This is a genomic window from Clostridium sp. AF12-41 (assembly GCF_003461685.1).
Classification (GTDB): domain Bacteria; phylum Bacillota; class Clostridia; order Lachnospirales; family Lachnospiraceae; genus Otoolea; species Otoolea fessa.
In genome coordinates, this window is sequence record NZ_QTXO01000010.1 from 922 (window position 1) to 45,382 (window position 44,461).

44 protein-coding genes and 2 tRNA genes are annotated in these 44,461 nt (G+C 50.3%); 40 read left to right on the forward strand and 6 right to left on the reverse strand.

Translation table 11 applies throughout. The annotated features are described in order from the left end of the window. The first annotated feature begins 58 nt into the window (after positions 1–58). From DWV73_RS12355 to rlmH, 16 genes are all read left to right on the forward strand, one after another. A tRNA-Val gene (locus tag DWV73_RS12355) sits at positions 59–131 on the forward strand. Between the two features lie 156 nt (positions 132–287). Further along, positions 288–361, forward strand: a tRNA-Arg gene (locus DWV73_RS12360). Between the two features lie 620 nt (positions 362–981). Continuing rightward, entirely contained in the window at positions 982–1,407 is a 426-nt protein-coding gene (locus tag DWV73_RS12365; protein ID WP_022358685.1) for a hypothetical protein, read from the forward strand. A 31-nt stretch (positions 1,408–1,438) separates the two neighbouring features. Beyond that, on the forward strand, positions 1,439–1,948 hold the full coding sequence (locus tag DWV73_RS12370; RefSeq protein WP_242995820.1) for a M48 family metallopeptidase: 510 nt from the start codon (positions 1,439–1,441) through the stop codon (positions 1,946–1,948). 203 nt (positions 1,949–2,151) lie between these two features. Then, a complete protein-coding gene (recJ, locus tag DWV73_RS12380; protein WP_117796866.1) occupies positions 2,152–3,864 on the forward strand; it encodes a single-stranded-DNA-specific exonuclease RecJ in 1,713 nt (570 codons plus the stop codon). A 5-nt stretch (positions 3,865–3,869) separates the two neighbouring features. After that, on the forward strand, positions 3,870–4,178 hold the full coding sequence (locus tag DWV73_RS12385) for a hypothetical protein (RefSeq protein ID WP_107001309.1): 309 nt from the start codon (positions 3,870–3,872) through the stop codon (positions 4,176–4,178). Between the two features lie 34 nt (positions 4,179–4,212). Then, entirely contained in the window at positions 4,213–4,959 is a 747-nt protein-coding gene (locus tag DWV73_RS12390; protein ID WP_117796867.1) for an AzlC family ABC transporter permease, read from the forward strand. 41 nt (positions 4,960–5,000) lie between these two features. Beyond that, on the forward strand, positions 5,001–5,333 hold the full coding sequence (locus tag DWV73_RS12395; RefSeq protein ID WP_117796890.1) for an AzlD domain-containing protein: 333 nt from the start codon (positions 5,001–5,003) through the stop codon (positions 5,331–5,333). Positions 5,334–5,405: 72 nt separating this feature from the next. Next, positions 5,406–6,260 (forward strand): bifunctional 5,10-methylenetetrahydrofolate dehydrogenase/5,10-methenyltetrahydrofolate cyclohydrolase, encoded by an 855-nt coding sequence (locus DWV73_RS12400; protein WP_117796868.1) that lies wholly within the window; start codon positions 5,406–5,408, stop codon positions 6,258–6,260. Between the two features lie 154 nt (positions 6,261–6,414). Further along, a complete protein-coding gene (locus DWV73_RS12405; RefSeq protein WP_242995821.1) occupies positions 6,415–7,188 on the forward strand; it encodes an SIMPL domain-containing protein in 774 nt (257 codons plus the stop codon). A gap of 182 nt (positions 7,189–7,370) precedes the next feature. Next, positions 7,371–7,802 (forward strand): DMT family transporter, encoded by a 432-nt coding sequence (locus DWV73_RS12410; RefSeq protein WP_117796869.1) that lies wholly within the window; start codon positions 7,371–7,373, stop codon positions 7,800–7,802. 85 nt (positions 7,803–7,887) lie between these two features. Next, positions 7,888–8,667 carry a helix-hairpin-helix domain-containing protein gene (locus tag DWV73_RS12415; protein WP_117796870.1) on the forward strand — a complete coding sequence of 260 codons (780 nt, stop codon included), beginning with the start codon at positions 7,888–7,890 and terminating at the stop codon, positions 8,665–8,667. 31 nt (positions 8,668–8,698) lie between these two features. Next, the gene (locus DWV73_RS12420) at positions 8,699–9,400 is read left to right on the forward strand and encodes a response regulator transcription factor (RefSeq protein WP_022359279.1); all 702 of its coding nucleotides are present in this window, start codon (positions 8,699–8,701) and stop codon (positions 9,398–9,400) included. 91 nt (positions 9,401–9,491) lie between these two features. Next, on the forward strand, positions 9,492–11,468 hold the full coding sequence (locus tag DWV73_RS12425) for a DUF6320 domain-containing protein (protein WP_242995822.1): 1,977 nt from the start codon (positions 9,492–9,494) through the stop codon (positions 11,466–11,468). Positions 11,469–11,551: 83 nt separating this feature from the next. Then, positions 11,552–12,580 (forward strand): alpha/beta hydrolase, encoded by a 1,029-nt coding sequence (locus DWV73_RS12430; RefSeq protein WP_107001314.1) that lies wholly within the window; start codon positions 11,552–11,554, stop codon positions 12,578–12,580. Further along, positions 12,577–13,056 (forward strand): 23S rRNA (pseudouridine(1915)-N(3))-methyltransferase RlmH, encoded by a 480-nt coding sequence (gene rlmH, locus DWV73_RS12435; RefSeq protein WP_022359275.1) that lies wholly within the window; start codon positions 12,577–12,579, stop codon positions 13,054–13,056. The genes DWV73_RS12430 and rlmH overlap by 4 nt, the downstream gene beginning before the upstream one ends. Positions 13,057–13,083: 27 nt before the next feature. On the opposite strand, the gene DWV73_RS12440 is transcribed toward rlmH, so the two are convergent. Then, positions 13,084–13,305: a hypothetical protein gene (locus DWV73_RS12440; RefSeq protein ID WP_107001315.1), complete on the reverse strand. Its 222-nt coding sequence runs from the start codon at positions 13,303–13,305 to the stop codon at positions 13,084–13,086. Positions 13,306–13,443: 138 nt separating this feature from the next. Here DWV73_RS12440 and DWV73_RS12445 point away from each other — a divergent pair, with 138 nt between their 5' ends. From DWV73_RS12445 to DWV73_RS12510, 14 genes are all read left to right on the forward strand, one after another. Next, entirely contained in the window at positions 13,444–14,829 is a 1,386-nt protein-coding gene (locus DWV73_RS12445; RefSeq protein WP_117796871.1) for an MATE family efflux transporter, read from the forward strand. A 55-nt stretch (positions 14,830–14,884) separates the two neighbouring features. After that, positions 14,885–15,940: a stage III sporulation protein AA gene (locus DWV73_RS12450; RefSeq protein ID WP_107001317.1), complete on the forward strand. Its 1,056-nt coding sequence runs from the start codon at positions 14,885–14,887 to the stop codon at positions 15,938–15,940. After that, a complete protein-coding gene (locus DWV73_RS12455) occupies positions 15,931–16,452 on the forward strand; it encodes a stage III sporulation protein AB (RefSeq protein ID WP_107001318.1) in 522 nt (173 codons plus the stop codon). The genes DWV73_RS12450 and DWV73_RS12455 overlap by 10 nt, the downstream gene beginning before the upstream one ends. 13 nt (positions 16,453–16,465) lie before the next feature. Further along, on the forward strand, positions 16,466–16,660 hold the full coding sequence (gene spoIIIAC / locus DWV73_RS12460; protein WP_022359269.1) for a stage III sporulation protein AC: 195 nt from the start codon (positions 16,466–16,468) through the stop codon (positions 16,658–16,660). A gap of 172 nt (positions 16,661–16,832) precedes the next feature. Then, positions 16,833–17,219: a SpoIIIAC/SpoIIIAD family protein gene (locus DWV73_RS12465; RefSeq protein ID WP_107001319.1), complete on the forward strand. Its 387-nt coding sequence runs from the start codon at positions 16,833–16,835 to the stop codon at positions 17,217–17,219. Between the two features lie 48 nt (positions 17,220–17,267). Further along, complete coding sequence (locus DWV73_RS12470; protein WP_117796872.1) at positions 17,268–18,476, forward strand: stage III sporulation protein AE; 1,209 nt, start codon at positions 17,268–17,270, stop codon at positions 18,474–18,476. 3 nt (positions 18,477–18,479) lie between these two features. Next, entirely contained in the window at positions 18,480–19,148 is a 669-nt protein-coding gene (locus DWV73_RS12475; protein WP_117796873.1) for a stage III sporulation protein AF, read from the forward strand. Then, on the forward strand, positions 19,123–19,803 hold the full coding sequence (locus tag DWV73_RS12480; RefSeq protein ID WP_117796874.1) for a stage III sporulation protein AG: 681 nt from the start codon (positions 19,123–19,125) through the stop codon (positions 19,801–19,803). The genes DWV73_RS12475 and DWV73_RS12480 overlap by 26 nt, the downstream gene beginning before the upstream one ends. A gap of 20 nt (positions 19,804–19,823) precedes the next feature. Next, on the forward strand, positions 19,824–20,549 hold the full coding sequence (locus tag DWV73_RS12485; protein WP_107001501.1) for a SpoIIIAH-like family protein: 726 nt from the start codon (positions 19,824–19,826) through the stop codon (positions 20,547–20,549). A 307-nt stretch (positions 20,550–20,856) separates the two neighbouring features. After that, positions 20,857–21,246: an Asp23/Gls24 family envelope stress response protein gene (locus DWV73_RS12490; protein WP_107001323.1), complete on the forward strand. Its 390-nt coding sequence runs from the start codon at positions 20,857–20,859 to the stop codon at positions 21,244–21,246. Positions 21,247–21,807: 561 nt separating this feature from the next. Continuing rightward, the gene (locus DWV73_RS12495; protein ID WP_107001324.1) at positions 21,808–22,944 is read left to right on the forward strand and encodes a sodium ion-translocating decarboxylase subunit beta; all 1,137 of its coding nucleotides are present in this window, start codon (positions 21,808–21,810) and stop codon (positions 22,942–22,944) included. Between the two features lie 347 nt (positions 22,945–23,291). Continuing rightward, on the forward strand, positions 23,292–24,464 hold the full coding sequence (locus DWV73_RS12500; protein ID WP_117796875.1) for a M14 family zinc carboxypeptidase: 1,173 nt from the start codon (positions 23,292–23,294) through the stop codon (positions 24,462–24,464). Positions 24,465–24,869: 405 nt separating this feature from the next. After that, a complete protein-coding gene (locus tag DWV73_RS12505) occupies positions 24,870–25,211 on the forward strand; it encodes an AbrB/MazE/SpoVT family DNA-binding domain-containing protein (protein ID WP_242995823.1) in 342 nt (113 codons plus the stop codon). Positions 25,212–25,214: 3 nt separating this feature from the next. Continuing rightward, entirely contained in the window at positions 25,215–25,508 is a 294-nt protein-coding gene (locus DWV73_RS12510; protein ID WP_117796877.1) for a type II toxin-antitoxin system RelE/ParE family toxin, read from the forward strand. Positions 25,509–25,755: 247 nt separating this feature from the next. On the opposite strand, the gene DWV73_RS12515 is transcribed toward DWV73_RS12510, so the two are convergent. After that, positions 25,756–26,250, reverse strand: coding sequence for a DUF5721 family protein (locus tag DWV73_RS12515; protein ID WP_107001332.1), 495 nt, complete (start codon positions 26,248–26,250; stop codon positions 25,756–25,758). A gap of 356 nt (positions 26,251–26,606) precedes the next feature. Between DWV73_RS12515 and htpG the strand changes: the two genes are divergently transcribed. The 5 genes from htpG to DWV73_RS12540 all read left to right on the forward strand — a co-directional run bounded on the left by htpG (position 26,607) and on the right by DWV73_RS12540 (position 32,602). After that, a complete protein-coding gene (gene htpG / locus DWV73_RS12520; protein ID WP_117796878.1) occupies positions 26,607–28,610 on the forward strand; it encodes a molecular chaperone HtpG in 2,004 nt (667 codons plus the stop codon). A gap of 210 nt (positions 28,611–28,820) precedes the next feature. After that, positions 28,821–29,087, forward strand: a complete 267-nt coding sequence (locus DWV73_RS12525) for a hypothetical protein (RefSeq protein WP_117796879.1) — start codon at positions 28,821–28,823, stop codon at positions 29,085–29,087. A gap of 18 nt (positions 29,088–29,105) precedes the next feature. Next, entirely contained in the window at positions 29,106–30,203 is a 1,098-nt protein-coding gene (locus DWV73_RS12530) for a type II CAAX endopeptidase family protein (RefSeq protein ID WP_117796880.1), read from the forward strand. 227 nt (positions 30,204–30,430) lie between these two features. After that, positions 30,431–31,273: a DegV family protein gene (locus tag DWV73_RS12535; RefSeq protein WP_117796881.1), complete on the forward strand. Its 843-nt coding sequence runs from the start codon at positions 30,431–30,433 to the stop codon at positions 31,271–31,273. A gap of 102 nt (positions 31,274–31,375) precedes the next feature. Next, positions 31,376–32,602: a CapA family protein gene (locus DWV73_RS12540; RefSeq protein ID WP_117796882.1), complete on the forward strand. Its 1,227-nt coding sequence runs from the start codon at positions 31,376–31,378 to the stop codon at positions 32,600–32,602. Positions 32,603–32,604: 2 nt separating this feature from the next. On the opposite strand, the gene DWV73_RS12545 is transcribed toward DWV73_RS12540, so the two are convergent. Beyond that, entirely contained in the window at positions 32,605–33,543 is a 939-nt protein-coding gene (locus DWV73_RS12545) for a TIGR01212 family radical SAM protein (RefSeq protein WP_117796883.1), read from the reverse strand. Positions 33,544–33,955: 412 nt separating this feature from the next. On the opposite strand from DWV73_RS12545, the gene DWV73_RS12550 reads away from it, so the two are divergent. The 3 genes from DWV73_RS12550 (at position 33,956) to DWV73_RS12560 (ending at position 37,169) form a co-directional block, all read left to right on the forward strand. Next, positions 33,956–35,245: a galactokinase family protein gene (locus DWV73_RS12550; protein ID WP_117796884.1), complete on the forward strand. Its 1,290-nt coding sequence runs from the start codon at positions 33,956–33,958 to the stop codon at positions 35,243–35,245. 145 nt (positions 35,246–35,390) lie between these two features. Continuing rightward, entirely contained in the window at positions 35,391–36,035 is a 645-nt protein-coding gene (locus DWV73_RS12555) for a cytidylate kinase-like family protein (protein WP_107001503.1), read from the forward strand. A 276-nt stretch (positions 36,036–36,311) separates the two neighbouring features. Next, positions 36,312–37,169: a DUF975 family protein gene (locus DWV73_RS12560; RefSeq protein WP_117796885.1), complete on the forward strand. Its 858-nt coding sequence runs from the start codon at positions 36,312–36,314 to the stop codon at positions 37,167–37,169. A gap of 193 nt (positions 37,170–37,362) precedes the next feature. Here DWV73_RS12560 and DWV73_RS12565 read toward each other — a convergent pair whose 3' ends face one another. After that, on the reverse strand, positions 37,363–38,697 hold the full coding sequence (locus tag DWV73_RS12565) for an MATE family efflux transporter (RefSeq protein ID WP_242995824.1): 1,335 nt from the start codon (positions 38,695–38,697) through the stop codon (positions 37,363–37,365). 391 nt (positions 38,698–39,088) lie between these two features. On the opposite strand from DWV73_RS12565, the gene DWV73_RS12570 reads away from it, so the two are divergent. Then, a complete protein-coding gene (locus DWV73_RS12570) occupies positions 39,089–41,932 on the forward strand; it encodes a TetM/TetW/TetO/TetS family tetracycline resistance ribosomal protection protein (protein WP_117796887.1) in 2,844 nt (947 codons plus the stop codon). A 27-nt stretch (positions 41,933–41,959) separates the two neighbouring features. Here DWV73_RS12570 and DWV73_RS12575 read toward each other — a convergent pair whose 3' ends face one another. Continuing rightward, positions 41,960–42,835 carry a LysR family transcriptional regulator gene (locus tag DWV73_RS12575; RefSeq protein WP_117796888.1) on the reverse strand — a complete coding sequence of 292 codons (876 nt, stop codon included), beginning with the start codon at positions 42,833–42,835 and terminating at the stop codon, positions 41,960–41,962. 437 nt (positions 42,836–43,272) lie between these two features. Between DWV73_RS12575 and DWV73_RS12580 the strand changes: the two genes are divergently transcribed. Then, complete coding sequence (locus DWV73_RS12580) at positions 43,273–44,172, forward strand: DMT family transporter (RefSeq protein WP_181986268.1); 900 nt, start codon at positions 43,273–43,275, stop codon at positions 44,170–44,172. Positions 44,173–44,274: 102 nt separating this feature from the next. Here DWV73_RS12580 and DWV73_RS12890 read toward each other — a convergent pair. Continuing rightward, on the reverse strand, positions 44,275–44,461 hold a 187-nt coding region (locus DWV73_RS12890), incomplete at its 5' end, for a hypothetical protein (protein ID WP_207661084.1).

A 44,461-nucleotide genomic window follows, 5' to 3' on the forward strand; every position in this document is an offset into this window, starting at 1 on the left:
TGATACGACTGTTATAAATTGGTTCGCGTAAGCGGATTGAGGGACAGAGTATCGTAATGGGGTCTTAGCTCAGCTGGGAGAGCATCTGCCTTACAAGCAGAGGGTCACAGGTTCGAGCCCTGTAGGCCCCATTTCATTGTTGGAAAGTAAGAAGAATTTCTGGTTGTTATATCGATATAATTTGAAATGAATCAACAATAAAAGAAATTTAAAAAAATCTAAAAAACAGTTGACATTCTTCAGAATGAGTTGTATAATATGACTTGTTCGTTAAGAATAAAAAGTATGTGTGTGTAGCTCAGCTGGATAGAGCACTTGGCTACGGACCAAGGTGTCGGGAGTTCGAATCTTCTCACGCACGTCGATTTCTCTGGTTGTCAGAGAGCAAAAAGCATCCTTTTGAGGGTGCTTTTTTTGTATAATAGGAAATTCCAAGGAATTTCCTATTACACAAAAATGCACTAACGTGCCAATGATGTGCACTTGCGCGAAGATGCAGGTTGTCGCAAGCGACGCGCTCGGCGCGAGAATGTGTCAAGGCAGCAACTGTTCACAGGTAGGAATTTTCTGAACTGAAAATTCCGTACGATACAGTTCTGGCAGCAGATTTTGTCGATTTAGAATGTGCAGTATCGGCAAAATCCCGTTGATGGGCACACGTGTGCGAACCGTAACCCTGAGCACATTCTTTATTCCGTTTACGACAGCCCGGAATTGACTTTTTACCGCATGACCGATATAATAATAGGGCTGTCCCTATCAAGGCAGATAGCTTTGCGGTTTCTATGAAAGACCGCGTGGAGGAATTATGAAAACAGAATATCTGATAAAAATTGGTTCTGTCGCTAAATGGCTGGTGCCGTTTTTTGCAGCGGTGGCGCTGCTGAACGCGTAGGTTTTAAGTGGGCAGAATAAAATAGAAAGGCTGGGAAGAAGCTGGGAGATGCATCACGGATTCTGACACAGCGGAAAGGAGAAGAGATGCAGTTAGTTCAGTTAGATATGAAGCAGATATCGAGCGAGGCAGAGATTTACGACTGCCTGGTCGGTCAGATGAATTTTACCAATGCCGATGAAAAACCGGAATGGATGAATGTGATTGAGATGAACGAGCGGGATCCGTATGAGATGGATACAGAAGAACAGCCGGAGGATCCGGAGTTTAAGAAAATTCTGGAGACACCGGAGAAGACATTGGATGGTCTGGTACAGATGCTGGCTGCCCGCCTGGCAGATGATTACTGCCTGGAAGTAATCCGGGATGAAGCGGCGGATGATGAGAAGAAAGAACTGGAAAAACGTCTGGAACGCGCACTGGAAGATGCGGCGCGCACAATCGATGAAAGAGACGGGAAATTGTATGCAATACTTGAGGATACAAAACCCATGGCATTCTCCGTTATCTGATGAGCCGGAAGAAGGATTGATTCCATGTGAGGTGGTTCGGTCTTCCCGGAAGACGATCGCCATCCAGATCACGGCGGAAGGACGCCTGGTACTCCGGATTCCGAGGAGGGCTTCGGTGCAGGCTGCGATGCGGTTTGCCGAGGAGCACCGCGACTGGATAGAAGTCCATTATAAAGAAGCGGTGGAACGCCAGAGGAACCGGAAAACATATGGAGCGGAAGAAATCCGAAATTTCACAGAAAAGCTGCGCCCGGTGCTCATGCACCGGGTTGCTTTATATGCGGCGTGCATGGGCGTAACCTATGGAAAAATCACAATCCGGAACCAGAAAACGCGTTGGGGAAGCTGCAGCGCAGCTGGAAACCTAAATTTTAACTGGCGGCTGGCACTTTTGCCGGAGGATCTGATGAATTATGTGATTGTCCATGAGCTGGCACACCGGCTGGAAATGAACCATTCCGCGCGTTTCTGGACGCAGGTGGAGAATATACTGCCGGACTGGCGGGAACGGCGCAGGCGGCTTAGGGAGTATGTGATATAGAAAAGAAGCACAGACATAGATGTACTCTCGGAATTTTTCTGTGCTTGATTTTGTGAGATGATTTTTTGTCAGTTGTGCCCAAATTTCTGAGGCGTTGGCGTTGCGTCCGCCTCTGAAATTCGGGTGCGGCTGGCGGAAAATCAGCCACAAAAGCAAGTGCAAAAAAGACTCCGAGAGTACATCTAGATAATAGGAGGAACAAAATGGCAGAAGAAGTCTGGATGCTTCAGACCAAGAAAGCAGATTTTAAGCAGATCGGGGCGCGGTTTCGGATCGATCCGGTTACGGCGCGTATTATCCGGAATCGTGGGATCGAAGGAGAGGCGGCGATCGACCGCTATTTAAATGGCACGCTGGATGATCTGTATGATCCGATGCTGTTAAAAGATATGGAGCATGCCGTTTCCATCCTGTGCGAGGCTGTGGATACTGGAAAGAAGATACGGATCGTCGGTGATTATGATATTGACGGCGTCTGTTCGACGTACATATTATTGCAGGCATTTGAACGGCTGGGCAGTGATGTAGATTTTGAGATACCGGATCGCATCAAGGATGGCTACGGAATCAATGAATCGATCATCGAACAGGCGCACGCGGACGGCGTGGAGGTGATTCTGACTTGTGACAATGGTATTTCCGCGTTCCATCAGGTGGAGCTGGCGAAGAAATATGGCATGACGGTTGTCATCACGGATCATCATGAGGTGCCCTTAGATGGGGAAAAAGAGAAGATTCCACCGGCGGATGCGGTGATCGATCCGAAACAGGCAGACTGTCCGTACCCATTTCCGGAGATCTGCGGCGCAGTGGTGGCGTACAAGCTGGTGCAGGTTTTATATGCCCGCCGGGGCGTGCCGCAGATGGAATGGCTGGATTTGCTTGAATTTGCCGCGATTGCGACGGTCGGTGATGTGATGAAGCTGCAGGATGAGAACCGGATTCTGGTAAAATACGGTCTTAAAAAGATGGCGCAGACCAAAAATCTAGGGCTTCGCAGACTGGCGGAGAAAAATAATCTTGATCTGGGGGCGATCACAGCATACCATATCGGATTTGTCATTGGACCGTGCCTGAATGCGGGCGGACGATTAAAAACGGCAAAGGAAGCGCTGGCGCTTCTGCGGGCGCAGAGTGAGGAAGAGGCGGAACGCCTGGCAGAGGAACTTAAGGAATTAAATGATACCCGCAAGGATATGACCGAGCAGGGGACTGAGGCGGCGAAGCTGCAGGTAGAGAGCTGGTACCAGAAGGACAAGGTGCTGGTGGTCTTTCTGCCGGAATGCCATGAATCGCTGGCGGGCATTATTGCAGGGCGTCTGAGGGAATATTATCAGAAGCCGGCGATCGTGCTGACGCGCGGCGAGGAGGCGGTCAAAGGCTCGGGACGTTCCATTGATGAGTACCATATGTTTAAAAAGCTGACAGAGGTCAGCGATCTGCTGCTCAAATTTGGCGGGCATCCGCTGGCAGCCGGGCTTTCGCTGGAAGAGAAGAACATTGACGAGTTCCGGCGCAGACTGAATGAAAATGCGGGGCTGACGGAGGAAGATTTTAAAGCGAAAGTCTGGATCGATGTGCCGATGCCGGTGGGATATGTGACAGAACGGCTTGTGAGAGAGCTTTCCTGTCTCGAACCGTTTGGACAGGGTAACGAAAAACCGCTGTTTGCAGAGAAATCACTCCGCATCCGGGCAAGCCGCGTGCTGGGGCGCAACCGGAATGTCGTAAAAATGACGTTGGAAGAGACAGACGGACACGCGATCGAGGCGCTATATTTCGGTGACGGAACGGCGTTTGAGGAAGAGCGCGCCGGACGGCGAGAGATCGACGTCGTGTATTATCCGGACATCAATGAGTACAATGGAAGAAAAACGCTGCAGGCGGTGATCCGCCGTTATAAATTCCGGGGGTAAATGGCATGATAACGAGAAAAGATGTGATGCCGGTCAATTTCCTGAAAAAAGAAAAATTTACCGGAAGTGATACCGGGATGCGCTACCGGATGGAGATGACAAAGCGCGAAGTACCGAAAGAAGACGGCGCAGATGGCGAGACGGTCGAGGAGACAGTCCTGACCGTGACATCGTGGCCGGAACCATATGGATACGACGCAACGCCGGAAGAGGAGAAGACCCGCGAGGAATTTCCATTTTCGGAAGAAGGAATTGTGAGCGGGGTAGAGTGGCTGAACGGGCAGCATGCGCGGTATGTGAAGCCTGAAAAATAGACGGTTGCGTGAACAGAAAGAGTGAAAAAGTAGAATGAGTTGGAAAAAGACATTTTATGAGGGGCTAAAGAGCGGTATCCCCATTGGACTGGGGTATCTGCCGGTCTCCTTTACGTTTGGCTTCCTGGCGGTGTCGGGCGGTCTGCCGGTCTGGGTAGCAGTTTTTATATCGCTGACGAACTTAACGAGCGCCGGACAGTTCGCAGGGACAAACCTGATTCTGGCGGGGGCTGGGTACTTTGAGGTGGCATTGACGACGTTTGTCATCAACCTGCGCTATATGCTGATGTCACTGTCCCTGTCCCAGAAGCTCGATGAAAAGACGGGAACCGGGGCGCGCCTGGCATTGGCATTCGGCATCACGGATGAGACGTTTGTCGTCAGTTCCCTGCATCCGGGCATTTTGAAAGCGTCGTATATGCTGGGACTTATCACGATGCCGATTCTGGGGTGGAATCTTGGAACCTGGCTGGGAGGCGCGATCTCGGCGGTTCTGCCGCAGGCGCTGCAGAATGCGATGGGAATTGCCCTGTACGCGATGTTTATTGCACTGATTCTGCCGGCGGCACGCAAATCGCGGTCGGTGTGCTGCGTCATCATTCTGGCAGTTGTGATGGTGTGCATTTTAAAATATGTTCCGGTTTTTGCCGGTATTTCCTCCGGTTTCCGGGTGATTCTGGTTACGATCGCGGCATCGGCGTTCGGTGCATGGAAATTCCCGCATGATCCGGACGGTAAAGAAGCCGGTCAGGACGAGAGTCAGAAAGAGGGGGCAGAATGATGAATACAGCAGAGGCAGCAGGAGCAGCCGGAACACTCGATATGAAATACGTGCTGACCTGTGTCCTTTTGATGGCACTGGTTACATATATTCCACGTGTTCTTCCGGTTACGATTTTCCGGAAACAGATCCGTTCGAAGTTTATCCGATCTTTCTTAGATTATACGCCGTATGCAGTGCTGGGAGCACTGACATTTCCGGATGTATTTACCTCCACAGGACATCTCTATTCGGCGGTCGGAGGAACGATCGTAGCGGTGATTTTGGGATATAAGGGAAAGAGCCTGGTGGTAGTGGCGATCGCGGCGATTGTGACGGTTTACCTGCTTGAGATGGCAGGCGGAGCCGGTCTTTTGGCGTCGCTTTCATTTTAAGAAAAATTTAAAATGAATATGCGCGAAAGCGCGGGAAATTCATCATAAATAAAAACGAAAGGTGCAGACAAGATGATTACAATGAAGGGAGCCGCTGTTTCGGCAAAGCTGAAAGAGCAGGTGGAAAAAGGGCTGGAAACCCTGACATGGGTGCCGAAACTGACGATTATCCGGGTGGGCGAGAATCCGGATGATATTTCCTATGAGAAAGGCGCGACGAAGAAGCTGACATCGTTCGGGCTTGAGGTGGAATCGAAGGTATTTCCGGGAGATATCTCGGACGAGGCATTTAAGAGGGAGTTTGCGGCGATCAATGCGGATGCGTCGGTGGACGGTATTTTAATGCTGCGCCCGCTTCCAAAACAGATCAACGAGCAGGATATTGAAAAAATGATCGATCCGGCGAAGGATCTGGACGGTATTTCCCCAGTTAATATCGCAAAGGTGTTCAGCGGCGATACGAGCGGTTTTGCGCCGTGTACGGCAGAGGCAGTGGTATGCATGCTGAAAATGAACGATATCGCGCTTTCTGGCAAACGGGTGGCAGTCGTAGGAAGAAGCATGGTTGTGGGACGCCCGCTTTCGATGCTGCTTCTGCATGAAAATGCGACCGTGACCATCTGCCACTCGAGAACCGCCAACCTGCCGGAGGTATGCCGGGAGGCGGATATTCTGACTGCCTGCGTGGGAAAAGCAGCGATGATTAACCACACTTATGTAAAAAAGGATGCGGTTGTCATTGATGTTGGGATCAATGTAGATGAAAATGGAAAACTCTGCGGCGATGTGGATTTTGCCGATCTGGAAGGAACTGCTTCGGCGGCAACCCCGGTTCCGGGCGGTGTCGGCGGCGTGACGACGGCGGTTCTGGCACAGCATCTGGTGCGCGCAGCACGGATGAAACAGGAAAAAAATAGTAATAAATAAGCGAAAGAAAGTTAAGAGAAAAGCAATACATTTCCTCTCGTTTTCAGGTATAACTATAGTAAGAATGACAGTGTACCAGCAGTTGTTCCGGAAGGTCCGAACTCATTGTGGGGTGGAACTCACGGATGAAACAGAAAAACGGGAGGAATTTTTTATGAGAAAAATGGGGATGATGCGAAACAGGATGGCATTTCTGCTGGCAGCAGGCACGATGACAATGACGTCGGCGGCAGGTCTGGCAGGTTGTACGTCCGCACCGGCATCGGTAACGGTGCAGTCGGCGGAAAATACGGGGATCACGGTGACGAGCCAGGAGAAAATCAAGGCGGAGCCGGATATTGCGGAAATTACCTACAGTGTCTATTCACAGGCGGCGGATGCGAGCACCTGCCAGTCGGAGAATCAGACGGATTTGGATGCGGTTCTGGCGCTTTTGAAGGAAAAGGGAATTGCAGATACCTCGGTGCAGACGAGCGGTCTGGGGCTGAATCCGATCTATGACTGGGACAACGGCAAGAAGATCACTGGTTATGAGATGACGACGGAGGTGGTTGTATCGGATGTTGCGATTGAGGATGCAGGGGCGATCATCAGCGATTCGGTCAATGCGGGTATCAATTCGATCGATTCGGTCCAGTACCAGTGCAGCAATTTTGATGAGATTTATCAGGAAGCGCTCAAAAAAGCCATTGAGTCGGCGCGCGTGAAAGCCGAAGCGATGGCGGAGGCAGGCGGCTGCAAGCTGGGAACGATGACGAATGTGCAGGAGTACAGCAGCGGGCAGCAGGCGCGTTATTATGACACTTCTTACAGCAGCGGCATGGCGATGAAGGAAATGGCGATGGAAGATGCGGGGGCAGGCAGAAACCTGATGCCGGGGCAGGTGGATGTTGAGGCAGAGGTGTCGGCTACGTTTTCCATTCAATAGGGATCAGCTGCATGAAAGGTTGTCTGGTTTCGGAGGAAAAATCGGATTTTAAACAGGAAAAGGGAATAAACACAAATTGTATAAACCTTCGCATATCTGGGATACTAACAGTGTGAAATGAATGGTCGGAAACGGCTGCTGTTTCATGAGAATGTAGAACAGAATGCGGAGGTTTATTTTTTATGTGGGGAATGATAACCGCGCTGGTTTCCGGCGCACTCATGAGTATACAGGGCGTGTTTAATTCTGCCGTGATGAAGCAGACCAGCATGTGGGTATCGGCTGGCTGGGTGCAGATAAGTGCGTTTGTGGTTTGCCTGCTGATGTGGTTTTTTACGGGGCGCGGCGCGGTATCGGAGCTTTGGCAGATCGAACCGCGGTATATGCTGACCGGCGGCGTGATCGGGGCATTTATCACGTACACGGTCATCAAGAGCTTTGACGCGCTGGGACCGGCAAAATCAGCGCTTCTGATCGTCGTGGCGCAGATCCTGGTGGCGTACCTGATTGAGGTGTTTGGCTGGTTCGGTGTGGAGAAAGCGGGATTTGAGTGGCGCAAGGCGATCGGGGCGGCGGTTGCGATTGCGGGGATTGTGATTTTCAGATGGGAATAAAAATTTTCTGCTTGTGTTTAAAGGGGGTTTTGGTTAGAATAGAATTACGGACAAAACGCGCCTCGGAAAAAGAGGGGTGCAGAAGATGAAACAGACAAATCAAACAGTAAATCGGAAACGATGGATGCGAACAGGGGCAGTCGGCGTGGTATTTTTGGCGGCTGTTTTGTGTTTTGGTGTGCAGAGCCGGCGAGAGAAGCGGACGGTGGTGCTGGAGACGCAGAACAGTTTTTCAAAAGAAGTGGATGATTCGCAGGAAAGCTCCGAACGTCCAGCAAAACGGTCAAACGGTGGGGCAGTGGATGGGGATAATGAAGCAGCAGAGAACGCTGCGCCTGAGGAGCAATCAAAAGAAAATCCCCAAACGCCGGAACCGAGAATCCTATATATCCACGTCTGCGGCGAGGTAGCCGCACCGGGCGTCTATGAGCTTCCGGCGGGCAGCCGTATGTATGAGGCGGTTGAAAAGGCGGGCGGGATGACGTCGGAGGCGGCGCAGGAATCTGTAAATCTGGCGCAGGCGATCGAGGATGGACAGCAGCTTCGGATTCCGAGCCGGGAAGAGATTCGGAAATATCAGGAAACAGGGAAGGATGTCTCCGGGCTTCTGGGAGCCGGAGGCGCTGCTGGGAATGGCAGCGAGTCAGCTTCGCAGAAATCTGGAAGCAGTGCAGCATTGATTAATTTAAACACAGCTTCCAAAGAAGAGTTGATGACTTTAAACGGTATCGGCGCGGCGCGGGCGGAAGCGATTCTTTCTTACCGGGAGCAGAGGGGCGGTTTCCGGACGATTGAGGATATTATGAAGGTGCCTGGCATCAAGAACGCGGCATTTCAGAAGATAAAAGATAAGATTACAGTATAGAGAGATAGAAGCATAGTGGTTGAGGTGGAGAATGGCGAAGGTATTAGTGGTAGATGATGAAAAATTAATAGTAAAAGGAATCCGTTTCAGTCTGGAACAGGATGGATTTGAAGTTGCCTGCGCCTATGACGGGGAGGAAGCGCTTCAGATGGCGAAGGAGACGGAGTATGATATGGTTCTTCTGGACGTGATGCTGCCGAAGCTGAACGGATTTGAAGTCTGCCAGGCAATCCGGGAGTTCTCCGAGATGCCGATCATTATGCTGACCGCAAAAGGCGACGATATGGATAAGATTCTGGGGCTGGAATACGGCGCCGATGATTATATCACGAAGCCATTTAACATTTTGGAAGTAAAGGCGCGCATCAAGGCGATCCTGCGCCGCAATTCCAAGAAATCGAGACAGGAGCCGCAGCAGACAAAGAAAGTCATCGAGGCGGGCGATCTGACGCTGGATTCGGACAGCCGCCGGGTCTTTATCGCTTCCCGCGAGATCAATCTGACCGCGAAGGAATTTGACCTTCTGGAGCTCCTGGTGTGCAATCCGGGCAAGGTTTACAGCCGCGAGGAGCTGCTGCGCTTTGTCTGGGGCAACCGGGCGGCGGCGGGCGGCGATGTCCGCACCGTAGACGTTCATGTGCGGCGGCTGCGCGAGAAGATCGAGCCGAGTCCGAGTGATCCGAAATATGTACATACGAAATGGGGCGTGGGGTACTACTTCCGGATTCGGTAATGTAGAAAAGAACTCAGAAGAGGATGAAAGGGGCGCTGCAGGGGAGTGTGTATCCCGGCAGCAGCTCTTTTTCTTTAGGTGACAAAGGCAGATGGGGCAGAGAATGAACGAGGAAAACCAAGAACAGGATCAGAAGAATGAAATTGCAGGGAAGCAGGAAGAGCCGGGACAGATAGTTTCAGAAAAAGTGGAGAAGAAACGAGAGAAGAAACCAAAGAAAAAGCGTCTTCGCATCCAGGGCGCCGCGTGGAGGCGGCTGGATAACACGGCGAAGCTCTTTGCGGCGGTGTCGGGCGAGGATTTAAGCAGTGTATTCCGGATTTCGGCGGTTCTGAAAGAAAAAGTAGATCCGGAGCTTTTGCAAAGGGCGCTTGTGCGGACACTTCCGGAGTTTGAAAATTTCCGGGTGAAGCTGCGGAAGGGATTTTTCTGGTATTATTTTGAGACGAACAACCGGAATCCGGGCGTGGAAGAAGAACAGAGTGCACCGTGCCGTTTCATTGATCCGCACCGGGGGGCGCGGTTCCCATTCCGTGTGAGCTACTATGGATGCAGGATCAATTTTGAAGTGTTTCACGGGCTGACGGACGGACTGGGGGCGCTGCGGTTTGCTTCACGGCTTACAGAACATTATCTGGAACTGGTGAAAAAATTGCCGGTTATGGTGCAGGAGCGGGAGTTTTCGCCGCTCCGGGAGGACGATTATCTGCGACATTACCGGAAACTGCCGCATCGGCATTATAACAGCAGACCGGCGATTGCGATTCAGGGGGAATTTCTCCCATTTGATCAGATGGCAGTGCTGCAGGGGACGATTGAGGTGTCGGCACTGAAGACGGAATGCAGGAAGGTGGGGGTCAGCATCACCAAATATCTGGCGGCGGTGCTTCTCTGGGCGATCATCCAGACGGAGACGGATGGGAAAACGCTGAAACGTCCGGTGGCGCTCAATCTTCCGGTGAACCTACGGAGTTTTTTTGAGTCGGAGACGCTGGCAAACTTCTTTGCTGTCGTGAATATTTCGTGGGCGGCGGGAAAGGCGCCGGAGGCATTGGAAGAAGTGATTGCGTCTGTGAGCCGCCAGATGGATGAGCAGATCGTGAAGGAGCGGCTGGAGGAGACGATCTCCTACAATGTGTCGAATGAGAAAAAATGGTATGTGCGGGCGATCCCGCTATTTGTCAAACATCTGGCGATGCAGTTGATTTTTCTGCACACCAGCCGCGCCCACACGATGACATTTTCCAACATCGGACCGGCGCAGGTTCGGGAGGAATTGAAAGATTCGATCGAGGGCTTTCAGCTTCTTGTCGGCGCATCGCCGAAGCAGCGGATGAAATGCGGGGCGGTGGCGTATGACGGGAAATTATGCCTGTCGTTTACGAGCGCGATGGCAGAGAACCGGCTTCCGGAGTTTTTCTTTCACTTTTTGGAGGAAAAGGGCATCCGGGTAGAGCGAGAGAGCAATGGAATCACGGATACGAAGCATGATAAAGGACGTTATCCAGTGATTGCCCAGGATCGAGAGCGCGTGCGCCGTGCGGTGCGGGGATTTTATGTGTCATTGGTGCTCGTATCGCTTCTGGCGGGGCTTACGAATCTGGCGACTTATCATCGGATTCCGTTTAAATGGTCGCTTCTGACGGCGGGCGCGGCGGCATATGTGGCGATGACGCTGCGGTTTTCGGTCATGCGGCATGCGAGCCTGGCAGGAACGCTGGTGCGGCAGTCCCTGGGAATTCAGGCAATTTTGCTTCTGATTGACGCGCTTACAGGGCTTCGGGGGTGGTCGGTGGACTACGCGATCCCATGCGTCGCACTGTTTGAGGTGGCGGCGGTTCTTCTGATGATGTTAGTCAACCGGATGAACTGGCAGAGCTATTTTATGTATCAGATCACAATTACATTTCTGAGCTTTGTGCCGTTGATTTTCTGGAAAATCGGGTGGACGCATCATCCGCGTCTGACGGTGCTGGCAGCAGGTGTGTCGGTGGCAGCGCTGGCGGCGACGGTGATTCTGGGCGACCGGAGTGTGAAGCGGGAATTGAAGAGGCGGTTTCATGTGTAAATGGCAGGAAAATCGGTCACAGTAAAGGAACGATCTATAAAAATACGAAGATTGAAAATTTGGATGAAAGAAAGGGAAGAAGCATGAGTCGGAAAACAGTCAGCATGATAGGCAATCTGACGCGTGATATGATGAGTGACGTGATGGAGACATCGTTAAAGAAGCCGATCCAGACCGGCGAATTCCGGAAAAATCCGGTCGAACCGGCGTGGAGATGTCCGGCGGAATATATTTATGAGCTGGTAAAAACAGAACAGTTTGTGATGGAATATTTGAAGCCGAAGCAGGCGGTGACGGGGCGCGTCATTTTGCAGCTGCACGGCGGCGGGTATATCGGTCCGATGAAAAATATTTACCGGCGGTTTGCGGTTAAGTATTCACAGATCAGCTTCGGCGCGGATGTTCTGACGCCGGACTACCGGGTGGCGCCGGAGCATCCGTATCCGGCGGCGCTGGAGGATGCGGTGTACGCGTACCGATGGCTTCTGGAAGAGAAGAAATACCAGCCGTCCCAGATCGTGGTAGCCGGGGATTCGGCGGGCGGCGGCCTGGCGCTGGCGCTCTGTCTGTATGCGAAAGATCACGGGCTGCCGCTTCCTGCGGGCATTATCACGATGTCGCCGTGGACGGATGTAAGTCTGAGCGGGGCATCGTATGAGGAAAATTATACGATCGATCCACTGTTTGGTAATTCGAAGGAAAATATGTTGTACCAGTGCAGCTACATCGGGAATGCCAATCCGAAAAATCCGTATCTGTCGCCGCTGTTTGGAGATTTTGAAGGATTTCCGCCGATGCTGATGCAGGTGGGCGCGTATGAGGTGCTTTTAGATGATACGAGGGCGGCAGCGAAAAAGGCGCGCGCCGAGGGCGTCAAGGTGCGCTGCTCGGTCTATGACGGGATGTTCCATGTATTTCAGATGGGACTCGACCTGATTCCGGAGAGCCGCGAGGCATGGGAAGAGGTCGCGGAATATCTACGGATCATCTACCGGATTCATCGGGAGCCGGAGGGAACGGTCGTGAAAAAGGTAAAAACGAGACGCAAAGAGACGGAAGACCGGGCGCGGCTGAATCTGTTGGCATTTTTAAAACGGGAGCTTAAAAAGTGAAGATTACGTTAGTGACAGTAGGAAAAATTAAGGAAAAATATCTGGAGGCGGCGATCGCGGAGTACAGCAAGCGGCTGGGGCGTTACTGCCGTCTGGAGATCGTGCAGGTGGCGGATGAAAAAACGCCGGATAAGGCGAGTGAGCTGCAGGAAGCGCAGATCCGCGACAAGGAAGGCGAGCGGATTCTGGCGCATATCAAGGAGGACGCGTATGTGATTGCACTTGCGATCGATGGAAAGCAGCGTTCCTCGGAGGAGATGGCGGCATGGATGGAAGACCTGGGCGTGCGAGGTGAGAGCCATCTGCAGTTTATCATCGGAGGTTCGCTGGGGTTGTCGCAGGCGGTGTTAAACCGTGCGGACACGAAGATCAGCTTTTCGCGCCTGACCTTTCCACACCAGCTGATGCGCGTGATTTTGCTGGAACAGATTTACCGGAGTTTCCGGATTATAAAAGGAGAACCGTATCATAAGTAGACATAATGCATGATGGGTGATTAAAAATTAGCTATTCATAATGCGCGAGAGCAGTTCGAGATCCTCTTTTTTGACCTTTAAGTTAGATGCCACCTCGGTTCCGTCCGGGGCGGTCACTTTTAGGGAAATGACGCTGTCCTCGCGCAGCGCGCGGGTGTAGGCGGCTTTCAGAAAAGGGGAAAATTTAGGGTGGCGGGCTTTGAAACGCGCCCACTCGTCCCGAAATTGCAGTAAGGATGAAAGATTCATGTGATTAAGTCCTTTCCGTTTTAATAACTGATGGTAGTGTATCATGCGCGGGGAAGGCATGTAAAGAGGAAAAATTATCAGTAACGAGAGGTAGACTGATAATTGTTCGCAGTAACGTAGACAGGAGAATCAAGATTCATGGAACAGGTACAGAAGAAAAATATACTAGGCACGGAGCCGATCGGCGGGCTTTTGCGGCAGTTTGCGGTGCCAAGTATTATCGCGATGCTGGTAGGCGCCCTTTATAATATCGTCGATCAGTTTTTTATCGGAAGAAGCGTGGGAGAGCTGGGGAATGCAGCGACGAACGTGGCGTTTCCGTTGACGATCTCCTGTGTGGCGCTGGCGCTTCTGTTTGGAATCGGCGGTGCGGCGTCCTTTAACCTGACGCTGGGAGGCGGCGATCGGGAAAAGGCGTTATTTTATATTGGAAATGCGGCGACGCTTCTGTTTGGAAGCGGTGTGATTCTGGGGACTGTGGCGCTTTTTTGCCTGACGCCGATGCTGCGCTTTTTCGGTTCGCCGGACAATGTGCTGGCGTATGCCAAAACGTATACGGGTATCACGGCTCTGGGATTTCCATTTCTGATTCTGACCAACGGCGGCGGGCATCTGGTGAGGGCGGACGGAAGCCCGCTTAATGCGATGCTTTACAATTTATCCGGGGCGCTGATCAATACAGTGCTCGATCCGCTGTTTATTTTTGGATTACATATGGGAATGGCGGGTGCTGCGCTGGCGACGATCATTGGACAGATTTTTTCAGGAATCCTGATTATCCGGTATCTGCGCCGTTACAAAAACGGACGGCTGACAGCGGCGCATCTTCGACCCCAGAGAACATATGTAAGCATGATTACCTCATTGGGGGCAGCGGCATTTTTCAACCAGCTTGCGATGCTGGTGGTGCAGATCGTGTTAAATAAATCCTTGACCTACTACGGTGCGCATTCGGACTATGGGGAATCGATTCCGCTGGCGTGTGCCGGCATTATCACGAAGGTCAATCAGGTGTTTTTTTCGATCGTCATCGGTCTTTCGCAGGGCATGCAGCCGATCGCAAGTTTCAATTATGGCGCGAAAAATTATGCGCGCGTGCGGCAGGTGTATGGGTTGGCGCTCAGGTGGGGATTTGCGGTGTCGGCGGTGTCCTTTGCGTGTTTCCAGTTGATTCCGCGTCCGATCATCGGGCTGTTCGGGGAAGGATCGGAGATGTATTTCCAGTTTGCGGAAAAATATTTCCGGATTTACCTGTTTTTCACGTTCTTAAACTGTGTGCAGCCGATTGCGTCGAACCTGTTTACGGCGATTGGAAAACCGAAAAAGGGTATTTTCCTGTCCCTGACGCGCCAGATTCTCTTTTTGCTGCCGCTGATTGTGATTCTGCCACTGTTTATCGGCATTGACGGCATCATGTATGCCGGACCGATCGCGGACTTTGTGGCGGGCGTGGTGGCTCTTGCGATGGCAGGCGTGGAGGTGAGACGGCTGCGGCGGATGGAAAGTGCGTCCGTGCATGCATAGGCGGATGGTATATTTTAGCCAGTCCTTCATATATTGAGGTAAGGAGGACGGGCTGATGAAGGAGGAACAATCAAAGCAGGATGTGAGGGCGCTGTTTCATTTTTTCTCCCGGAATATCCGGGAGCAGCTTCTGGCGCTTCCGCTTGAGGCGGATGGAATGGAAGAGGTACGGCTGCGGGTTAGCGCGCCGCTGTATTACATATATAAAAATAAAGAGTACACAGCCGGAAGTGGATTCCGGGTCAGCCGGGAGGATGTGGACGAGACGCTGCAATGCGCGGCTCGTTCTTCCCTCTATGCTTACGGGGAGGAAATCCGGCAGGGGTTTCTGACCGTGCAGGGCGGACACCGTATTGGCGTGGCTGGAAGGACGATACTGGAAAACGGACATATAAAGGCGATTCATCCGATAACCTTTTTAAATGTCCGTTTTTCGCATCAGATGATAGGGTGTGCAGCAAAAATACGGTCGATTTTGACGGATCCAGGGGCGGGAAGTATCCGGAATACGCTTCTGATTGCGCCGCCGAGATGCGGAAAAACAACACTTCTGCGGGATCTGATCCGGATGGTGTCGGATGGAGAAGAGGGAAAGGATAGGGGCTCTGCTTTGAGGGGGAGCTTTGAACGGTCTAAGGCAGGTGCAGGACATGAAAATAAAGCTGGAAAAATGGTGGAGATGAGGAAGCAGCATGGTGGAAAAGTGAGGGCGCAGACGGTCGGGGTGGTGGATGAGCGTTCGGAGATTGCCGCCTGTTATCAGGGAATCCCGCAAAACGATGTTGGCTGCCGGACAGATGTGCTAGATGCCTGCCCCAAGGCGGAGGGAATGATGATGCTGATCCGCTCGATGGCACCGGAGGTGGTCGCGGTGGACGAGATCGGCGGTGAGAATGATTTGGAGGCGCTTCGCTATGTGATGAACTGTGGCTGCAGGATTCTGGCAACCGTACATGGAAATTCGATGGAGGACATCCGGGAAAAACCGGGCTTGTCCTCTTTTTTGCAAGAAAAACGGTTTGAGCGGTATGTGGTGCTGGGAAATAGACGCGGACCGGGAACGGTGGAGGCGGTATATGATGCAGCTGGCGAGGAGCTCATATGTGGATAAAATTGCTTGGAATCTGCCTTGTATGTGTATCGTGTGCGGGGATTGGCGGGGGTGAGGCATTGCGCCTGATTGGCCGGAGGCGTTTTTTGGAGGAAGTAAAACGGATTGCCGCGGGACTGCAGGGAGAGATTGGGTATACACAGGCAGTTCTTCCTCTGGCACTGTGCCGGGCGGGGGCACGCGGGGATGGAAAAGCGGGAAAACTATTTTTGGTGGCAGGAGAGCGGCTGGAAGCGAATCCAGAGTGTCCGTTTGGGAGTATCTGGGAAGCGGTTCTGGAAGAGCAGGGGATTCGTCCGATGTTAGGAACAGAGGAATGGGAGCTGATGTGCCGGTTTGGAAACAGCATCGGGTATCTCGATCTGGAAATGCAGCAAAAGACGCTGGCACTGTATCTGGAAGAATTGGAACGGGCGATTGAGCAGCTGCGGCGGGAAGAGCCGGAGAAGAAACGGCTGTGCTGGGGACTTGGGATACTAGGCGGGCTGTTTCTGGCAGTGGTGTTGATGTAAGTGGGGGAAGAAAATGGGAGTTAATCTAATATTTCGGATTGCGGCAGTTGGTATCCTGGTTTCCGTCCTCTGCCAGATCCTCAAACACAGCGGGCGGGAGGAACAGGCATTTCTCACAAGTCTTGCGGGTCTTCTTTTGGTACTGTTCTGGATGGTGCCGTATATTTATCAGTTGTTTGAGACGATGAAGGAATTGTTTGCGTTGTAATGTACTCTCGGAATCCTTCTGTGCTTGATTTTGTGAGATGATTTTTTGTCAGTTGAGCCCAAATTTCTGAGGCATACGTTGATGAAATTCGGGTGCAGCTGGCGAAAAATCAGCCGCAAAAGCGGGTGCAGGAAAGACTCCGAGAGTACATTGCAGGGAAGGACGGTAAAAAATGTCAATTTTAACCGTATCGGTTCTTGGGATCACGGCAGTTCTTCTGGCAGTCCAGCTCAAGGGAAAAGGCAGCGAGTATGGGACGTACATTGTGATGGCGGCGGGGCTGTGTCTCTTTTTCTATGCGGCGGGAAAGCTGGAAGTGATTCTGAAAACACTTCGGACGATGGAATCCTGCATCGGGATCAGTCCAGTGTATTTGTCGGCGCTTTTGAAAATGGCGGGAATTACTTATATTGCCGAATTTGCCTCCGGGATTTGCAAGGATGCCGGGTACGGTTCGCTGGGAACACAGATTGAGATATTTGCGAAGCTGTCCATTCTGGCGGTCAGTATGCCGATTCTGCTGGCATTGTTGGAGACGGTGAAGCAGTTTTTGGCGTAGGGAAGTGGTAAGTGCAGAAAAGCGGAGAGATGGTGAGAGCAGGTGACGGTGGGAACAAAGATGGTTGTGCGGGCAGTGAGCGTTATATTCTTGAGTGTATATTTGATGGCAGGAAATCATTTAACGGTGTCGGCGGCAAATGGTGAAAAGATATCCGAAGATTCGGATTTCAGTGTTTCTGGCGAGAACATGGATTCTCTTCTGAACTCACTGGATTTAAGCAGAATCGAAGCATTTTTAAGGGAAGCGGGAGGTTCGGCAGTCCCGGGGCTTTCATTCCGGGAAATCCTTTCGATGCTTCTCTCTGGCAATTATCAGAGTGCGGTTCGGATGCTGATGGATTTTTGCCGGACAGCCCTATTTCGGGAAATTTCAGAAAATGGCAGATGGATGGGGCAGGTCATCCTTCTGGGAATTTTAGGGGCGGTGTTCGCCAGCTTTTCGAGTCTCTTTGCCGACAGTCAGGTATCGGAGATGGGCTTTTATGTCACGTATCTTCTGATTTTTACACTGCTTGCCGCCAGTTTTTTGAATGGGGTGCGGATCACGCGGACACTGTTGGAGCAGCTCTTTGAATTTGTCCGGGTGTTGGTTCCTGCTTTTTTTCTGGCTGTTTCCTTTTCCGGGGGAAGTACCTCGGCAGCAGCCGGATATGCGTGGACACTTGCTTCTGTCAATGTGGCGGAATGGGTGTTTTTACGGTTGTTTCTGCCATGCACCCAGTTGTATGTCCTGCTGTCGCTGGCGGGACATTTAAGCTCGAAGGATTTGTTTTCAAAAGCGTTGGAATTGCTGGAACAGGGGATGCGCTGGGGCAGCAAGGCGCTTTTGGGAGTGGTGCTGGGCTTTCATGTGCTGCAGGGAATGATTGCGCCGTATACAGATTCGGTGCGCCAGACGGCGCTGCGGCGGGCGGTCAGCCTGATACCGGGAATCGGACAGGGCGCGGCGGCAGTGTCGCAGGTACTTCTTGGAAGCAGCGTCCTGATCCGGAATACGGTGGGCATCGGGGGAGTGCTTGTGTTGGCGGCGGTGTCGCTTCTGCCGCTTTTGAAACTTTTAATCCTCTATCTGGGGTGCCAGGGAAGCGCGGCGCTTTTGCAGCCGGTCAGTGACAGCCGGGTGGTGGAGGCAGTCGGCGCAGTGGCGAAAGGATTTTATTTTTTGCTGGCAGCAGCTGGTTCGGCGGTGGTGTTATTTGCGCTTTCGATCGCGGTGGTGTGTGCGAGCACGAACGCGGCTTATTTTGCGGGGTAGAAGATGGAAGTAATTACTCACTGGGCGGGGAATATCGTCAGTTATCTAGTGTTTCTGACCGTTCTGACCGGGCTTTTGCCCGCACATAAGTATGAAAAATATATCCGTCTGTTTGCGGGCTGTATCCTGCTTCTGATTGTGCTGAAGCCGCTGACGGACGGGCTGCGTCTGGAGGAGCGGCTGAATTATCTGTTTACATCTCTTTCGTTTGAAAATGAAGCGGGCGAGCTGAAAAGTGAGATGGATGAGATAGAGGTGAGGCGTAGAAATATGGTTTTGAGCCAGTATGAGGCGGAAGCGTCCAAGGAGGCAGTGCGGGTGGCAGCGGAAGCGGGATTTTCCGTGGAAAAGGCGGACGTAGAGCTGGAAAAAGATCCGGAGTCGGAGCAATTTGCCTCGGTGCGGAGTGTGACGGTGTATGTGGCGGGAAGTGAGGCGGGGATGGAAGCGGGGATGGAAGCGGCGGAACAGGAGGCTCCGAGTTCGATGATTGAAATAGAAAAAATTTCCCCGATTGAAATTTCACTTGAACAGGAGCAGAAGCAGGGAGAACCCGCCGCCGCGCAGGCAGTTTCATGGATGAATGGGGAAAAGATTTGGGAGCTTCAGCAGCGGCTGGCATCGTTTTATCAGGTGGAGGCGGATCATGTGGAAGTCAGGATGGAACCTTGACAGGGAATGGGTCAAACGAAATGAAAAATGGCTGATTTTGCTGGTGCTTGGGCTGGCAATTCTGATCTTATATGCGCCGTTTGGGAAGAAGACGAGTGAGACGGGAGTCTGGCAGTCAGGGGAAAGATGGGCGGAGAGTGGAACAGGAACAAACTTTGGGAATAGAGCAGGGCAGGACAAAAATGGAAGTTCAGAAGAGAGTGGTTCGGATGTCGAAACAGGTCTGCCAGGCACTGCATCCAGGCAGGACACCAACCGCCTCTACGAGCTTCGCCTGGAGCAGCGGATCCGGGACGTTTTAAAGAATGTGGACGGCGTGGGTGAGGTGGATGTGATGCTGACTCTGTTTTCTTCTTCGGAAAAGGTGCTGCGGGTGGATAAGGAGAGAAGCCGGGCGTCCACCTCGGAGACGGATTCTTCGGGTGGTACGCGGCAGCAGGCGGATGAATCGCTGCGGGAGAGCACCGTGCTGGCGGGAAGTTCAGGCAGCGGGGAACCGGTAGTTGAAAAAGAGCTGGCACCGGAGATTTCCGGTATTGTGATCAGCGCACAGGGAGGAGGAAATGCGTCGGTACAGAAGGAAATTTCGGAAGCGATGCAGGCATTATTCGGACTGCCGGCACATAAAATAAAAGTATTAAAGCGGGTGGAATAAAGGAGTATGCAAATATGAGAATGAAGATGAAACGCGTTTTCAGGAGAAATCAAATCATCATCACGACGCTGGCGATCATGATTGCGGCGGCGGGGTATCTCAACTATGCGGGAAAATCCGATCTGCCGGGGGCGGATACATATGAAGCGGGGGCGACCAAGATTTCAGATAGCGATATATATTCGGAAAATCAGGCGGTGTCCGGAAGCGTGGCGGACGGTGAATATGAGGAGATTGCAAGTCTTGACGATCCGGGAGAGGGCGATCCGCTGGCAGCAGGCAGTGAGGAGGGCACAGCGCAGGGAGCGGCGGACGGAGAGGAGGCATCTGCGGACAATCCGGCAGTCGATAACCCGGGCGAGGCGGTTTTGACAGGCGGAACCGGCGTGGCAGAGTACATAGCCAATGTACAGCTCAGCCGTGAACAGATCCGCGCCAAGAACCGCGAAGCACTGAATGCCCTGATTAACAATGAAAATCTGGATGCGTCGGCAAAAGAGGCAGCCGTTCAGGATATGCTGGCACTCAATGCGATAGCGGAGAAGGAAAATGCAGCGGAAACGCTTCTGATGGCGAAAGGATTTGCCGATCCGGTTGTCAGCATCACGGATGGAAAAGTGGATGTCGTTGTCAACGCGCCGTCCATCACAGATCCGCAGCGCGCGCAGATCGAGGATATTGTAAAACGGAAAACAGAGATATCGGCGGAAAATATCGTGATTTCCCTTTTAAACCTGGGAGATTGAGGAAGTTCGGATGAGTTAATGTTCACGGGTAGGCACTTTTGGAACCGAAAGTGCCGTAAGAAAACGTGGTGGCAGCAGGAATTTGCCGTATTAAAATGCGAAGCCACGGCAAATTCCGTTACTGGGCACGTATGCGTGAACAGTAACTCGGATAAGATTCGAACTGGAAATGCCTTTGCAAACTCCTGTATTTTTGGTATAATAAAAACACTTAATTGAAATGTATTTCTGGAAGTATTCGAGCATCTGTTTTTTGTGGGAAGAGAAGATTCCGGGCGTACATGGAAGTGGTCAGGAGGGATTTGGAATGGCGAGAGAAGCAGAAGATAGAAGCACACATATCGTATATGAAAAGGACCGCATTGGAGAAGTGAAAATTGCCGATGAGGTAGTGGCGATCATCGCAGGTCTGGCAGCGACCGAGGTAGACGGTGTCGATTCGATGGCTGGCAATATCACAAATGAACTGGTCGGAAAGCTCGGCATGAAAAATTTGAGCAAGGGCGTGAAAGTGACCGTAACCGAGGATCACGTGATTGTGGATCTGTCCTTAAATATGAAATATGGCTACAGCATCCCGGCAGTCAGTGAAAAGGTGCAGGACAAAGTAAAGACAGCGATTGAAAATATGACCGGTCTGATGGTTCTGGAAGTTAATATTAAGATCGCGGGTGTCAATATGCCGGCGGAAGCATAGCAGGTTTCGTGTTTTCGTAGCTTTTCATTTTCTTAACACAAAATACTCAGTTTGACCTTGACGGGGAAAAAACCGTATGATATGATGAACGCGTTAAAAGGGAGTAGTTATAACCATGTAACCAACAGACCCTGAGGATAGTAAACCTCATGGTTACATGCCTTGTGTAAGTCAGATGGCAGTGTGCTTTTGTAACAAAAAGCGTGTGCCGTATGATTCAAATGTGAGGAACAAGACTTTTAGCATATGTGGATGAAACGTATGCTGAAAGTCTTTTTTGTTTCATAGGAAATTGTGTCCTATGAAACAAAAAACGCTCCGCGAGGATGCGTACTCGCGCGAAGTAGAAACATGTCGCAAGCGACCGCGCTCGGCGCGAGAATGTGCCAAGGCACATTCTTTTCATGTTTCATAGGAAATTGTGTCCTATGAAACAAAAACACTCGCATGGATGCATGTCTGGCGCGAAGCAAGACAGCTGCCAGAGCAGGTGTATCTTGGCAAGGGGCTCCAGGAAACAAGATATTTATGAAGGAAAACAAAATTAACAGGAGGAACAACATGGAATTTTTATGGGAAGGCGTCATGGCGATCACGCCGCAGCAGGTTGTGATGTATCTGATCGGCGGGCTTTTGATCTGGCTGGCGGTCAAAAAGGAATACGAACCGGCGCTGCTTCTGCCGATGGGATTCGGCGCGATCATGGTAAACCTGCCATTATCCGGCGTCATTAACCAGGTGACGGAGGGCATCGGGGAGACACAGGGTATTATACAGTGGCTGTTTGAGACGACGATCAGCGCGTCGGAGGCGCTTCCGATTCTGCTCTTTATCGGAATCGGGGCAATGATTGACTTTGGACCGCTTCTGTCACAGCCGATCATGTTTTTATTTGGTGCGGCGGCGCAGTTTGGCATTTTCTTTGCGATCTGTGCGGCATCGCTGATGGGATTTGAACTCAGGGATGCGGCATCGATTGGAATCATCGGTGCGGCGGATGGACCGACTTCCATTCTGGTTTCCCAGATCATGCATTCCAACTATGTGGGCGCGATCGCGGTGGCGGCGTACTCCTACATGGCGCTGGTGCCAATCATCCAGCCATTTGCGATCCGTCTGGTGACGACGAAAAAAGAACGCCGGATTCACATGACCTACAGTCCGAAAAATGTGTCCAAAACGACCAAGATCGCATTTCCGATTGTAGTTACTATCATTGTCGGACTGATTTCTCCGGCATCGGTGGCGCTGGTCGGATTTCTGATGTTTGGAAACCTGATCCGCGAGTGCGGCGTGCTTCCGGCACTTTCCCAGACGGCACAGAACGAGCTGGCAAACCTGATTACCCTGCTGCTTGGCATCACGATTTCGTTCAGTATGCGTGCGGATGCGTTTGTGCGGGTTGACACACTTCTGATTATGGGAATCGGTCTGATTGCATTTATCTTTGATACGATCGGCGGTGTGCTGTTTGCTAAATTTATGAACCTGTTTTTGAAGACGAAAATCAATCCGATGATCGGTGCGGCGGGCATTTCCGCATTCCCGATGTCCTCACGCGTGGTGCAGAAGCTGGCGATGGAGGAGGAAAAGGGAAATATTATCCTGATGCATGCGGTCGGCGCCAATGTATCGGGGCAGATCGCCTCGGTCATCGCGGGCGGACTGGTTATTAAGCTGGTAAGCCAGTATTTGTAATATAGGTCTGTCGGGCGGATAAAATGGAAAAGGAAGGCTGCACTTGAATGATGAAAAATCAAGAGACAGCCAGTGCACTGATTGAGATGGAGGAAAATATCGGATGTGGAATAATTTTTTGATTTCGCTGGCAATTATGGGAAAAGGAATGGCGGGAATTTTCGTCGTTGTCCTGATTATTACGGCAGTGGTGCTGATTTTAGGTAAGTTAAAGTAAAATATAAATTGGAAAAAGTATCTTTCTTTTTTCTTTCAGTTTTATGCAGTTCGTTGACATTCGACAGAGGTAAATCTATAATAGAAACATTGTTTGTAAGAGTTTGAAAGGGCCAGAAGGAGACATGAGAATGAGTCAACGAAATAAAATTCAGCGCCTGCTGCGAAAAGGCGCTTTGGCAACTTGTTTATCCCTGTCAGTTGTGTGCAGCAGCTTATCGGCAGTTACAGCGTATGCAGGACCGGCGGATGATCCGGCAGCGGCAGCACCAGTGATCGGACCGGGCGGTCCGGGAACCACGAACGCGAATGCGGGACAGCAGGCGGATAATTCCTATTATAATCAGACGTTATCTAATCCGGTTGTCAATCCGGTGGACAAGTATTCCTATAGCCAGATGGTAAACGATATTTCGGCGCTGGCAAGCCGTTATCCGGGAACAGTGACCGTGAAATCGATTGGAAAATCGGCGGACGGACGTGATATCTACGATGTGATTGTCGGCAATCCGAACGCATCCAAGAAGATTTTGTTCCAGGGGGCGATTCATGCCAGAGAGTATATCGTTGTACCGCTGATGATGCAGCAGCTCGAGTATCTGGCAGCTGGATTTACGAATAATGGTACCTATATGACGCAGCCGCTTTCTAATATATTGGGACAGGTGGCATTTCATTTTGTGCCGATGCTGAATCCGGATGGAGTCACGATCAGCCAGATGGGCGAGAATGGTATCCAGTCGGAGGAACTGCGCCAGACGATGCAGGCGGCGTACGCGGCGGACAAGGCATCCAGCCGGACAACGGTCAGCTATGAAGAGTATATGAGACGCTGGAAGGCGAATGCACGCGGTGTCGATCTGAACTATAACTTTGCAGCAAACTGGGAGGGAATCAATGTGTCTTTAACCCATCCGTCTGCAAATGGTTATAAGGGAACCAACCCACTGTCAGAGCCGGAGAGCCAGGCAATCGCGAACTTGATTCAGGGAACGGGATTCAATGCGGTTATCAACTATCATGCGATGGGAAATGTGATTTACTGGGATACGCAGAACAACCAGAAAGCGGCAGAGTCCAAGGCGCTGGCAAACGCTGTTCATGCCTTGAATGGTTATTCCGTTCTTGGAAGCAAGGGCGTCGGCGGCTTGAAGGACTGGCTGCAGCAGGCAGCAGGCATCCCTAGTATCACGATCGAGGTAGGACGTTCCACCTGCCCGGTATCTTTCTCGGAATATCCGGCGATCTGGAACCAGAATAAGGCAGTCCCGGCAACGCTGGGATATTATGTGGCGACGCATTGATGATGGAATAAAATGAAAATTAGATAGAAAAAGGATGTGCGACTGGAGTTGGAAGTGGTCGTACATCCTTTTTTGTTGTGTAAGAATAAAGAGTTAGTGTTTGTGAGTTGGTTCACTATTTGGGTTATAAGTTCTTCCTATGAAACAAAAAATGCTCCGCGAGGATGCGCAGTGATTCTGATAGGAATATGTTAGCTTCGCTGACCGGAATCACGCGCCAAGTCTCACGGACGTTCGACTTGAAATGAAAAATTTTGCATGATTGACTTTGACGAATAAAATCCTTATAATAAAACCAAGAACAAAGAAACCAAGAAAACGAGAATACAAAGAAAAAATAGACATATAATAAAAAAGGGGGAGTGCAGCATGTCAACATCGGTAATAGAAAGAGGCAATACAAAGATGAATCGGAAAATTCTCAGTATTTCGTCCAAAAGGCAGGTGACGATTCCGCAGAAGTTTTATCAGTTACTCGGTTTTGGGGATGAGGCAGAATGTGTGATGCGTGATGGAGAGCTGATTATTCGTCCTATTAAGGTATCGTCAGGCGGTGAATTTGCAGAACAGATTTTAGCAGAGCTGATCAGGGAAGGTTTATCTGGAGAAGAACTTCTGACAGAATTTAAAAAGCGTCAGGCGCAAATGAGACCGGCAGCGGAGGCGATGCTTACGAAAGCAGAAGAGATTGCAGAGGGAAAAGCAGATTATACAACTTATGAGGATATTTTTGGAATGGAGGATTAGTTTATGCTGCCAGTTCGATTTAATCCTCCTGCTGCAAAGTACATTAAGAAGCTGAAGGACAAGAAGTTAAAAAGACTTTATCAGGAGGCAGTTGATAAGATTTGTGAAGATTATACAGTTGGGGAACTAAAAACTGGAGATTTAGCCGGGTTTTATGGTTATGATATCTATTATAATAAAACGAATTATGAACTTGCATATACCGTTGAATGGGTAGATGGAGAAATGATAATCGTTGTTATGGCTGGAACAAGAGAAAATTTTTATGATGAATTGAAGCGTTACATAAAAAAGTGACATACTGGGAAAGAACGTGCGATTGAAAGTAGAGACTGACAATGACATGTTCTTTTTTTGAGCATTTCGCTCTTGACTTTGGAACAAATCGACAAAAACAGGAAACTAAAATTATACAAAATGGAAAATATATTCTTTTTATAAAAATATGGTTTGCAAATTCTGAAATACGATTTTTTATATAAAATCACAAAAGGGACATTAATTAGAGATGTGCAACTGAAAACCCGATAAAACAGGGCTGCCGTTATTCCTCAAACGGCAGCTCTTCTTTTCGCAAAAATGTCCGGATCGACTCGTCCCACTCGCGTTCCAGCGTCTTGTCTAACGTAAATTGGTTGAGCGACAGCCCGGTGACACAGCTTAAATGCTGGTTTTCATAATGAATATTTAAGAACAGTCCGCCGACCTGCTCCGGGAGCCATTGGCTTTTGCGGGCGGTCAGAAACTGTTCGGTGGCAGCTTTCGGAAGCTTCAAAATGATGGAGAAGCGCTCCGGAAGCTTTTTTCCTTTTATGAGGGAAAAACAGAACGGGCGCAGAGTTTTCCAGGTTGAATATTCTTCAATCTGCCCCTCGGCACGCTCTTCTTCGGAATAAAAGCTTTTATGGACGCGTCCGTCGATGGAGAAGGTGTTGAACGTCACGATCTCCGCTTCCTTGAGCAGAAAGCGGTCAAATGTCTCTCCGATGAACAGTTTCTTGGTAAATAATTTTATATCACAGATATTGCAGGCAATCATATGTGTCCTCGCTGAGATGGTAAATTCGTTATTTTCTGTGTAATGTAGAAACAATAACGTAGATTCTATTTTATCGCAGGCGGGAGGGGGACGCAAGTGACTTCTTATTGGCAAGACGGAGAATTTTAAAATTTTATTAGCACTCAATAAAAATGAGTGCTAATTTTCTATTGACATCTTGGAACGCTGGTATTAAAATAAGAGTCACGGTGATGGAAAATCACAAAAAAAGAATTTTATAAGCGCATATTTATGTAGCTGGATAGCAGGATTGGAGGCGGCAGAGTGAAACTGTCAGACTCCATTTCCGGGAGCGGATATCCACTGTATTTTGCAATCAAAAGGAGTGTATAGATATGGCAGCAAAAACAGGAAGTTTATCAATCAACAGCGAGAATATTTTCCCGATTATTAAGAAATGGCTTTATTCCGATCATGATATTTTCTATCGTGAGCTGATTTCCAACGGATGCGACGCGATCACGAAGCTGAAAAAGCTGGCGCTGATGGGCGAGTATGAGGAGCCGGGGGAGACGGAGTATAAGATTCAGGTTACCGTTAATTCCGAGGACAAGACGATCACCGTCGAGGATAATGGTATCGGTATGACTGCCGAGGAAGTGGAAGAGTACATTAACCAGATCGCATTTTCCGGTGCACAGGATTTCCTGGCAAAATATAAGGACAAAGCAAACGAAGACCAGATCATCGGTCATTTCGGTTTGGGTTTCTATTCTGCATTCATGGTAGCGGACAAGGTTACGATCGATACTCTTTCTTATAAGAAAGACGCAGAGCCGGTTCACTGGGAGTCTGAGGGCGGCACTGAGTTTGCGATGGATAAGGGCGATAAGGAAGGCAATGGTACCAAGATTGTCCTTTATTTAAATGAAGACAGCACTGAGTTTTGCAATGAGTATCGCGCACGTGAAGTCATCCAGAAGTACTGCTCTTTCATGCCGGTTGAGATTTACCTGAAAAATGCAACGGCAGAGCCGGAGTATGAGACGATCGAGAAGGATCAGCTGACCGACAAGGACACCATCGTTGAGACGGTGGTCGAGGAAGCAAAGACCGAGGAAAAGGAGAAAGAGGACGGCACGAAAGAGACCGTGGAGGTATCTCCGAGAACCGAGAAATATAAGATCCTGAAACGTCCGGTGGCACTGAATGACATTCACCCACTGTGGAACAAGCATCCGAACGAGTGTACCGAGGAAGAATACAAAGAATTTTACCGCAAGGTATTTATGGATTACAAGGAACCGCTGTTCTGGATTCATTTGAACATGGATTATCCGTTCAACCTGAAAGGTATTCTGTACTTCCCGAAGATCAACATGGAGTACGAGAGCATTGAGGGCACCATCAAGCTGTACAACAACCAGGTATTTATCGCGGATAATATCAAGGAAGTTATTCCGGAGTTCCTGATGCTCTTAAAGGGCGTGATCGACTGCCCGGATCTGCCGTTGAATGTATCGAGAAGTGCGCTGCAGAATGATGGATTTGTAAAGAAGATTTCCGATTACATCACCAAGAAGGTAGCGGACAAGCTGACCGGTATGTGCAAGACAGACCGTGAGACCTATGAGAAATATTGGGACGATATCGCTCCATTTATCAAATTTGGCTGCTTAAAGGATCAGAAATTTGCTGAGAAGATGGATGATTACATCATCTACAAGAATCTGGACGGAAAATATCTGACGCTGAAAGACTGCATGGATAAGGCGAAAGAGGAAGGTCATGAGAACCAGATCTACTATGTAACAAATGAGAAAGAGCAGAGCCAGTACATCAACATGTTCAAGGCAAACGGACAGGATGCGATCATCATGTCTCACAGCATTGATAATCCATTCATCAGCCAGGAAGAACAGAAGCATGAGAACCTGAAATTCCTGCGTATTGATGCCGATGTCAATGGCACGCTGCGCGAGGAAGTGAAGGAAGAGGACAAGGAAGCGCTCAAGAAACAGGAAGAGACGCTGACAGAAACCTTCAAGAAAGCACTGGGCGATGATAAGCTGCAGGTAAAGGTTGAGAAGCTGAAGGATGCTGAGATTTCTTCGATGATCACCCTGTCGGAGGAAACACGCCGTATGCAGGATATGATGAAGATGTACAACATGGGCATGGACGCGTCGATGTTCGGCGGCAGCGGTCAGGTGCTGGTACTCAACGCGAACAACAAGCTCGTTCAGTACGTCTTAGAGCACACGGATAGCGAGAATACGCCGAAGATCTGCGAACAGCTCTACGACCTGGCACAGCTCAGCCACGGTTCCCTGACACCGGAGCGCATGACGAAGTTTATCGCACGGTCGAATGAGATTATGGGTATGATGCTGAACTAAGGGCGTCTGGTTTAGGACTGTTTTATATAGGAAAATATGTTAAAATATCATATATAATATAATAACGGAGCTGCTGCACGTAAATGTGGCAGCTCTTTTATTACCTGTCGTAAGAGAGCAAATGGGATTCACTATTTCACGAATTTAGTATTTATGATAGAATAGGAGCACTTAGCAAGTTTTTTTCAGATTTGACGGGGAGGTGCGTGTATGTTTGGAATCGGAGGATGGAAACAGGTTGGCGCGACGTTTGATATGAAACGGCAGGCGGCGATCCGGGAGCAGCTGGAACAGGCGGGAATTGAGTATCAGGTCAAGGTGCAGAACCGTCTGAAAGCGGGCGTGCTTTCCGGCAATCAGCGGGCGAGGCTGGGAAGTGCGGGAGAAAATGCGGCATCGGAACGGGAATATCTGTTTTATGTGCAGAAAGCAGAGGAGGAAAAGGCGCGCCGTGTGATAGAAAGCGCCGGAAGATAAAACAGGTATTTTCTGGGAATGAAAGACCTGAATGACGAAGGAGAGAAAATGGGAGAGGGAAAATGGAACGAATCGGATCTTTGGCAGCGGGAGGCAGAAGAAAATGGTCTGCAAACGGAACCTGAGCTGCAGAATGCGGTTCAGAGTCCGAAACAAATCCGAAAAACCTGCCGCCGCGAGGTGCGCCGTGTCTGCAATGTCCTCGGCTGGGCGCTGGCATTTTTCAGTGTGATGACGGTACTTGTCAGCATACTTCTGGAAGTGGCTGGCAACGTATGGGCGGACGGAGGCGTGATCAGTACGTTTTTGAACCGGATGGTAAATGCAGCGTGGTATGAGGACGGCGGAAGCACGCTGGTCATCTATGCGCTGGTTCTTCCATTCGTATTTTTAATTCTGCGCCTTGTCCCGGAAGAACGGGCAGAGAAAATGAAGATTAGTTTCCTGCAGTTCTGTATGTTTTTTATTTTGGCACAGGGATTTGGAACTATCTTTAACCTGCTGGGAAATGCAATCAATGATGCGGTGGCGGCAAGTAGCGGCGGCGATGCATCCGCGATGAACCCGGTCAACGAGATGCTGGATTCGCTCTCGCCGGTAATGATTTTATATGTAGGGTTTTTAGGACCCATTATTGAGGAATATATCTTTCGATGGAAACTCTTAAACCGATTGCGCCGTTTTGGCGATAAGGCGGCGATCACCTACACGGCGCTGATGTTTGGTCTGATGCACGGAAATGTGACGCAGTTTCTCTATGCGGCGGTGATTGGCGTGGTTCTGGGATATGTGGCGGTGAAGACGGGACGGATGCGTTATAACTGTCTGCTACATATTTTGATCAACAGCTGGTCGTTAGTGATAGCGATGCTTGGAACACAGGATACGCTGCTGCCGCTGTTTATCACGTTTCTGATGACCGGGTTTATGGGCTGCACGATCATCGGGGCGTTTGTTCTGCTGATTTTCAATTTCCGGAAAATCCGGCTGTTCGATGGGGCACTCCCAGAGGGTGTGAAATTCCGCAATATATGTGGGGCAATGTATGGGAATCTCGGGACAGTGGCATTTATTCTGGTAAGTTTGATTACGATGGCGTTTTTCTTGTTGAGATGATGTGGTGGTCAGTTGCTGTTCACAAGCAGGCACTTTTGGAAGTGAAAGTGCCGTAAGATAACGTGGTGGCAGCAGGAATTAGTTGTATTTAAATGCGAAGCCACGGTAACGCTGTTCATGTGTTTGTCGTGTATTTCACGGGATTCTGCTTGACTTCCTACTGTGTGATTACTATAATAAATAGTAATGAATACTACGTGATGTAAATTGCGTAACGGGAGGACGTTATGTTATATAAAATTATTGGTGACAGCTGCATGGATTTGACGGAGGAACTGAAATTGGATCCGCATTTTCAGATGATTCCGCTGACCCTGCAGATAGGGGATTACAAGGTAACGGATGATGAGACATTTAACCAGAAGGAGTTTCTGGCAAAGGTAAAGGCAAGTTCCGAGTGCCCGAAGACGGCGTGTCCATCGCCGGAGAGCTTCAAGGAAGCATTTGAGGGCGAGGCAGAATATATTTTCGTGGTAACGCTTTCGAACCATCTGAGCGGCTGCTACAACTCGGCGGCTTTGGCAAAACGCCTTTATGAGGAAGAGAACGGAACGGACGGGAAGAAGATTGCAGTCATTGATTCCCTGTCGGCGTCGGCGGGCGAGTTAAATATTGCGCTGTTCATCCGGGATCTGTGCGAGAAAGGTCTTCCGTTTGAGGAGATCTGCAGGCAGACGGAGGCATATCGGGATTCGATGAACACGTATTTCGTCATTGAGACACTTGATTTCTTAAAGAAAAATGGCCGTCTGACCGGTTTGACGGCTTTTATCGCGTCGGCGCTGAATATCAAGCCGGTTATGGGCGCGGACAGCGGTACGATCATCAAGCTTGATCAGGCGCGCGGCATGACCCGGGCGCTCGACCGGATGGCGGAGATTGCGTGCAAAGAGGGCGGCGATACCACAAGCAAACGTCTGGTGATCGCACACTGTAATAACCCGGAACGTGCTGAGCACGTGAAAGAGATCATGTGTAAACGGGCAAACTTCCGTGAGGTAGTGATCACGAATACGGCTGGCGTTGCAACCGTATATGCGGGCGACGGCGGAATCATTATGACACTGTAGGGAGAAAGAGTGGGTGATGACAGCTGGAAAGGTGGAAAACGCCGGACAGCTGCGATTGATTGAGGAAAAATGAAGCATACATTTTTTAGTAAATGCACGAAAATGCCGTTCAGATACCGGACGGCATTTCTTTTATCCAGAATTGGAAATTTGACAATTTTGGCAGGAATGACGCTTTTGCTTGGCGGATGCCAGGCGGGAGGTTCCATATGGAAAGAGACAATCTCATTGGAGCCAAAAGACAAAACGGTATCGGAAGAAACGCTTGATCCGGAAACAGATATAGACGGGCAGATGGAGTCAGAACAGGTAGATGGCGCGGAACTGGGGGTGGAAATGCAGGGGCAGGACGAATCTGGCAAACTTGAGGCAGAACCGGGAGAAAATGATTCAAATGAGTGTTCGCTTCTGTTTGCCGGAGATATCTATTTTTCCAACCATGTTTTAAATGCCTACGACCGTGTGGGAGGTATCGGTGGAGTCCTCGGGGAGAGCTTGCGGGAGACGATCGCAGAGTCTGATATTTTTATGGCAAACCTGGAATTTCCGTTCAGCGACCGGGGAACACAGGCGGCGGATAAACAGTTTACGTTCCGGGTATCGCCGTCCCGCGTGTCTATTTTACAGGAGATCGGACCAGACATCGTGACGGTGGCGAACAACCATGCGCTAGATTACGGCACGGACGCACTGCTGGACACGTGCGATACGCTGGACAGTGCCGGGATTTTGCATGTTGGGGCGGGAAAAAATCTGGAAGAGGCGAAACAGCCGCAGATCATTGAGAAAAATGGAAAAAAGATTGGTTTTCTGGGCGCGTCGCGCGTCTTTCCGACGGGCGGATGGGCGGCAGGATCGTCGCATCCGGGCATGTTTTCGGCGTATGACACGGCTTCGGTCGTGCAGGAGATCCAGAAGGTAAAGAAAGAGTGTGATTATCTGGTTGTCTATGTCCACTGGGGTATCGAGCGGAACACGCAGCCAGAGGCGTACCAGCGGGAGATGGGACATCAATACATCGACGCGGGCGCTGATCTGGTGGTTGGCAGCCATCCACATGTGCTGCAGGGGATTGAGCTGTATCATGGAAAATGGATTCTGTACAGTCTTGGAAATTTTGTGTTCGGAAGCTCGATTCCGGAGACAATGCTGGTGCAGGCGTCGGTAGATGCACAGGGAGAGACGGCGCTTTCGATTGTGCCTGCAACTTCATCCGCCGGATATACGAGAGAGCTGGACGTGGGGAAGAAAGAGGCGTTTTACCAGAAGATACAGGGGCTTTCGGACGGCGTGCAGATTGATGAGAATGGAAAGGTGCAGGTGCAGTAAAATCAATTCGTGAAATCCTGCCCCTGAAAACACCCGCTTTCCCTCAGTGCCTTGGAAAACGTATTCAAAAACGCCCGCTTATTTCCACTCCATTCCGGTGCGACCAGCAATTTTTTCGGTCCATCGCCGCTGATCCGGTGGATGACCATATCGGGCGGCAGCAGGCGGATACATTCGATCAGCAGCTCAATGTATTCGTCCATTGAAAAGATCGGAAAAGGTGCCTGTTCGTAGAGCTCTGCCAGCTTCGTGCCGCGTAAAATGTGGAGAAGCTGAAGTTTGATGCCGTCGATGGCGGGCTGGAAATCGGCCAGATAGCGGACGGTATCGAGCATCTGGGCTTTCGTTTCATCAGGCAGCCCCAGAATGACATGGACGATGACGGTCAGACCGGCGGCTTTCAGTTCACGGACGGCATTTTCAAAGACCGGGAGGGAATAACCGCGCTGGATGCGCGCGGCACTTTCCTCATGGATGGTCTGAAGTCCCAGTTCCACCCAGACCGGTTTTCGACGGTTTAAGCGGGCGAGAAGCTCCATGACATCCGGCGGCAGGCAGTCCGGGCGGGTTCCGATGGACAGAGCAGCCACATCCGGGTGGGCGATTGCTTCGGAAAAAAGCGGCTCCAGATAGGAGACAGGCGCATAGGTATTTGTGTAGGACTGGAAATATGCGACATATTTTCCACCCTTTATTTTATTTGCGACACGCGTCTTTGCCGCTTCGATCTGTTCGGTCACGGAGGTGTGAGCCGGCTCTGCAAAATCGCCAGAACCGCCGTGGCTGCAGAAAATACAGCCGCCCGTTCCCAGCGTGCCGTCCCGGTTTGGACAGGTCATGCCGCCGTCGAGCGCCAGCTTATAGATTTTCTGCCCGAACTGGTCTTTCAGCCATGCATTTAACGAATAGTAGGGACGACCGTCGGAGTAGCAGCGGGGCATGGAGGAATCCGGGTGTTTGCCGGAGGCGGTGGATGCAGGATGGAATGTTTCGGGTAATGATAGGTATGTTTGAGTAGTTTGCTTCATACGGACTCCTGTGTTTTACTATATAAATGAAAGCTTACCAGAACCACAGCATTTTGTAAACACACGAAAGAATATCGTATTGAGGCATTTTGAGGAAAATGATATAATACATACAAGAAGTCAGATGAAATCAAAATATCTGAAATCATAATCATATAAAGGAAACAATTGTTCACGGGTAGGCACTTTTGGAACCGAAAGTGCTGTAAGAAAACGTGGTGGCAGCAGGAATTTGCCGTATTAAAATGCGAAGCCACGGCAAATTCCGTTACTGGGCACGTATGCGTGAACAGTAACAAACAATTTGGGGAAAAGGAGAAGGAATATGTCAGTCAAAGAAACACTGAAACAGCTGGAATCTGAGAAAACGAAAGTGCTGATGGCAGAATTATACGGGGCGGAGAAAGCGGAGGAGAACCGGGCGCGTTACCGCTATGTGGCAGAGCACTTTGAAAAAACATATGGGGAACGCGATATCAAGCTGTTTACTTCCCCGGGACGGACGGAGATCAGCGGCAACCACACCGATCACAATCATGGCAAGGTGCTGGCGGGCAGCATCAACCTGGACTGCGTCGGAGCGGCGGCACCGAACGGAACCGACACGATCCGCATTTTAAGTGAGACATTTCATCAAAATTTCAGCATCCATTTAAGTGACCTGAAACCGAGCGCGGGTATGAGCGGCACCATCGACCTGACAAAGGGCATTTTAAAGGGTTTTGAGGAGAGAGGATACAAGGTCGGCGGATTTGACGCATACATTACCAGCAATGTTATCAGCGCGGCGGGCGTCAGCTCTTCGGCTTCCTATGAGATGCTGATCTGCTCTATGTTAAATACGATGTTCAATGAGGGCAAGATGGACGTTGTCACCTACGCGCACATCGGAAAATATGCAGAAAACAAGTTCTGGAACAAGGCGTCCGGACTGCTCGACCAGATGGCGTGCGCGGTCGGCGGTCTGATTACGATCGATTTCAAAAACCCGGAAGCGCCGGTTGTGGAGAAGATTGATTTTGATTTTGGTGCACAGGATCACAGCCTGATGATTGTAAATACGGGAAAAGGTCACGCGGATCTGAGTGCGGATTATTCTTCTGTTCCGAACGAGATGAAGAAAGTAGCGCAGTATTTTGGCAAAGAGGTATGCGCGGAGATTTCCGAGGAAGAGGTGATCGAAAATCTGCCGGAAGTCCGTGCATTTGCGGGTGATCGCTCTGTGATGCGTGCATTCCATTTCTTTGAGGAAAATAAGAGAGTAGAGCAGGAAGTAAAGGCGCTCCTCGAAAATGATTTTGCAGCCTTTTTGGAGGGAATCACTGCTTCGGGCAATTCTTCCTGGAAATGGCTTCAGAATGTATACACGACTGCCAACGTGCAGGAGCAGGGCATCAGCATTGCGCTGGCGCTGACAGAGCTGTTTATTGCGAAAAAAGGACGCGGCGCGTGCCGGGTTCATGGCGGCGGATTTGCCGGTGTCATCATGGCGATGATTCCGAATGATCTGGTGGACGAGTATACAGAATACATTGAAAATGCGACCGGTAAGGGAAATGTATATCGCATGAGTATCCGTCCGCACGGCGCGATCTGTGTGAGCGATCGCATCTAAAGAAAAATTCCGGACGGAATGAAAGATGTGTCAAAAAGTGATGTGCAGAAAGAGATGCAAATAAGAAAACGGCATGGAGATTTGCATAGACAAAAGACAGGCTGTTTTGCAGATAAAACTGGGACATAGAAAGGCGGTGGATTTTATGGGAAATAAAAATCTGATTATCACAATCGAGAGAGAGTACGGAAGCGGCGGACGTATCGTAGGACGCAAGCTGGCGGAAGAACTGGGGCTTCATTTCTACGACGATGAGATCTTAAAGATGGCGTCGGAGAAGAGTGCGGTCGGAGAGGAATTTTTCCGTTTAGCGGATGAGAAAGCGGGAAACAACCTGCTTCACCGTCTGACTGGCGCGAAGAAGGCAGATGTGTTCGGAAAGCCGTCCCTGAAAGGCGATGTGACATCGCCGGATAACCTGTTTAAATTCCAGGCGATGGTGATGCGGGAGCTGGCAGAACAGGAACCGTGCGTATTTGTAGGCCGTGCGGCTGGCTATGTGCTGGATCAGGACGAGGAGATCGAAAATCTGATCCGCATCTTTGTCTATGCCGACCGTGTGCGCCGCGTGCAGCGCGTTATGGAAGTAGACTGCATCAGTGAAGAAAGAGCGAAGAAGCGCATCCGGAAGATTGAGAATGAGCGGAAGAATTATTATAAATATTTTACCGGAAATGACTGGAAAAACATGAAGAACTACGATCTTCCGATCAATACGACCCGCCTCGGACTGGACGAGACGGCGGAGCTGATCAAGGAATATGTGAAGCTGCGCGGGTATATGAAGTAGGGAAAAATGAAAACAACCTGTCTGTGATGCAGGCTAAAAATTTTAGTTGAAGATTGTAGGAAGCAGGGCAGATTTGGAAGATGAGAAGTACCAGCGGATCGCCAGCTCAATCAGCTCCCAGAATGCTGGGAGAGTGATTCCGGCATTCTGAATTTTCCTTTGACGACAGTAGAATCATTACGACCTTATTACAAATTATTTACGGTTTGAAGTGATATATTGACGGTCAAAATGGAAAAATGATACAATGATTTCAGAAAGAAAGGGGGAGAAAGCATGAGAAGTGCATCTGAATTTAGGCAAATGGCGCGTGAGACACTGCGCGGAAACTGGAAACTTGCGATGGGAACGGGATTAGTAGCGTCCCTGATCGGTGCGGAGATTGCCGATACGGCGCCAAATGGAATATCAGAGCTGCAAAAAGTGATACAGGCACGACCGGAAGTGAAGAATGTGCTGACGCAGGTATTTCCGATGCGCAGCATGCTTCTGCCCTGGGTGCTTTTGCTTATCTGGGGCTTGATGGTGGTTATTATTGGAGGTGCGGGGCAGATGGGATACGCCCGTTTCCATCTGAATCTGGCAGAGAAAAAAGAAGCGTCCTTTTCTGATTTATTTTCCCAGTTTTCGCGGATCACAGATGGCGTGGCGATGGTATTTGTGCGCGGCTTTTATATATATTGCTGGACCTGCCTGTTTTTCGTTCCGGGTTTCATAAAGACGTACAGCTATGCGATGACACCATATGTGCTGATGGAACATCCAGAATATTCCGCTAACGAGGCGATCACCGAGTCGCGCCGCCTGATGGATGGGAAAAAATGGAATTTATTCTGCCTGACCTTTAGCTTTATCGGCTGGCGGCTGATCTGCAGCATTCAATATATAATACCAGCGGTTCTTTTGTATACACAGGGAAGGCTCAGTGGTGTGACCGTGCTGTTTCTGGCAGTGCTGTTTCTGGCAGTGCTGATGAGACCGCTCAATATCGGCTATCTGTTTCTGCGCCCATATGAGGAGGCGGCATTTGCGGCATTTTATAGGGACGTGCGGGATGAGAAGAGGCAAATAGAAGAGATAGAAATGCAGGATAAGTGGAGTGAGAATGAGCCGGAGAAAAGTGAAAATGCGTGAACTCTGTCTGTACAAAAATGAAATCATTTGCATAGAACTGTGCTTGTGTAAGGATAGACGGAACAATAAAAATCTTTGAAAATCAAATTGGCGAAAGCCCAAAATAAGAATCTGCAATCAAAAATTTCCTCAGAAAGTGGTCAAAATGAAAGCTTTCTGAGGAGTTTTTTTGAGTTGGATTATTTATTTTGTTTTAGTCCATCCGTGCTTTCTCAGACAGCAAATGTTTCTGGCAATAGAAGAATGCCGGAATCAGAAATGCATCGGCGAGCAGCCATGCAAGCGGCGAGGCAAAACAGATGATGATGTAGCCAAAGATCGGCACCAGCAGGAAGCCGACCATGGCGCGGGCGATCATTTCGCAGACACCCGCCAGGATGGCGAGCAGGCTGTAGCCCATTCCCTGAATCGTGAAACGCCATACATTGACGATTGTCAGAGGTATGTAGAACAGGGAGTTGAAGGTCAGAAACTGGTGCGCCTGATGGATCACGACTGTTTCCGAGGCATCGACGAAGAGAAGCGGAATCACGCCGCCAAACACGGTCAGCACGATGCACGCCGCAATGGAGTAGACGCCGCCGATGAGAGTCGCGGACCGGACGCCCTGGCGGATGCGGTCTACTTTTCCGGCACCGGCGTTCTGTCCAGCGTAGGTTGCCATCGTGCCGCCCAGCGCGTCAAACGGGCAGCAGAAGAACATGCCGATCTTCTGACCTGCGGTGACGGAGGCAACCGCGATGGAACCTAAGGAGTTGATGGCAGTCTGGATGACAACCGAGCCGATCGCGGTAATCGAATACTGGAGTCCCATCGGCACACCCATTTTGCAGAGAACGTAAATATGTCTGCCGCTGATGCGCGCCTCCTCCCGGTGCATATGCAGAATTTCAAATTTTTTCTTCATATAGATCAGGCAGAGAATACCGGATACCGCCTGAGAAATAACGGTTGCATAGGCAGCTCCGGCGGTGCCGGTTCCGATCTGTACGATGAAAAGCAGATCCAGCGCAATGTTTAAAAGACTGGATAAAATCAGGAAATAGACCGGCGTTTTGGAGTCGCCGAGCGCGCGGATAATGCCTGCCAGCGTATTGTACAGGTAGGTCGCCGGGATGCCTGCAAATACGAAGAAAATGTAGCTGTACGCGCCGTCGATGATATTGTCCGGCGTCTGCATCCAGACGAGAATCTGGCGTGTCATCAGGCAGACGATCACGGTCATGATCACGGCAAAACAGGAGGCGACCCATCCGGCATTGGCGACGAAACGGCGCATGTCCTTGTAATCCTGTGCGCCGAACCGCTGTGCAACCGGAATGGAAAACCCGGTGCAGACGCCGATGACGAAACCGTTAATCATAAAGTTGATGGCGGAGGTGGAACCGACCGAAGCCAGTGCATCGACACCGAGAAATTTTCCAACAATGATCGTATCGACCATGCTGTAAAACTGCTGGAACAGAAGTCCCATCAGCATCGGAACCGCAAAGCCCAGAATCAGCTTTGCCGGGCTTCCGTTTGTCATATCTTTTATGGTAGAGCGTTGCGAAGAGCGGCTCATGGAAAAAACATCCTTTCTAAAAAACGATTATAAAACTCTGAGAGTAGATTTTATAAGAAATACATAAAATTGGCAATCCGAAAAATCACGAAAAAAAGTAAAATAGAGGCACTTTTTTTGTGATATAGAAGCGGGCTGGTCAGCACGCGGTATTTTACAATCTGTGACATACATGGTATCATAACGGGTAGAGTGATTTTTATTTCATAGGAAATTGCGTCCTATGAAACAAAAAACGCTTCGCGAGGATGCGCACTCGCGCGAAGCAGAAACATGTCGCAAGCGACCGCGCTCGGCGCGAGAATGTGCCAAGGCACATTCTTTTTCATATAGAACGGAAATGAGGGTAACATACATGAAGAGACTGGCGGTGGGAATCCTGGCGCACGTAGATGCGGGGAAGACAACATTATCAGAGGCGATGCTCTATGCGGGCGGTATGATCCGCCATCTGGGGCGGGTGGACAAGGGCGATGCGTTCCTGGACACATATGAATTGGAGAAAAAGCGCGGAATCACGATTTTTTCCAAGCAGGCGCGGCTTGCATGGGATGATATGGATGTGACGCTCTTGGACACGCCGGGACATGTGGATTTTTCAGCGGAAATGGAGCGGGTGCTTCAGGTGCTGGACTATGCGGTGCTGGTTATCGGCGGTTCAGACGGCGTGCAGGGACATACAAGGACGCTGTGGCGGCTGCTGGCGCGCTACCAGATTCCGGCGTTCCTTTTTATCAATAAAATGGATCTGGCGCCGGGACGGGAACAGGAGATCCTGCGTGACCTAAAAGAGTCGCTGGGCGGAAATTTCGTTGATTTTGGAGCGGACGGGACGGAAAGTTTCTATGAAGAGGCAGCAGTCAGCGGCGAAGCGGAATTGGAGGAATTTCTGGAGACGGGACAGGTGTCTAAAGATGCGATCCGCAGCCGGATTGCCAGCCGGGATCTGTTTCCGTGCTATTTCGGTTCGGCGCTCAAAAATACGGGTGTGGAAGAATTTATGCGCGGTCTGGAAGAGTATACGCTGGAACCGGCATATCCAGACGAATTTGGGGCGAAAATATTTAAAATTGTGCGCGACAGCCAGGGCGAACGCCTGACTTATATGAGGATCACGGGCGGCGTGCTGCATGTCAAAGACCGGATCGGCGAGGAAAAGGTAAATCAGCTCCGCCTGTATTCAGGCGATAAGTATGAGGCGGTGAGCGAGGCACCGGCGGGCATGATCTGTGCGGCGACGGGACTTTTGCACACGAAACCGGGCGAGGGGCTTGGAGTCTGTGAAATGGGCGCGGAACCGGTGCTGGAGCCGGTTTTGACGTATCGCGTCGAGCTTCCGGAGAATGTGGATGCGGCGGCGATGCTGCCGAAACTGCTTCAATTAGAGGAAGAAGAGCCGGAGCTTCATATTGTCTGGGAGGAAGAAAAGAAAGAGATTCACGCCCAGATCATGGGCGAGATCCAGATGGAGATTCTGAAAAGCCTGATTGCAGAGCGTTTTGGGGTAAATGTCCGGTTTGGCGGGCGCAGCATTGTATATAAAGAAACGATCACCGATACGGTCGAGGGTGTCGGGCATTTTGAGCCGCTCCGCCATTATGCGGAGGTACATCTGCTTCTGGAGCCGGGAGAACCGGGCAGCGGGCTGGTGTTTGATACCGATTGCAGTGAAGATATTTTAAGTAAAAACTGGCAGCGGCTGGTGCTGACGCATCTGGAAGAAAAGGTACACCGGGGTGTTCTGATTGGGGCGCCGATCACGGATATGAAAATTACGCTGAAATCGGGACGCGCCCATGTGAAACATACAGAAGGCGGCGATTTCCGACAGTCCGTGTACCGGGCGGTCCGTCAGGGACTGATGCAGGCGCATTCGGTGCTGTTGGAACCATTTTATGCCTTTCACCTGACGATACCGGACAAGATGGTGGGACGTGCAATGACCGATCTGGAGCGGCGGTTTGCCGTCTTTGAGGGACCGGCGCTGGAGGACGGGCAGGCAATATTAACCGGACGTGCCCCGGTATCGGCACTCGATGGATATCAGACGGAGGTGACGGCGTACACGGGCGGATTGGGACAGATGATCTGCACGCTCGATGGCTACGGACCGTGCCACAATGAAGAAGAAATCATTGCGGCAGCCGGGTATGATCCGGATGCGGATCTGGCAAACCCGAGCGGATCTGTTTTCTGTGCACACGGAGCCGGATTTGTTGTCAACTGGGACGAGGTCAAAGATTACATGCATCTGGAAAGCTGCCTGGGTGCGTCCAATGGAAAGCGGCGGATGGAGGCGATTGAAGCAGGTGCACGTTCCTCTGACGGACAGGGCGGAGGTTCTGTCGAGGAGATGTGGATTGGAACGGATGAGGTCGATGCGATTCTGGCGCGCACCTATCATGCCAATAAAAAGGAAGACGGCGGAAAACGCCGCTGGGGCGGAACCAGTAAACGACCAGTGCAGCAGTACGGCGCGGGTGTGTATGGAGAAACGGCGCGGAGACAGGAAGCGGTGAGACAGAAGAGCGATTCGAAAGCCGGGACAGCTGGAGTTTCGACATTTGGAAATGTGAGAAAATCAGGAGGATCCGTGGCTGGAAATGCAGGGGGATTTGAGCATGCAGGGAAAGCGCCGGAAAGTGACAGACAGGGCAGCAGAACTGGCAGCTCCAAAGGAAAAATGGCATCAGCGGTTCGGGAATATCTGCTGGTAGATGGCTACAACATTATTTTCTCTTGGGACGAGTTAAATGAGCTGGCAAAGATCAACATTGACAGCGCCCGTGGTAAGCTGCTGGATATTCTATGCGATTATCAGGGAAGCCGCGGTATCGAGGTGATAGCGGTGTTCGATGCTTACCGAGTGCAGGGACACCGGACGGAGGTGACGGATTACCACAACATTCATGTAGTCTTTACGAAAGAGGCGGAGACAGCTGACCAGTACATCGAGAAATTTGCCCATGAAAATGGGCGGAAATATACGGTGATGGTAGCGACCTCCGACCGTCTGGAACAGATCATCATCCGTGGGCAGGGCTGCGGGCTGTATTCGGCGCGGGATTTTGAGGAAGAGGTAGATCGTGTGAAGAATCAGACACGTGAGCATACCAACCGACCGCATAGCGGACATAAAAATTATCTGCTGGATTCGGTGCCGGAGGAGGTGCTACGGCAGGTGAAGAAGGACGAATAATGTATAAAAAGCAGATGTTCGTATAGATTACTCGAAGGCATGAATCAGCTCCTTCTGCATAAATTTCATCAGTTCTGCTGCCGCAGGCGACTGCATTTCCCGTACGGGGGCGGCGATGCCGATCTCAAAGGACGGGGAAGCGTCGAGCGGCAGTGTCACAACCGGTCCATCCCATTGTCGGGATAAAATGCGGTTGATCAGGGTAACGCCCATTCCTGCGGCGACCATCGTCCATGCAGCCGGGACATCGGAAGTCGAGGCGCAGATATGGGGCGTGATGTGGTGCTTCGCCAGAAGCCGGGAATTATCTGTTTCCATGTTGGGGTGAATGGAAATATAATTTTCATTGGCAAGATCCTGAAGCGGATAAATGCCCATCTCAACCGCCGGGTGTGACTGCGGAACCCAGATGCAGATTGTGTCCTCACAGAGTGGAATGAAGGTATCGATCCCATCGCGGCGGCTGATGATACAGAAATTAAGCGCCTGTTCCTGAAGCAGGCTGCACAGATGGGAGCTGGTTCCCTCGATCAGGCGGACGGAAATGTCGGGATGGAGCGCCTGGAACTCCATGATGCGGCGGGAGAGAACCGGATAATATGGGCTGTAAGCGGTTCCAATCGTCACAGAACCTGTTTCCAGACCGCAGATACGCGCTGCAGTCTGGTCAATCTGTTCCTGGGTGTGAATCAGATTCCGGAATAAAGGCAGCAGAAGCTGGCATTCTTCCGTAGGAAGGACGCCGCTTTTTTTTCGCACCAGAAGCGAAAAACCAAGCGATTCCTCCAGCGAGGCAACCGCCCGGCTGATGCCGGATGGCGTGTAATCCAGTTCGGCAGCCGCTGCACTCAGGCTGCCGGTTTCGATGGCGGAAAGCAGGGCTTTATATTTGTCAGTGTCCATGTGGGTACCTCCTGTTAAGTGGGATGATTCTATGAAAGATCGCCTGGCGAAAATGATAGGAATGATTTTGTTTGCTCCGTTTCGTCCATGTGAAAAATGTGTTTGGATTATGTCGTTTGTGCCATTTATGTCATTTTTAAATCAGACGGTTTTAGTTTGTTTATGTTAGTTCTATGAAATAGGTTGAGGTCAAAAGGTCAAAAATTCTCCTGCAAGCAAGCTTGCGTCGAACTTCTGATCTTTTGACCTTGGTATCATCATATAAATAGAGTATAAAATGTCTTTGACTAATATGCAAAGATAGAATGAAAAATGTGCGCTGTACACAAATATAAATGTGCTTTATAATGCGTGTATCAAGAAAAGGTACTGCATTTGCAGGAAATGCAGGTCTATGAGCGTGATGCAGGTCTATGAGCGTAAGAGGAGGAACATACATGACCCGGAAACAGAGCGAACAGCTGCTTGCGGCGGTTATTATCGCCAGAAGTACTTCGTATATATTTTCCAAAATGGCGATGAATTCATTGCAGCCATTTAACTTATTGGCAGTCCGGTTTCTGCTGGCGGTCAGTATTTTAGTCATCTTGTTCCACAAGAAGCTGCGGACTATCGACCGGAATACATTTGTCGGCGGAGCGATTATGGGAAGTATTTTTACGCTGGTTATGACGATGGAGATGTTCGGGCTTCGGAAAACGGATACGGCGACGACCTCTTTTATTGAAAACTCGGCGGTTGCGTTTGTACCGATTTTAGAGGGCATCCTGCTCCGAAAATTCCCGGAGAAACGGACGATTATCAGCGTAGTACTGGCATTGACAGGAATCGGCTTCCTGACACTTGGAAAGAGCGGCGGTCTGCTTCGTCCGGGCAGCCTGTATCTTCTGATGGCAGCGCTGTTTTATGCAGCTGCAATTATCACAACAGGATATTTTTCAAAGAAATATGATCCGCTTTTACTTGGAATCGTCCAGGTAGGGACGATGGGAGTGTGGACGCTTCTGGCGTCGCTTCTCACAGAGCAGACGAGACTTCCACAGACCGGCGCAGAATGGGCAATGATCGGAACGCTGGCAGTCGTAGGAAGCTGTTTTGGATTCACACTCCAGCCGGTTGCCCAGCGCGGGACAACCGCAGAGGTGGCAGGCATGATGTGTGCAATCAACCCGATGAGTGCCTCCATTCTGGGCGCGTTGGTTCTCCATGAGCAGATGACAAGTTCCAAACTGCTCGGATGCTTGCTGATTATGGGCGGACTGCTGGTTCATTTTGCTCGCAGGGAAAAGAAAACCACAGTCAAGCCTGTATCATACAACTTACATACAACTAAATAATCCGCAGAATGCCCCCTCATTCTGCGGCGATCGAGAAGACCGGAAGAAAAAGTGCCTTTGGATGAGAGTCTGGAGGCGCTTTTTTTCATAGGAAACTACGTCCTATTCGATGGAGTCCAGCTTTCTATATCCAGGAGCAGTATTTCCTGCGACGGCAAAAAGCGCATCGCCTTCGCCTTGAATGTCGCTGATATTTTGCCGATAATATGATATACTATGTAATAGATTAATGTGGTTTTTTGATGCACAGCAGGTGGAAAACGGCATAAAATATCCCCGATCATCGAAA

What these genes read in the sequence shown, in the direction of transcription:
- DWV73_RS12365 (WP_022358685.1), top strand. Translation starts at nt 982, where the DNA reads ATGCAGTTAGTTCAGTTAGATATGAAGCAGATATCGAGCGAGGCAGAG.
- recJ (WP_117796866.1), top strand. Translation starts at nt 2,152, where the DNA reads ATGGCAGAAGAAGTCTGGATGCTTCAGACCAAGAAAGCAGATTTTAAG.
- DWV73_RS12385 (WP_107001309.1), top strand. Translation starts at nt 3,870, where the DNA reads ATGATAACGAGAAAAGATGTGATGCCGGTCAATTTCCTGAAAAAAGAA.
- DWV73_RS12390 (WP_117796867.1), top strand. Translation starts at nt 4,213, where the DNA reads ATGAGTTGGAAAAAGACATTTTATGAGGGGCTAAAGAGCGGTATCCCC.
- DWV73_RS12395 (WP_117796890.1), top strand. Translation starts at nt 5,001, where the DNA reads ATGAAATACGTGCTGACCTGTGTCCTTTTGATGGCACTGGTTACATAT.
- DWV73_RS12400 (WP_117796868.1), top strand. Translation starts at nt 5,406, where the DNA reads ATGATTACAATGAAGGGAGCCGCTGTTTCGGCAAAGCTGAAAGAGCAG.
- DWV73_RS12405 (WP_242995821.1), top strand. Translation starts at nt 6,415, where the DNA reads ATGAGAAAAATGGGGATGATGCGAAACAGGATGGCATTTCTGCTGGCA.
- DWV73_RS12410 (WP_117796869.1), top strand. Translation starts at nt 7,371, where the DNA reads ATGTGGGGAATGATAACCGCGCTGGTTTCCGGCGCACTCATGAGTATA.
- DWV73_RS12415 (WP_117796870.1), top strand. Translation starts at nt 7,888, where the DNA reads ATGAAACAGACAAATCAAACAGTAAATCGGAAACGATGGATGCGAACA.
- DWV73_RS12420 (WP_022359279.1), top strand. Translation starts at nt 8,699, where the DNA reads ATGGCGAAGGTATTAGTGGTAGATGATGAAAAATTAATAGTAAAAGGA.
- DWV73_RS12425 (WP_242995822.1), top strand. Translation starts at nt 9,492, where the DNA reads ATGGGGCAGAGAATGAACGAGGAAAACCAAGAACAGGATCAGAAGAAT.
- DWV73_RS12430 (WP_107001314.1), top strand. Translation starts at nt 11,552, where the DNA reads ATGAGTCGGAAAACAGTCAGCATGATAGGCAATCTGACGCGTGATATG.
- DWV73_RS12440 (WP_107001315.1), bottom strand. Translation starts at nt 13,305, where the DNA reads ATGAATCTTTCATCCTTACTGCAATTTCGGGACGAGTGGGCGCGTTTC.
- DWV73_RS12445 (WP_117796871.1), top strand. Translation starts at nt 13,444, where the DNA reads ATGGAACAGGTACAGAAGAAAAATATACTAGGCACGGAGCCGATCGGC.
- DWV73_RS12450 (WP_107001317.1), top strand. Translation starts at nt 14,885, where the DNA reads ATGAAGGAGGAACAATCAAAGCAGGATGTGAGGGCGCTGTTTCATTTT.
- DWV73_RS12455 (WP_107001318.1), top strand. Translation starts at nt 15,931, where the DNA reads ATGTGGATAAAATTGCTTGGAATCTGCCTTGTATGTGTATCGTGTGCG.
- spoIIIAC (WP_022359269.1), top strand. Translation starts at nt 16,466, where the DNA reads ATGGGAGTTAATCTAATATTTCGGATTGCGGCAGTTGGTATCCTGGTT.
- DWV73_RS12465 (WP_107001319.1), top strand. Translation starts at nt 16,833, where the DNA reads ATGTCAATTTTAACCGTATCGGTTCTTGGGATCACGGCAGTTCTTCTG.
- DWV73_RS12475 (WP_117796873.1), top strand. Translation starts at nt 18,480, where the DNA reads ATGGAAGTAATTACTCACTGGGCGGGGAATATCGTCAGTTATCTAGTG.
- DWV73_RS12480 (WP_117796874.1), top strand. Translation starts at nt 19,123, where the DNA reads ATGTGGAAGTCAGGATGGAACCTTGACAGGGAATGGGTCAAACGAAAT.
- DWV73_RS12485 (WP_107001501.1), top strand. Translation starts at nt 19,824, where the DNA reads ATGAAGATGAAACGCGTTTTCAGGAGAAATCAAATCATCATCACGACG.
- DWV73_RS12490 (WP_107001323.1), top strand. Translation starts at nt 20,857, where the DNA reads ATGGCGAGAGAAGCAGAAGATAGAAGCACACATATCGTATATGAAAAG.
- DWV73_RS12495 (WP_107001324.1), top strand. Translation starts at nt 21,808, where the DNA reads ATGGAATTTTTATGGGAAGGCGTCATGGCGATCACGCCGCAGCAGGTT.
- DWV73_RS12500 (WP_117796875.1), top strand. Translation starts at nt 23,292, where the DNA reads ATGAGTCAACGAAATAAAATTCAGCGCCTGCTGCGAAAAGGCGCTTTG.
- DWV73_RS12505 (WP_242995823.1), top strand. Translation starts at nt 24,870, where the DNA reads ATGAATCGGAAAATTCTCAGTATTTCGTCCAAAAGGCAGGTGACGATT.
- DWV73_RS12510 (WP_117796877.1), top strand. Translation starts at nt 25,215, where the DNA reads ATGCTGCCAGTTCGATTTAATCCTCCTGCTGCAAAGTACATTAAGAAG.
- DWV73_RS12515 (WP_107001332.1), bottom strand. Translation starts at nt 26,250, where the DNA reads ATGATTGCCTGCAATATCTGTGATATAAAATTATTTACCAAGAAACTG.
- htpG (WP_117796878.1), top strand. Translation starts at nt 26,607, where the DNA reads ATGGCAGCAAAAACAGGAAGTTTATCAATCAACAGCGAGAATATTTTC.
- DWV73_RS12525 (WP_117796879.1), top strand. Translation starts at nt 28,821, where the DNA reads ATGTTTGGAATCGGAGGATGGAAACAGGTTGGCGCGACGTTTGATATG.
- DWV73_RS12530 (WP_117796880.1), top strand. Translation starts at nt 29,106, where the DNA reads ATGAAAGACCTGAATGACGAAGGAGAGAAAATGGGAGAGGGAAAATGG.
- DWV73_RS12535 (WP_117796881.1), top strand. Translation starts at nt 30,431, where the DNA reads ATGTTATATAAAATTATTGGTGACAGCTGCATGGATTTGACGGAGGAA.
- DWV73_RS12540 (WP_117796882.1), top strand. Translation starts at nt 31,376, where the DNA reads ATGCCGTTCAGATACCGGACGGCATTTCTTTTATCCAGAATTGGAAAT.
- DWV73_RS12545 (WP_117796883.1), bottom strand. Translation starts at nt 33,543, where the DNA reads ATGCCCCGCTGCTACTCCGACGGTCGTCCCTACTATTCGTTAAATGCA.
- DWV73_RS12550 (WP_117796884.1), top strand. Translation starts at nt 33,956, where the DNA reads ATGTCAGTCAAAGAAACACTGAAACAGCTGGAATCTGAGAAAACGAAA.
- DWV73_RS12555 (WP_107001503.1), top strand. Translation starts at nt 35,391, where the DNA reads ATGGGAAATAAAAATCTGATTATCACAATCGAGAGAGAGTACGGAAGC.
- DWV73_RS12560 (WP_117796885.1), top strand. Translation starts at nt 36,312, where the DNA reads ATGAGAAGTGCATCTGAATTTAGGCAAATGGCGCGTGAGACACTGCGC.
- DWV73_RS12565 (WP_242995824.1), bottom strand. Translation starts at nt 38,697, where the DNA reads ATGACAAACGGAAGCCCGGCAAAGCTGATTCTGGGCTTTGCGGTTCCG.
- DWV73_RS12570 (WP_117796887.1), top strand. Translation starts at nt 39,089, where the DNA reads ATGAAGAGACTGGCGGTGGGAATCCTGGCGCACGTAGATGCGGGGAAG.
- DWV73_RS12575 (WP_117796888.1), bottom strand. Translation starts at nt 42,835, where the DNA reads ATGGACACTGACAAATATAAAGCCCTGCTTTCCGCCATCGAAACCGGC.
- DWV73_RS12580 (WP_181986268.1), top strand. Translation starts at nt 43,273, where the DNA reads ATGACCCGGAAACAGAGCGAACAGCTGCTTGCGGCGGTTATTATCGCC.